This is a genomic window from uncultured Haliea sp. (assembly GCF_963973825.1).
Taxonomy (GTDB): domain Bacteria; phylum Pseudomonadota; class Gammaproteobacteria; order Pseudomonadales; family Halieaceae; genus Haliea.
Genome location: NZ_CAXBAE010000009.1, coordinates 115344 through 160528 on the forward strand (window position 1 = coordinate 115344; position 45185 = coordinate 160528).

The following is a 45185-nucleotide window of genomic DNA, read 5'->3' on the forward strand; positions in this document are numbered from 1 at the left end:
CTGCCATAGCGGCGCAGGTCGCGATACCACCACAGCTCTTCCCGCACCTGGGCGTCCATGCGCGCGTCGAGCACGTCGAGCCGTTCTTCGCGCTGGCTGCCACCGATGATCTCACCGATGCCAGGGGCCAGCACGTCCATGGCCGCTACGGTTTCACCGTCGTCGTTCAGGCGCATATAGAAGGCTTTGATGGCCTTCGGGTAATTCATCACCACCACTGGCCGCCCGACGTGGGTCTCCGCCAAATAGCGCTCGTGTTCTGAGGCGAGATCCGTCCCCCAGGTCACCGGAAACTCGAAGGTCTTGCCGCAGTTTTGCAGGATATTTACCGCCTCGGTGTAATCGATACGCTCGAAGGGGCTGTCAATCACCGTACGCAGGCGTTCCATGACCGTGTTGTCGATACGCTGCTGGAAGAAGGCCATGTCGTCTTCGCAGTCGTTCAATACGCGGCTGAACACATGCTTGAGCAGCGCTTCCGCCAGATCTGCGTTGTCCTGCAGATCGGCAAAGGCCACTTCGGGCTCCACCATCCAGAACTCCGCCAGGTGCCGGCTGGTATTGGAATTCTCAGCGCGGAAGGTGGGACCGAAGGTGTAGACCTTGCTCATCGCGAGACAGTACGACTCCACCTCCAGCTGCCCGGACACCGTGAGAAATGCGTCGCCGGCGAAGAAGTCTGCGCGATGGTCCACCGAGCCGTCGGGGTTGCGTGGCAAATTGGCGAAATCCAGCGTGCTCACACGAAACAGCTCGCCGGCACCTTCACAGTCACTGCCGGTGATGATGGGTGTATTGACCCAGTAGAACCCCTGGTCGTGGAAGTAGCTGTGTATCGCATTGGCCAGTGTGTGGCGCACACGGGTAATGGCGCCGAAGGTGTTGGTGCGAGGACGCAGGTGCGCCTGGGTGCGCAAATACTCGAAGGTATGGCGTTTCTTGGCAATCGGGTAGGTTTCAGCGTCGTCCACCCAGCCGAGCACCTGCACTGCGCTGGCCTGGATCTCCACCGCCTGCCCCTGCCCCTGCGAGGGCACCAGCTCGCCACGGACCGCGACTGCGCAACCAGTGGACAGCTTGATGATCTCACGCTCGTAATTGTCCAGGCTCGCGGGCACTACGGCCTGCACCGGGTGGAAGCTGGTGCCATCGTGAATGGACAGGAACGAAATACCGGCCTTGGAATCGCGTTTGCTGCGCAGCCAGCCCTTGACGGTCACCTCGCTGCCAACGGGCAGCTCACCATTGAGGACAGCAACAACCGGACTGTGGTCAGACATGAAGGGGCTCCGTGTGTGCCAGGGTGGAAAGCCGCGCAGCATACCCAATGCCCGGCGCGGCCGCCACAGCAGCACCGTTCAGCGCGCGATGCGGTTGATGGTGCTGCCGTTCAGGTCGGCACCCTCAATGATGCCCTTGTCGGAAAAACTCAGGGCCAGCACGGGGTGCTCGGCCCGCGCCAGGCGGACGTTACCGCCGGCGGTCTGCACCAGGTCGACCTCGCCGTGCAGGCCTACCTGCCAGCCCACCGTATTGCGGAATGACACCAGTGCGTCCGTGGTCATGAACAGGATGACCTTGGCCGCCCGCGTGGCGCCCGGTGGCAGCTCAGCGGGGCCGGCCGAGGAGGCGTAATAGGCGACCGGATCGCCATCGACCAGTAACGCACCCTCGCCATACTGCCCGCCTACGCCGAAGCCCATGTTGACGATGTCAGGAAACACCAGCACACCCCTGGCTTTGCTCAGCAGCGAGTTGACCCCCGGCGAGTAGCGTCGCAGCTCATCCAGCGCCCTGTCGGATTTGGCCTCGATATCCTCTCGGCTATCCGCACTGGCGGCTGCTGCGGCCAGGCCGAAGCACAGCGTCACCATGAACGCCGCACAGAGCCTCTTCCATCGCTTCAACTGCATCATCACGCAAACTCCTGCTCCACCCACTGTTGTGACAACTGCCAGAGACGCTCGGCAGCCTCCCGGTCTGTCGCCCAGGGTTGCACCCCGGCCATACTGTCCTCACCACCCGCCTGCGCAATCTGGCAGTCTTCCAGGTAGAGGCCGCCTTTTCCTTCCAGTTCCGGCGCGGTTGCCGCCCAGACCGACGTCGCCGCGCCCTGCGGCACCGACTTGAAGGCCATTTTGCCACCGGGGAAGGAGGCGGCGATCTGTGCCATGTCATCCGGATTCAGGTGCCGGCCAAGCTCCGTGCTGATCGCTCCGGGGTGTACCGCAAACGCGCGCACGTGGCTGTCTGCAAGCCGCGCATCCAGCGCTACGGAAAACAGCACGTTGGCGGTCTTCGACTGCCCATAGGACTGCCATTTGTCGTAGGGGCGGCGCTCATAATTCGGATCATCGAAATCCATCGCCGAAAAACGATGGCCCGCGGAACTCAAGTTGACCACCCGCGCCGCGTGCTGCGCCGTCCCGGCAGCCTTGAGCGCCGGCAGCAGCAGCCCCGTGAGCAGAAAATGGCCAATATGATTGGTGCCCAGCTGCATCTCGAACCCCTGCGCCGTGTGGCCGAAGGGGCAGGCCATGACCCCGGCGTTATTAACCAGAATATCGATCTTCGGGAAGCTTTTCAGCAAGCCCTCCCCCGCCGCCCGGACCTGGTCCAGATCTGCAAGGTCGAGCAGTGCCGACTCCAGTCGACCCGGCAGATTCTCTCCCCGCAGGGTTGCCAGTGCCGCATCGAGCCTGTCCCGGTCGCGAGCCAACAGGCACACCGTGGCACCTGCGCCAGCCAATGTGCGCGCCGTTTCCACCCCCAGCCCGGCGGAGGCGCCCGTCACCAGGGCCACCCTGCCAGTCAGGTCCTGCCCCGCTATCACGTCCTCTGTTGTGGATTCAAATCCGAATGTGCGCATCTACTGTTTCCCTTGGCTGTTCTGTTATGGTGACCTATTGTGCCGGGCTATCCTGCGCCCGGTAAGCCCGAACCGTCAACATTTGCGCGGAAAACCCCATGAAAAAACCCCACGCCAACCCCTTTGAGCACTGCGCCTACCTGAGCTTCGCCACGCGCAAGCGCAGTGGCGAGTTCGTACCGACCCCGGTGTGGTTTGCCCCGGACCGCGATGTGTACTACCTGTTTTCTGCAGGTGATGCCGGCAAGGTCAAGCGCCTCCGCAATTTCAGCACCGCGCGTATCGCGCCCTGCACCGTAAGTGGGCGACTCACCGGCGACTGGCACGACGTGAGCGCCTTTCTCGTTGACTCGCCGGCGGAAATCGACCGCGCGCTAGCGGCCCTGCGGCGCAAATATGGCTGGCAGATGCGCGCCCTGGACGCTTTGTCGCGCCTCGGCGGCAAGATGCACAAGCGGGCCTATATCCGGGTTGAGCCCGGCGCCTCCCCAGCTGGCTGACGCAGCCCGGCTGAATGCAGCCCAGCTGAACGCAGCCCGGCTGAGTGCAGCCCGGCCTGACGAACCCGCTCCAGTTGTGCGGCATACTCGCTGCGCTCACTGAGCAGGCTGGCGCCCTCAATGGCCTGCTGCAACAGGCGCTCCGCTGCAGCGTACTGCTGCAGCCTGAAATGGATGATGCCGGTTGCCGCGAGCAGCGCGCTGTCCTGCGGCTGCAGCCGCAGGGCCTCGCGGTAGTGCGTCAGCGCTTCCTCCCAGTCACCGCGCTCTCCCGCCAGGTCACCCCGCCAGGCGTGAAAATACGGGTTGCGCTCCCGATGGCGCTGGATACGACCCAGCAACTCATCGCGTTCGGCAGTGCGCCCGGCCTTGTCGTACAGCAGAGCCAGGTTATTCATCGCCGAGCGTTCGCTGCTGTCACGCTGAAGCGCCTGCAGCAGCGACCACTCCACCGCATCCAGTTGTCCGGTCTGGCGGTAGATCGCCCCCAGGTTGACCCAGAGCAGCGGCAGGTCGGCACTCAACTGCAGGGCTTTGACCGCATGCCCAAAAGCCGCAACAAGATCGCCCTGCGCCAGTGCCGCCATGGCCAGGTTATTGTCGTGCAGCGCTGCCGCCTCGCGGTCCGCCAGCAGCCGCGACCCCGCCACATCACGTGGCTGCAGTGGATCAATATCCACCATGAACTGCTCGCCCTGGGGCATACGCACCATAACATTGACGTGCACACGCATGGTCAGCCTTTCACCGACACGCGTCCATTGCGGGCGAACATCCAGCCACTGGTAGTGGGCTTCCAGCCCGGCGTCACGGGCGAGGGCGACGAACAGGTGGGCGAAGGACAGGCAATTGGCGTCGCCCTGGGTAAATGCCCACGCTGCGCTGCCATCGGCGGCCGGGTCATAGCGGATCGATAACCCGCCGGCCCCGCGCACCGCTTCATGCAGGCTGAGCAGCCGATGCCGGGGGCTGCTGCCATCGGGGGCATAGCGGGCGACAAAGTCACGCATTGCCGGTGTCGTGGCCAGCAGGTCGCCAGCATCCGGCTTCGCCACCGCATCCACAGCGCGCAGGGGCACGGCTTGCGCCACCTGGAGGGCGGGCAGTGTATTCAGGTCGAGGGGCGGCGCACCCTGCGAGGCGCAGCCGAGTGCACCTGCTGTGAGGCACGCGATAATGCCGGCCCGCAACACCCGCCCTGCGTACATGCTCTCCTCCGCTGCCCACGACACACGGTGACCCTCACCTCAAGTATAGCGGAGCCCACGCGCGCGCCCCGCCCGGGCAGCGTACGCTGGGCATAGCGGGAAAAGGCGTATCAGGCGGCGGTGTGCAGGCCGCACTCGCGGCCATCGTGCACCTTCGTCGGATCGAAGTAGTGGCGGCACGTCGGCAGCTGGTGGCGCTGCATGTAGTCCTCGACCTCCGCTTCCGACCAGTAGAAGATGGGCGCCACCTTGAGAATGCCGCGATCGTCCATGGACACGATATCCAGGGTTTTGCGGTGTTCCGTCTCTTCGCGGCGGATACCGGTGAGCCAGATTTCCGGCCGCAGGTCGTCCAGCGCCCGGGCAAAGGGCTCCAGCTTGACCTGGCGGGTGAATTCGCGATGCCGCTCTTCTTCATCCACGGTGGGAATACCCCCCATGATGGCGTTGCGCCGCTCGGAGGTCATCAGCGGGCTATAGACGTGGATATTGAGATCGAGTTCGCGGATCAGACGTTCGGCGACCACGTAGGTATCGCGCAGGTTGTAGCCTGTGTCGATCCAGACCGTGGGCACGGAGCGGTCGACCTGGCTTACCAGATGCAGCATGAGTGCGGCATTGCGCCCCATGCTGGTGGTCGCGATGGTCGGGCGCCCCTGTGCCAGCGCCCACTCCACCACTGCGGGCGCACTGGCGCCTCTCAGCCTGTCGTTAACGCTTTTCAGATCTATGTCCACAGCCACCTGGCGAGCCAAGAATATCGAAGACCGCGAACTTTAAAGAATCAAAACAGGGCTGACAAATAACCAGTTTTTATAAGGTTATAGTCAGGTTTGGTCCGGTGCATACACTCCAGCGACCCGACAAGACCATTGCCTCCGCGGGCGGCGCGGATAATACTCTCACTCCGGTAGACCGACGGAGGACACCCGATGACCAACTCACTGTGCGAACGCCTGGGTATCGATTACCCCATTTTCGCTTTCACTCACTGCCGCGATGTCGTGGTCGCCGTGAGCAAGGCCGGCGGTATCGGCGTGCTTGGCGTTGTCGGGTTCACGCCGGAGCAGATGAAAGAAGAGCTGGACTGGATTGATGCCAACATCGGCGACCGTCCCTACGGCGTGGATATCGTGATCCCGCAGAAGTATGAAGGGATGGACGCCCTGTCCGCGGAAGATATGGAAAAACAGCTCTGGGCGATGGTGCCGAAGGAACACATCGAGTTTGCCGAGCAGCTGCTGGCCAATGCGGGGGTACCCGAGTGGCCAGACGGCAGCAAGACCATGGGACTTATGGGCTGGACCGATGCCACCGCCACGCCACTGCTGGAGGAAGCCCTGACCCGCCCGAAATGCCGCCTGATCGCCAACGCGCTGGGCACGCCTCCCGCCGATAAAATCAAGCAGGTGAAAGACTCCGGCCGACTGATCGGCGCGCTCTGCGGCAAGGTGAAGCAGGCCGTGCAACACAAGGAAGCGGGGCTCGACTTCGTGGTCGCCCAGGGTGGCGAAGGTGGCGGACACACCGGTGAAGTCGGCTCCATCGTGCTCTGGCCGCAAATCGTCGATGCCATCGGCGACCTGCCCATGCTGGCAGCCGGCGGGATCGGCAACGGGCGCCAGATCGCCGCCGCGATGGCCATGGGCGCGGCAGGCGTCTGGACCGGCTCCCTGTGGCTGACCGTCGAAGAGGCGCACACACAACCGGCTCAGAAACAGACCCTGCTCAACGCGAGCAGTGAGGACACCGTGCGCTCGCGCTCATGGACCGGCAAACCCTGCCGCATGCTGAAAAACGAGTGGACCGCAGCCTGGGATCGCCCAGACACCCCCGACCCGCTGGGCATGCCCTTGCAGGGACTGGTCACCTCGGACGGCATCCGCCGCACCGCGGTCTATGCGGATGCGGGGGACTGCCAGAAAATCGCGTTCAACCCCTGCGGGCAGGTGATCGGTCAGCTCAACACCGTGGAGTCCTGCCGACAGGTGATCTTCCGCCTGCTGGACGAGTACGTGGACGCGGTGGAAAAAGCCGGCAGCCTGTTACCCAAGGTCTAGCCCGCACCCAAAGCCCTCGTCAGGCCCGAGCGCTCTCCAACTCGTCGTAGAGGGCCAGGAACTGCTGTGTCAGCTTGTGGCTGGGTGCCAGGTCCACCAGCGGGCGATGTTCGTGGTGCGACTCGCGCATCTTGACCGACGCGCTGAGGAACGTTTTGCACACCGGGTAGCCCTCCTCCTCCAGCTCGGCCACCAGTTCACCTGGCAGTCGCGCCTGGCTGTTGAACTGGTTGATGACGATACCCTCGACCTCGAGGTCGGGGTTGTGGTCTTCCTGCAGTTCGGCAATGTTGTCCATGAGGGAGTACAGGCTCTGGCGGGCAAAGCTGTCGCAGTCGAAGGGCACGAGCACAGTATCCGCCGCGATCAGCGCGGATTTGGAGTAAAAATTGAAGTTGGGCGGCGTATCGATGTACACCCGATCGTATTCAGCATCCAGCTTCTGCAGCGCATCGCGCAGCTTGTAGATCTTGTAGCGGGATTCCAGCTCGCGCTCCAATTGCGTGAGCACCGGGCTGGAAGGCAGCAGAAACAGGTTCTCCCAGGGGGTTTCCCAGACAAAGGAGTCCGGGTTCTGGCGCATTTTCCGGGAACCCACGGTTTGCTTGAACAGCCCTGCCGCTCCCTGCGCCTCCGCCGGGAACGCATCGGCATCGATTTCTCCCACCAGGTAATGGGTTGTATTGCCCTGCACATCGAGGTCCACAACCAGTGTGCGCAGGCCCCGGGCGGCGCTGATTGCCGCCAGATTGCAGGTGATACTGGTCTTGCCCACACCGCCCTTCTGGTTGAATACGACGCGTTTCATCTGCTGATGCCTCCGGGCTGCCTGTTGCTGGGGTCGGGGAGTGTAGCCAATGCGCCCGATATTGGGTAGGGCCCCGGCGTCAACCCGTCCAGATACGGCGATAGAGGGTCACGATGTCCCCTGCGTCGGCGATCCGCGGATTGTTGGCGGGCGAACCGGAGGCCAGCGCCTGCTCGGCCATCGTGTCCAGACTGGCGCACCAGTCCTCTTCGGCAATGCCCCAGTCAGCCGGGCTGGGGACGCCCAGATCGACGGTGAGCTGGCGCAGGCCGGTCACCAGCTGTTCACAGGCAGCGGCGTCGCTGTCGCCTGCCTGGGCCAGGCCCATTACGCGGGCGCACTGGGCATAGCGCTGTGGCGCATGGGATACGGACCAGGCAGTGACCTCGGGCAGCAGCATGGCGTTGCTGAGTCCGTGGGGTACATGGAACAGTGCGCCGAGAGGGCGGCTCATGCCGTGGATCAGGGTCACTGAGGCATTGGCAAACGCGATACCACCCTGGGTGGCAGCGAGCATCATCGCCTCCCTGGCGACCCGGTTTCCCGGGTCGTCGCAGGCCGTGCGCAGGTGCTGACTGATGCCGGCCAGTGCGGTCAGCGCGATGCTGTCAGTGAACGGATGTGCCTTCCGGCTGACAAAGGCCTCCAGTGCGTGACACAAAGTGTCCAGCCCGGTATCGGCAGTCAGTCGGCGCGGCATGCTCATGGTCAACTCAAAATCCACCAGCGCCGCCACCGGCACCAGGCCTAGCCCCATACAGAGCATTTTTTCCTGGGTTGCCGTGTCGGTGATCACCGCTGCCCGCGTCACCTCGGCCCCGGTGCCCGCCGTGGTGGGAATGGCAATCACCGGCAGGCCGCTGGCCACCGTTGCCGGCACCGCGTAGTCGCGCATGACGCCGCCATGCCGCGCCAGCACGGCGGCCGCCTTGGCGGTATCCAGCGAACTCCCGCCCCCGAGCGCCACCAGGCAATCGAACTCACCTGCCTGCAACATGGCGAGGCACGCCGCGACGCTGTCAGTGGTTGGGTCTGGCACACAGTCGGCAAATACCGGACAGGGAATACCGGCCTCCACCAACGGGGCCAGCAACCGCTGGGCAAATCCCTGCTGCGCCAGATAGGGGTCCGTTACCAGCAGTGGACGGGCCAGATCCAGCTCCCGCAAGGTATCCACCAGCGTCTCACTGGCACCGGCGCCGATGCGCAGGATACGCGGCAGGTGCACACTGGCCGGCACCACGCCGGTTATTCCTCGATGCCCAGCAGGTGAATCTCGAAGACCAGCGCCGTATTCGGCGGGATGGCATCCCCTGCACCCTGTTGTCCGTAGGCCAGTTCAGGGGGGCAGGCAATACGCCACTTGTCGCCGATACGCATCAACTGCAGGGCCTCGGTCCAGCCCGGTATCACCTCATGCACGCCAAAACGCGCAGGCTCACCGCGCTCTACCGAGCTGTCAAACACGCTACCGTCAATGAAGGTGCCATGGTAATGCGTGACCACGTTGCTGCGCGGCCCGGGGCTGGCACCCTCTCCCGCCTCCAGCACCTCGTACTGCAGGCCGCTGGCTGTGGTGCTGACCTCCGGGCGGGCCGCGTTGGCCTGCATGAACTGGGCGGCCAGTGCCTCGCGCTGGGCCGCCTGATCGGCTGCGATCGCCTGCTGCTTCGCCTTGATGGCGTCGTAACTGGGGTTCAACTCGCCGTCGGCGAGCAGTGACTGGTGCTCGTTGTACCAGTGCTGCAAACCCGCCATCACGGCACCCAGATCCAGCCCCGGGAAGTTGTTGCGCAGCAGCTGGTCACCAAACTGCAGGCCGAAGCCATAGCTGACCTTCTGTTCATCGGTGGCCAGTTCGACCTCGGGGTATAGTGACATGCGGGGCTCCATTGTCGCCTGTGATAAAGGCGCTGACCGTAGCATATCCGGGGCCGGGACTGAATTGTCCGATACGGATTGCGGCCGCCCTGGGGAGCTGGCCTAGGGTGATTCACTCACCCGCTGCCGCGCGTAGCGGTCGGCCGTCATTTCTGTGTGCCAGACGTCGAACCGCCCGGAGTCCAGATCGTCGTAGGCCTGGATAATGGAATCGTTGACCTCCGGGTAGGCCACCTGCCCCCAGGGGCACTCATCCCGGGAAAAAAACCCTGCTGCGAGGGATTCCGGACCCGGATTCAGCGATTCTTCGGCGACACGCGCCCGGAACGCCACGTAGACCTGGTTGATGAACGTGATCGTGCCCATCATGTAAAACGTCAGCGCGGAGGCAGGCAGCACCACGCCCGACTCCTCGCGCAGCTCGCGGGCAGCGCCTTCAGCCAGCGTCTCATCCTGTTCGAGAAAGCCCCCGGGAATGGCCCACGCCCCGATTTTCGGCGGCAATGCCCGCTGCACCCAGAGCAGGCGCTCGCCACAGGCAACGAAGGTGGTGACCACAATCATGGGGTGATCGTAGTGCAAGCGCGCGCAGGCGGTGCAGCGCCAGTGGTTGCGCAACTCGCCGCCAACCACGTGCTGCTCCAGTGTTGCGCCACAGTGGGGGCAATAACGGGTCATCGGCGCAGCGCCCTGTACGGGCGGAAGTCTCCTGCAGGGTCACGGAAAACGCAAAAATAGCACTTTGCCTCGACAAAAGCATCGGCACTACACTGTGCGCCTTTCCCTGTGAGGAGTGTGGCCGTGCATCGCGACCCCCAGGTGCAGCTTTTGCTCACCGGCAACGAAATCATGAGTGGCGATACCGTCGACTCCAACTCGGCAATGATCGCCCAGCGCCTGGCGGACATCGGGCTTGGCATCTACCGCAAGGTCACAGTGGGTGACGACCGGGCGCTGCTCTGCCGCGAGCTCAGGGCGATGGCCGCCAGCGCGGATGTCCTGATCGTCAACGGTGGCCTCGGACCAACGGTGGATGACCTGACGGCCCTGGTACTCGCCGAGGCGGCCGGGGTGCCGCTGCAGGAGCACCCGCAGGCTGTCGCGCACCTGGAGGCCTGGTGTGCCCAGCGCAACATCCCCCTGGATGCTGCCAACCGCAAGCAGGCACAGCTGCCCGCCGGATCCCGCATCCTCGACAACGCCGTGGGCAGCGCTGTGGGCTTCGAACTGATGCTGGGCGACTGCCGGGTGATGTGCACCCCCGGGGTGCCCGGCGAGCTGCGGCGCATGCTCGACCAGATCGTCGCGGATCTCGCGGCGTCGCTGGATCGCCCCGCGCAGCGTCATATCCTGCGTCTGCAAACCTTCGGACTGGGCGAATCCAATGCTCAGCAGCTGATCAACGACGCCATCCCTGACTGGCCGTCGGCAGTGGAGCTGGGCTTTCGCGCCGGTGCGCCGCAAATGGAAATCAAGCTGTCTGTTGCCGATGCCGCCGACCTGCCCCTGCGGGCGGAGTGCGAGCAGCGGCTGCGCGCACTGGTCGGCGACCACATCATCGGCGAGGGCGATACACGGCTCGCCGCCCGCGTACTGGAACTGCTCTCGGCCCGGGGGGCGACGGTCACCACGGCGGAGTCCTGCACCGGCGGGCTGATCGCCAGCGAGTTGACGCGCATACCCGGCTCATCCCAGGCCTTCCACGCCGGCTTTGTGACCTACGCCAACGACATCAAGTCAAGCGTGCTGGGCGTTCGCAAGAAGACCCTGGAGGCCCACGGCGCGGTGAGCGAGCCCGTCGTGCGGGAAATGGCACTGGGGGCCATGGAGCGCGCCAGCGCCGACTACGCTATTGCCGTCTCGGGGATCGCCGGCCCGGAGGGCGGCACCGCGGACAAGCCGGTGGGCACGGTGTGGCTGGCCTGGGGCAGCGAGCAGGACTTGCGCACCCGGTGCCTCGTCTGGCCCGTGGAACGCACCCTGTTCCAGACCATGATCGCCGCGGCCGGTCTCGATATGCTGCGTCGGCAACTCCTCGGCCTCGACAGCGAGCCGCGCTACTTTGCACAGCGCCGCGCGCGCTGACTACTCCGTGGCAGGTTGGGTCACGGGCGCCCGGTGCCAGACGAGGGTGTGGTAACGCACGGTGCCCGCCGCTTCATCCTTGCCAGTCAGCACCAGGGTCTGGCCATCCAGCTCTGCGTGGCGCAGTTGCTCGGTCCCCGGGAAGTTCGGGTTGAGGCTCTGCGTCACATAGTGCACCACGCTGCCCCTGATCACGCGATAGCGCCCCGCGTAGTGGAAATAGCTGCTGTACGCGGCGGCGCGCTCGGCGTCAGGCACCTTGCGCGGGCTGGCGTCCTCTGGCAGCCGCGCGCGGTCGCGGCGGCTGATGGAGGCGCTCATCCAGCCGTCTTCGGTGTACACCAGAAGCCCGAGCGGGTCCTCGCCAAAGGGGCTGCTGAAATCGTCCCGCCCCTCGTAACCGATTGACCACGACTCCAGCTGCCAGGCCCCAACCAGTTGCTGCTGTTCAACCATCGCTCTGTTCTACTCCTTGCTCCGTATGCTGTCTGTTCAGGGCTGCAGGCGCTCGATGCGCCAGCCATCGCCTTCGCGATAATACCGGAAGCGGTCGTGCAGGCGGTGCGCGCCGCCCTGCCAGAATTCGATGCGCTGCGGCACCACGCGGTATCCACCCCAGAAATCCGGCACCGGGATATCGCCCTCCGCAAATTTACGCCGCAGCGCGTTCATTTGCGACTCCAGGACAGCGCGCGCGGATATGGGGCGGCTCTGGCGCGAGGCCAGTGCTGCGAGCTGGCTTTCACGCGGCCGGCTGAGGAAATAGCGCGCCGACTCCAGTGCCGAGAGGCGCTCCGCACGCCCGGCTACGATGACCTGCCGCTCGAGCATATTCCAGGGGAACAGCAGTGACACCTGGGGCTCGCGACTGATGTCGGCCGCTTTTGCGCTGCTGTAATTGGTGTAGAACACGAAGCCGCGGGTGGAGACACCCTTGAGCAGGACTATCCGCTGCCAGGGTCCACCGTGCTCGTCGAGGGTGGCCAGCACCATGGCGGTAGGGTCGGCGATGTTACCCGCCACCGCCTGCTGCAGCCAGGTTTCAAACTGGGCAATCGGGCAGGACGCGAGCATCTCGCGCCTGAGACCACCGGCCAGATACTCGCGCCGGAATTCTTCGTAGTTCACACTGTGCTTCCCGTAGCCAAGGCTGGATTATAGATCATCAGAGGTACTCGGCACGACCGGCGCACGCCGCTGCATGGCGGGTATCTGCGGAAACGGAAACAGGCGCTGCCACTGCGCGCCGAAATCCTCTGCCGGCGAGCAGGAGAAGGCGGCACAGTAGCGCTCGGTCAACACAGCTTCCAGTTCCGCCTGAGTCGCGATCCCCAACAGGGCCGCGGCTTCCAGCAAGCCCTCAAGTCGCAGGCGCTGCGCCGGCGGCGCGTCGAACCCCTCAGCCAGCTGTGCGAAAAGCGCATCGAGACGCAATTCTATTTCCCTGAGCAGCGTATTCACCACAATCTCCCGCCAGCAGTGCAACAGCCCGTGAGTATGCGTTGCCAGCCAAAACAGTTAAAGTGCGGCCCTTCAGCGTCGGAGACCCACACCCATGAAACTGACCCGCCACCTGATCATCCTGCTCGGTATCTGCCTGTTGCCGGCTTCCTTTGCCCGGGCACAGGAATCCGCTGCGGAGACACCGATCATCGACTTCGGCAGTCGCTTTCTGCCCGCGGTGGCGCGCCAGGGCATGGTCGTCGGCCCGGAACGGCTCGCCGCCGAGATCGGCCTGGACATGCTGCGCCGCGGGGGCAATGCCGTGGACGCCGCGGTCGCCACAGGTTTTGCCCTGGCTGTGAGCTATCCCCGCGCGGGCAACCTGGGGGGCGGCGGTTTCATGCTGGTCCACCTTGCCGAGGACAACCGGCAAACCCTTATCGACTACCGCGAAACAGCGCCGGCCGCCGCCACGTGTGACCTGTTTCTGAACGACGAGGGCGAGGTCGACCAGCAACGCGCCTATTTCAGCCATAAATCTGCCGGCGTTCCCGGCACTGTCGCTGGCCTCGTGCTCGCGCAGGAGCGCTACGGCACGCTGCCCCTGTCCGAGGTGATGGCACCGGCGATCGCCCTGGCCCGGGACGGCTTCGAAATATCCTTCGCCCTCAACCAGGAGATTGCCGCGCGCGCCGAGCGCCTCGCGCTCAACGCCGAAGCGCGCAAGCTGTTCCTGGACGCCGAGGGGCGTGTACCTGAGGTCGGCACCGTCTGGCAGCAACCCGATCTGGCACAGACCCTGCAGCAGATCGCGAAACAGGGGCGCGACGGATTTTATACCGGTGACGTGGCGGAGCGCATCGTGGCGGAAATGCAGGCAGGGGATGGCCTGATCTCCGCCGCCGATCTCGCCGGCTACCAGGCGATCGAGCGCGAGCCCGTGCGCGGCCGGTTCCGCGACTTTGAGGTGATTTCCACACCGCCGCCCTCCTCCGGGGGTATCCATATCCTCCAGATCCTCAATATTCTGGAGGGCTATGACCTGCAAGCCATGGGCCACAACAGCGCTGCCTATATCCATCACCTCGCGGAGGCCATGAAACTGGCCTACGCCGACCGCAGCCGCTATCTGGCGGACCCCGATTTCGAGCCGGTGCCGGTAGCGGATCTGATCGACAAGGCCTATGCCGAGCGCCAACGTGCCCTGATCAAGCCGGGCCGGGCCACACCGTCCTCGGAGGTCGCTCCGGGCGAGGTACTGGTGGACGCCAGCCATGACACCACCCACTACACGGTCGCAGACCGCTTCGGCAATGTCGTGAGCAACACCTACACACTGAACTTCAGCTTCGGCTCTCACATCGCCGTGCCGGGTACCGGCATGCTGCTGAATAACGAAATGGCCGACTTCGCCGCCAACCCGGGACAGCCCAACCCCTTTGGACTGGTGGAGGGCGAAGCCAACAGCATCGAAGGCGGCAAGCGCCCGCTGTCGTCAATGAGCCCGACCATGGTGTTCCGTGACGGCAAGCCGTGGCTGGCAACCGGCAGCCCGGGGGGTAGTCTGATCATCACCTCGGTACTGCAAACGATACTCAATGCCATGGCCTTTGACATGAATATCGCCACCGCGGCGGCTGAACCCCGGGTTCATCACCAGTGGCTGCCGGACAAACTTGTCGTCGAACAGGGTATCAGCCCGGATACACTGGAGCTGCTGCGCGCCCTGGGCCACAACGTGGATGTCGCGGGGCGCACCCTCGGCCGTACGCAGTCGATCATGCTGGAGCGGGGCTACCTGCTGGGTGCAACCGACACCCGCAGGCCGGGCGGACACGTCGCCGGCTACTGAGGGCGAGGCACCCGGACCTTTGCTGTCTGGCGGCTGATGGCGACCAGCTTGCCGGCGCTGTCCCAGTACTCACCATCCTCTTCAACCACACCGTCTGTGAGGTGTTTGGAAAACAGGCGCGCCTGCAGCGGCCCGGGCGCTGGCAGCCCGCGGAGCTGCACCGTGAGCTCAACGGTCGGCACCCAGCCCACCAGGCCGATGACGTCGAACACCGGTGGCGGGAAAGCGTCTGCGAACATCAGCAGGGAGATGGCGTCCGGCGCTGCACCATCCGCATGTTGCACCCAGCCGCGGAATTCGCCCGCCCCGCTCGGCGCTCCGCCGCGAAACACTTCCGCCGCCTCCGCCAGACGAATATCCACACGCTGCCTGAATTCGAGACTGCTGTCACCACCCGCCACGCTGTCCTCCCAGGCGGGAAATACAGGTCGTGGCTGGGCCGACCAACTGGGGCCCTGCAGGCGCTCGAACGTGGTATAGGCCGCCGTCACCACCACCTTCAGCTCACCGTCCTGGAAGAGGCGAGCGCTGGCATGACTGGTATTGCCCCCGGTTCGCAACACCTCTACCTGAATCTCGACAGGGCCCAGCGTGGTAGGCGCCAGATAGAACGCATTGACGGCCAGCGGATCCTTGTGAGGCAGCGCCTCGCTCAGTGCGCGCCCGGCGATGGCCAGCACGTAGCCCCCGTTGGGCACCGCACCAATACGCCAACCGGCGTACAACTCGGCACTCCAGAGGTTCTCGCCACGCCGCTCGACAGCGGTGTCACGGGCAAACTGACTGGGTTGGGGTGTGGTGGGCATGACAACTCCGGCATCCGCTTCACTGGGGAATGCACCAAAACAGGCGCAATTGCGTATTTTGTGTGGGGCAGCGGTAAATGTATATACTTGAGTGGCGCCTGCCGCCCTTGCGGGGACTTCGCAGGCGCCTTCGCGATGGTGATCTGTGCCATGAAAGGACTGTATCTTGCAGCGCTCCTGATGGCAGGCGCGCTGGCTGCGAGCTCGGCTCTCGCAGAGGTTCCACCGGCTACCGGCAGTGCCGAAGCCGCCGATACCCGTGCGCTGGAGCAACGCCGTGCGCTGCAGGCGGCCATTACCGATCTGGAAAGTGAGTACGGTGCCTACAGTCCGGTGCTGCCCGAGCGCCTGTTGAGCCTCGGGCTCGCCCTGCAAGCCGAGGGGCGACACGCGGAAGCGGCTGCGGTGTTCAAACGGGGCACCCACCTGGCCCGGGTCAGCACCGGCCTGTACAGCACCGACCAGCTGCCTCTGTTGGAGTCGGAGATCATCAGCCTGCAGGCGCTGGGAGACTACCGCGCTGTCGATGAGCGGCAGCGCTATCTGGAGCGCGTGCAGAGCAAGGCGGACCTGACGCCGGAACAGCGTGTGCGCGGCCTCCTGCAGCAGGGCGACTGGCAGCGGCAGGCCTTTCTGCTCAGCCTCGACGAAGAACCCGGCCTGCGCCTGCTGCAGATGTGGGAGTACTATCGGCTGGCACTGAGCGAGGTGCTCGAGCGCCAGGGCGAAGCGTCTCCCGAGCTGCTGCCACCGCTGTACGGCATGCTGCAGGCGCAGTACCTTATCGCCGGCTACCGTTGGGCAGAACCCGCGGACGACTTTGGCAACGGGTTCGGCAACAGCACGCGCCCACTCGCCAGCAGTTATCTGCGCGACAATTTCAGCAAGGGCCAGGCGGTGCTCAAGGCTATTTACGACCTGGAGCGGCTGCACAGCGCTACCGACCCCGCAGCGCCGGTCCGCGCGCGCACCCTGATGGGCGACTGGCTGCTGTTCCACGGCGACCGGGAGGGCGCGATGACGGCCTACGCCGAGGCATTCGCGGAACTTGCCGACGATGCCGCTGCCCAAGCCTTACGCACTGAGCTGTTCGGTGAACCTGTACCCTTGCCGGCGCTGGAAGGAATCAATGTGCACGGGCCTCTCGCAGTTGAAGGCGATGGGGATATACTGCTCGGGCTTGCCGTGGCGGCTGACGGCAAGGTATCCAACCTTGAGCGGCTGGACGATTCCGGCGAAGCGAACGGACTGGCCAACCGGCTCATGCGGGCATTGCGCAAGACGCCGTTCCGTCCGCGATTTGATCTCGCTTCCGGCACCCCGGTAGCAACCGACAACCTGGTTATGGCCTATGACAGTAAGCGCTGAGACATCGATTGCACTGACCCTGCTGCGCAGCGCGGGCTGCGCAGCGCTGTGCCTGGCGCTGGCAGGCTGCCCCAGCGCCAGCAATCCGACACAGTCCCCCTCCACACCCAGCACACCGCCATCCTCCTCCAGCAGCGGCAGCCAGAGCTCGACCAGCAGTGGCAGCCAAAGCCCGACAGCGAGCGGCAGTGAGAGCGCGCCCGCCGCTGGTAGCGGCCCGACAATGCCCTCCGCCTCCAGCGGCCAGGCGCCGGGCACTGCCGGTGCCGGCGCGCCGGATGCTGGCAGCCAGGGTGCGACCATGGAAGACGGCACAGGGCGCGCGTCATCCCCACCGGGTTCTGCGGCGGAAGGCAGCGCGGCGGGGGGCACTGCGGAAGCGGGTAACGGGCAGGGGGCAGCAGAGCCCGGTTTCGAAACCGGGTCCGGCGGTGAGGCCCTGCCTGACATGCGCGACACCCCGACCCTTGATCCGGGTACCCTGGCCGCGCTTGAGGCCGCCATGGAAGCGGCCGCTGCGGGCGGTGACGGGGCGGGCAACGGTAGCGACGCGGACAGCGGCGCGGCACCGGCTGGCGCTTCCGGGCAGTGGCCCGGTGACGCTGCGGGTGCGGGCGGCGCGGGCACGAGCGCCGGTCCGCTCACGCCGGCCGAACAGGTGGCCATACTTGATGCGCGGCTGGAAGCGGGCACCGGGGAGTTCGACACCATGATTCTCGAGGAGCAGGCCCGGCAGCGCAGTGCCCGTCGTGCCAGCAGCGACGACGCCAGCGCGGACGCCGCAAGCGCGGACGCCGCCAGCGGCGCAGCGCCCGGGGGTCGTGAAGGTCCTTACGGCGAGGAGATCACGGTTGCCGGCGCAGGCGGCGGCCAGGGCAGCGTAAACACCCCGGGACGCTCGGGGCCGGTGAATCCGGCACGCTATCCGCCTCCCGACGATATACCCAACGGCAATGACGACGACGTGGTGGCCCGACAGCTGCGCGAGGCCGCCATGCGCGAACCCGACCCCGCCGTGCGCGAGAAGCTCTGGGAAGAATATCGCAAGTACAAGGGAATCACTCCATGACTACCGCCCGGCTGGCGCTTGTCTCGCTGCTGCTGGTCAGCCTGACCGCCTGCGTCAACCAGACCGTCAAAACCTCGTCCGTGCCGCCGCTGGAGCGTCCGGCTCAGGCGGCGCCTGAAAGCGCACTGCTGGATGTGGGCGTACTGGTATTCGACCCGGGCCTCGACGATTACGATGAAGACCAGCAGGTCTACCCCGAGGTGCGCAAGGCCGAAGCGCGGTTCATGCCGCGCCTGCTGGCCGAGGCCATGCAGAACAGCGGGGCCTGGGGCGCTGTGCGCGTCGTCCCCTCCGACCGACAGGCAGTAGACTTGCTGGTGCGCGGGCGCATCGTGGCATCGGATGGGGAAACCCTGGAACTGCATATCACCGCAAGCGATGCCCGCGGCGCAGAGTGGCTGGACAAGCGCTACAAGGCCAATGCAAGCAAGTATGCCTATGCGCCTTCCACCCGCAACAGCTACGACCCCTTCCAGGCGATCTACCACCTGATCGCCAACGACCTGATGCGCTATCAGGAGTCACTGACGCTGGCCCAACGCGAGGACATCCGCCTGGTCACTGAACTGCAGTTTGCCCGCAGCTTCTCGCCCGAAGCGTTCGATGGCTACCTCAAGGCAAACCGCAAGGGCGTGATGGAGGTGCGACGCCTGCCGGCCGAGGGCGACCCCATGCTGGAGCGCATCCGCAGCATTCGCGAGCGCGACCAGCTGTTTGTCGACACACTGCAGGAACATTACGGCCACTTCAGTGGCGAGATGCAGGTGCCCTACCAGGAATGGCGCAAGATGAGCTATGAGGAGGCCATCGCGCTGCAGGAGCTGCAGGCCGAGAGCCGCCGCAACCTGATTGCCGGCGGCGCGGCGATCCTCGCCGGGATCTACGCCGCGGGCAGCAGCGATCGCTCCAGCCGGGCAGCGGGCAATGTGGCCATCATCGGCGGCGGTTACCTGCTCAAGAGCGGCCTCGAAAAGCGCGCCGAGGCGCAGATTCACGTGGCCGCACTGGAGGAACTCGGCATGTCACTGGAGGCGGAAATCACTCCGCAGGTCATCGAACTGGAAGACCGCACGGTGATGCTCAGCGGCAATGTCGAGGAACAATACGCCCAGTGGCGCGAGCTGCTGGCCGATATCTACCAGGCTGAGGTCGGCCTGCTGGAAGCCACGCCATCGACCAGCAACCCCTGATTCGGGGACAGCCGACACAAGGCCAGACTCTGCATGACCAGACCCAACGATCCTGTCAAACCGATACCCTTCAGCGTCGCCGAGCCCACGCCCGTTGAGGCTGCCGCCCCCGCAAGCGCCAGCGGCCAGTCACGCTGGCTGGTCCCCGCACTGTTGTTGCTGGTGATACTGGCGCTGGCCGTGGTGTTCTGGCTACCGGGCCAGCTGGGCGATGACGAGTCAGCGGCGACGCTGGCTGTGGATGTCAAGCCGCCAGCTGCCTCCGGCGCGCCGCCCGCGGCAGCCGCGCCGCCCGCGCCGGAGCCGCCGGCCAGCCCCTGGTCTGATGCCCAGCAGGCACGCCTGAGGCAGGAAGCGCAGGACGTACTGGCACAGCTGGTGGAACTGCAGTTCACACTGGAGGAGCGGGGCGCGGCATCCTGGGGGGGACCGGCGCTGGACAACGCCAAAGCCGCCGCCACACGCGGCGATGCACACTATCAGGCCCGCGAGTTTACAGACGCGACCGAGCAGTACCGGGACAGTCTGGCACAGCTTCAGGCTCTGGAAACACGTATTCCGGATATTCTGCAAGCCGCACTGACGGCGGCAGAGGACGCGCTGGAACAGGGCGATGCCGATGCGCTGCAACCCGCGCTGGAGACGGCGGCACTGCTGGCACCGGCTGATTCCGCGCTGGAGGCACTGCGCCAGAGGGCTGCCGTGATGACCGCGCTGCAGGACAAGCTCGACACCGCGCTGGCGCTGGAGCGCGACGGCGACCTGGCGGGCGCGGAGGCCACACTGCGCGCTGCTACACAACTCGATCCGGCAAGCCGCCGCGCGGCGAACGCACTCGAGCGCGTGCAGACCGCGCACACGGAGCAGCGTTACCAGAGCGCGATGAGTGAGGGCTATGCCGCGCTCGACGACGGTCGCTTTGACGCCGCGGCGAGCGCCTTCACCAAGGCCCGTTCGCTGCAGCCTGGCAGCCCGGAAACCGAAGCAGCAATGGCGGAGCTGCGCGCTACACAGACTGCCGACCGTCTCGGCAAGCTGCGACGCAAGGCGCAGGACCTCGAGGCCCAAGAGGCCTGGGGCGACGCCGTCGCCGGTTATGAGGAAGCCCTCGCGGTGGATCCCACCCTGGTCTTTGCCCAGGAGGGCCTGGCACGTGCGCAACCCCGGGCGCGGCTGGACAGCCAGCTGCGCGAGGCACTGGCCGCACCCGAGCGGCTGTCCGATCCGGCGGTTGCCAGAAGCCTGGAACAGGTACTGGCACAGGCCCGTACGGTGACACCTCAGGGGACGCTGCTCGGCAGCCAGATCGAACAGCTGACGCAGCTGCTGGAACGGGCCAGCACCCCGGTCATCGTCACGCTGCGCTCGGATCAGCTCACCGCGGTGCTAGTACAGCGCGTGGCACGGCTGGGACAGTTCGGCGAACACAGCCTGGCGCTGCGCCCTGGCACCTACACGGCGGTCGGCACCCGCGATGGCTACCGTGATGTACGCAAGACGTTCACGGTGACTCCCGGCAGTCCACCGGAACCCATTTTTATCGCCTGCACGGACCCTGTTTGAATGAGCACTGACCGCGACACGACGCAGGCCATCACACCGAGCAGCTTCGAGCCTCTGAATCAGGGGCAGCAGCCCGAAACGAAGGGTGGATGGGGCTGGCGGCGCTGGCTGCTCCCGATAGCCATCCTGCTGTTTACGCTGGTCATGGCGTTCCTGTTTACCGCGCGTTCAGTGGAAATCAGCGTAACGTCCAGCACCCCCGCCGACATCGACCTGGGCGGCTTCCACCTGCCGCTGGGGGGCCGCTACCTGATGCTGCCCGGTGTCTATGCACTGGAAGTCAGCGCACCCGGCTATGTTCCGCTCGAGACCCGTATCACCGTCAGCGATGCCGCCAGCCAGCGCTGGCCGTTTTCCCTGCAGCCACGCCCGGGCCGTGTCACCCTGCTGGCAGAGCCGGAGGGGGCAACGGTAACCATCGACGGCGAGCAGGCCGGCAGTACACCCCTGGCTGCACTGGAACTGGCTGCCGGCACACACATGCTGCAACTGCGCCATCCGCGCTACCTGCCACTGGACGAGACGCTGCAGGTCGCCGGCCGCGACCGGGAGGAGACTTTCGAGTTCCGCCTGTCACCGGCCTGGGCCGTGGCGTCGATCAACAGCGAGCCGGCCGGCGCCGACGTGCTCGTCGACGGCGAGCCGGTGGCGACGACCCCCGCCTCGGTCGAAGTCATGCAGGGCGAGCGGCGGCTGCAGCTGCGATTGCCCGGCTATGCCCCCTGGGAACAAACGCTGGCAGCGAAGGCGGGCGCCGAGCTCGAGCTGGGCACCGTCACCCTGCAACCCGCTGCCGGACTGCTGGAACTTGCCAGCACGCCCAGCGGTGCCAATGTCACCCTGGATGGCGACTTCCAGGGCCAGACGCCGCTCACCCTGAACCTTGTTCCGGACAAGCCGCAACGGCTGATGCTGACCCGGCCGGGATACCGGCGCCACAGTGAAACCGTCCAGCTGGCCGCCGGCGCCACGGGGCGCAAGGCCATCACACTGGCCGCCCAGCTGGGCGAGATCGATCTGCGGGTGAGTCCGCCCGAGGCGGAAGTGCGCGTCAACGGTCGCCTGGTCGGGCGCGGCAACCAGTCCCTGTCACTGCCCACTGTTGAACACCGTGTGGAAATCAGTCTGCCGGGGCATCGCAGCGAGTCCCGGCGCATTACCCCGCGGCAGGGGCTGGAGCAGCGCTTCGAAGTCGCCCTGCAGACTGAGCAGGAAGCCCGGGTGGCACAGCTGCAGCCTGAGGTCACTTCGGCGCTGGGGCAAACACTGCGCCTGTTTATTCCCGGCGAACATGGCCCGGACAGCTTTACCATGGGCGCCTCGCGCCGCGAGCCCGGGCGCCGCGCCAACGAGGTTCTGCGCCCGGTTACGCTGCGCCGCATGTTCTACCTGCAGACCACAGAGGTGACCAACGCCCAGTTCAGGCAGTTCCTGGCGAGCCACAACTCGGGCCAGATCGAAGGCAACAGCCTGAACCGTGAACACCAGCCCGTCGCCCAGGTGAGCTGGCAGCAGGCCGCTCAGTTCTGCAACTGGCTGAGCCAGCGCGAAGGCCTGCCGCCGTTCTACACGCAGAACCAGGGCATCGTCACCGGCTTCAATCCGGCGGCAACGGGCTACCGCCTGCCCACGGAGGCCGAGTGGGCCTGGGTCGCGCGCGTGAAAGGGGAAACACGGCTCACCTTCCCCTGGGGCGACACGTTCCCGCCGACCACAGTGCTGGAGAACTATGCCGACAGCAGCTCGGCCTATGTGACCGGCAGGACCGTGAACGGGTACAACGACGGTCAGGTGGTGAGCGCCACCGTTGCCAGCTATCCCGCCAATCACCACGGCCTGCACGACCTGGGCGGCAACGTCGCCGAATGGGTGCACGATGTCTACCAGATTCCCGCCGCAAACGCGCCGGCGGAAACGGATCCGCTGGGCCCGCAGAGTGGTGACAATTACGTTATACGCGGCGCCAGCTGGGCCATGAGCAGGATGTCGGAACTACGGCTCCCGTTTCGCGATTATGGGCAAGCGGGGCGCGATGACGTAGGATTCCGGATCGCGCGCTATGCGGAGTAGGCCGACCATGCTGAGCGGAACACGCACTACATTGCTGACCTGTCTGCTGCTGGTTGGCTGGGCCACCACGCACCCGGCCGCGGGCCAGGACACAGCGGACGACGCCGGTGCGCAAGCCAGCGAAGCGACGCCACCGCAGCCCCCGGAACCCGCAGCGACAGGCAGCGCAGGCGCAGCACCCCCCCCGGGATCGCCGCTGGAGTACGAAGCCTCCGAACAGATCTCGGAAGATCTCTCCGTCTCATTCCCCGTGGATATCTAGGACACCACCATGAAAATCAAGTTATCCCCGGAATTCACCTTCCAGCTGTTCGCGCTGCTGATTGCCATCATCGTTGTGCACGGGCTGTACGTCGGCGTGATCCGGCCCAGCGCGGACGCACAGCTGCAGGAGCAGATGGCGCTGCAGGCCGCCGGTGAGGACATCGTGCCAGAGCGCAGCCTGGCGGTTGTCATACGGGACTTCGAGCAGGAGGCCTGCTTCATCCTGCTGTTGTGGGCCCTGGCCATCATGGCCTACAAGGGCCGCAGTACCCTGCGCGAACAGGCGCTGCTGGAACGCGCATTGCTCGACATCCCCGATGGCACCACCCTGCTGCCGGAGGATGCGCGCGAGTACAGCCGTTCACTGGAGGCGCTGCCCGCCGCGGAGCAGGACTATCTGCTGCCGCGCACGTTATTGAGCGCACTACAGCGTTTCGCCACCACGGGCAGCATCCAGGCGGTGTCCAACACCATCAAGGAGGAGTGCGAAGTGGAATCCGATCGGCTCGACTCGGAACTGTCGATGGTGCGCTATATCGCCTGGGCAATTCCCTCCATCGGCTTCATCGGGACAGTGCGCGGCATCGGCGATGCGCTCGCGCAGGCCTACAAGGCCGTCGAGGGCGACATTTCCGGTGTCACCGTGAGCCTCGGCGTCGCCTTCAACAGCACGTTCGTCGCGCTGGTGCTGAGCATCATCATCATGTTCTGCCTGCACCAGCTGCAACAGTCGCAAGAGAAACTGGTGCTGGACTGCCAGCGCTACGCCGACAAGCGACTGCTGCGCCATCTGGTGGCTCACTGACATGGCGGTCGCCTGGCTCGACATCCACGACAGCAACCTGCAGATCTGGCACGGTGACCTGCATCTGAGCAGCCCCGGCTATGCGCTGCTGGACGCCGGGCAGTACCGGTTCGGGCAGGATGCGCGCGCGGCGGCACGGCTGCGGCCGCGTGACATCTCCACGCGCTACTGGTGGCAACTCAATACCGACGCACTGCAGCCTGCGCTGGGCCCGGCCAGGCACACCGCGGACCTGGTCCACGCCCACCTGCAGGCGCTGCACCGGGAGGCCGGTGCACCGGAGGAGCTGTTGCTGGCCGCGCCTGGCAGCATGCGCAAGGAACAGGTCGCGCTGCTTCTGGGGATTATCCAGCAGTGCCCGTTCGCGGCGGTAGGCCTGGTCAACCGCAGTGTCGCCCTGGCCAGTCTTCATCTTCCGGAGGCCGCGCTGTTCCACCTGGAAATCCAGTTGCATCAGGCCCTGCTCAGCGAGGTGCGCCGCGATGGGGCGGAGGTCATCCTGCACAAGGTAACGCCACTGCCCGGCTGTGGGCTGCTGGCCCTGCAGGAGCGGGTGGTAGAGGCAGCGGCCAGCGCATTCATTCGCCAGACCCGGTTCGACCCCCGCCGCCGAGCGGAAACCGAGCAGCAGCTTTACAATACCCTGCCCGACACCCTGCGCAGCCTGCGCGACGCCTCTGAGACCAGCCTGAGCGTGAACGGCTACCACGCGCGACTGACGCGCAACGACCTGCAGGCGGCCAGCCGCACCCTGCTCGACGCGGTCAGCGGCAACCTGCCCCGCGAACACCCACCGACACTGTTGCTGGACCCTGTGGCTGCCCTCCTGCCCGAGTTGCAGTCACGCCTGACGGCGACCGTGTTGCAGGCCGGCGATATGCAGCGTGCACTGGCCCTGCACGAGCCGCGCCTGCTGCAGCGCGCCGAAGCCCTGGTCTTTGTCGAGCGCCTGCCCGCCATGGCGGGAGCAGCGGACGACACTGCGCCAGAGCCGGCGGCGCCGAAGCCGCCGCCCCGCGCAACCCACCTGCTGAGGCATGGGGAGGCGCGCGCACTGCGGATTGATGGCACCTCACTGGGCGCAGGCTGGTCCCTGGTGGCGGATACCGCTGGTGGCTGGCGGCTGCACGCAGGACCGGATGCGGGGGAATTGACGGTCAACAATGCCCCCTGTCACGACGGTGACCGCGTTGCGAACGGGGATCGCCTGCTGCTGGCGGACGGCACCGAGGCCCTGCTGATCCGGGTCAGCGACTAGGCGAGGCTCAGCATGGCAAGGCGCAAACGCGGCTTTACCACCTTCAACCTGAGCTTTCTGGACATCATGTCCTGCGGCTTCGGCGCGGTCGTGCTGGTTTTTCTGATCATTGACCACTCCATAGAAGTGCAATCGCGCGAGCTGAACCGCGACCTGCTCTCGGAGGTCAACCTGCTGGAGGAGGATATCGCCAACGGCGAGGCCGGCCTGGTGAAACTGCGCAACGCCCTGAGTGACATCGACCAGCAGATGGTGGAGGCCCAGGGCAGGGCCACACGGGTGACCGAGGAGATCGACGAGTATGAAGCGCTGATCGCGGGCCTGCGCGATGCCACCAGCAGCAGCCCCGACCTGGAGCGGCTCAAATCCCAGATTCAGGCGCTGGAGGCCGAAGTGAAGCGCCTGCGGGAATCCACCGAGGACACCAGCGGCAACAGCGCCCGCACGTTCACCGGCGACGGCAACCGCCAGTACCTGACCGGGCTCAATCTGGGCGGGCGGCATATCGTGATCCTGCTGGATATTTCATCCAGCATGCTGGCTGATCGCCTGGTCAATATTATCCGCCTGCGCAATATGGGTGCCGACGTACAGCGCGGCGCGGAGAAGTGGAGTCGTGCACTGAGCACGGTTGACTGGCTGACGGCGCAGCTGCCGGTCGGCAGCAGCTACCAGATCATAACCTTCAATACCGAGGCCGGCTTTGCGCTGCCTGAAACCGCCGGCAAGTGGCTGGAGGTTGCCAATCAGCCGCAGCTGGAATCCGCCACACGCGCCCTGCGCAGCATCCTGCCCAGCGGCGGCACCAGCCTGGAAAATGCCTTCATCGCCCTGGGGCGGTTGAGCCCGGCAGCCGACAACATATTCCTGATTACGGACGGCCTGCCGACCCAGGGCACCACGGCGCCGCGTGGCAGCACCGTCAGCGGTAAACAGCGCCTGGACCTCTACCAGCAGGCGCTGCGGCGGCTGCCACGGAACGTGCCGGTGAATATCATTCTTGCGCCGATGGAGGGGGACCCGATGGCGGCCTCGGCGTTCTGGCAACTCGCCCAGGCGACCCGTGGCAGCTTCATGACACCCTCGCGGGACTGGCCCTAGGAGTCGACATGCGCAAGCGACGCACTACCGAAGAATTCTCGCTGTCGTTTCTCGACGTCATCTGCTGTGGCTTTGGCGCCGTGATCCTGTTGTTGATGATTACCAAAACGGTGCAGCCGCAAATCATCGAAGCATCCACCGTCAACCTGCAGGGCAAGGTTGCCGAGCTGCAGGAGCAAGTCTTCGAGATACGGGGCGAAACGCGCATCCTCAACCGCGACCTGAACGCGCGCCAGGAACAGCTGTCGGCCTACCGCGAGCGCATCGCCATTCTCCAGGCACAACTGGCCAGCACGCGCTCCCGCCACGACAGCCTGCAGGTCAACGCCAGCACCAGTGACGTGATCGCCGAGCAGCTGGCCATTGCACGCCAGTCCCTCACCGAGGAACAGAAGCGCCTGCAGGCCCAGCAGTCGCAGGCAAAAAACAATTACATTGGCGGCATACCGGTCGACAGCGAGTACATCATCTTTGTTATCGACACGTCCGGCTCCATGTTCTATTACGCCTGGGAGCGGGTGCTGAGAGAGGTCGAATCGGTGCTGAGCATCTACCCGGAGGTGAAGGGTATCCAGGTCATGAACGATATGGGTGACTACATGTTCAGCCGCTATCGCGGCCAGTGGATACCGGATACCGCCGCGCGGCGCACGGCGATCATCCAGAATCTGCGCAACTGGAACGTGTTCAGCAACTCGAGCCCGGTGGAGGGTATCACCCAGGCCATCCGCAGCTTTTACGACGGCAAGAAACGCATTAGCATCTACGTGTTCGGCGACGACTTCACCGGCAACTCGATCAGCCAGGTGCTCACCACCGTTGACCGGCTCAACCGCGACAGTGGTGACCAGCGCCTGATACGCATCCATGCCGTGGGTTTTCCCGTACTCTATTCACAGGCACCCGCCCAGCAGAACACTGCACACCGCTTCGCGGCGCTGATGAGAGAAATGACCTATCGCAATGGAGGCACCTTTGTCGGGCTCAATGACTACCGCCCCTGAGCGCGGCCACTGGCTCGCGGCACTGGCGCTCGTCTGCCTGCTCGCGGGCTGCGGCACCAAGCAGGTGGTTGTCGAGAGCGAGTTTCCCGACCCGGTGATGAACCCGCTGCCATTGACGCTGGGCATCTGGTACGACGACGACTTCGCCAATCACGAGTTCTTCGATGAAGCCAGCGGTCGGGCAGAATCCAGCTGGCTGGTGAATACGGGCCAGGCACAGGTGGAGCTGTGGCACACCCTGCTCCGGGGCATGTTCCGCGACGTTGTATTCATGAACGGCAAACCCGGGCCGGGGCAGATGAATCCGCTGGTGGATGCCGTCCTGCTGCCTACGGTCGATGAATTGCAATACGCCATCCCGGCGCACACCAACGTCAAGGTCTACGAGATCTGGATGCGCTACCGCTTCCAACTGGTCACCCTGGGGGGAGAACCCATTGCGGAGTGGACGATGCCGGCCTATGGCAAAACCCCCACCGCGTTCATGCAGAGCGATGAAGGTGCCGTACGCCTGGCCGCCATCGTCGCCCTGCGCGATGCGGGTGCGCATTTCGCCACCACCTTTACCCGCGTGCCGCAGGTCGAGGCCTGGCTCAACAGCCTGCCCCGCGCCGGCGGCCAGACGCAGGTGACACCGTGACCCTGCGTCTCCTGCTGCTGAGTGCCGTGTTGCTGCCCTGGTTGACCGGCTGCGTGAACGCCACCGTGGACCAGATGGTATTCAATTCACCGACAGCGGGTATCGGTGACGCCTCGGTGGTGATTCTCGGTCGCCGCCACGCCAGCGACTACGAGACCGAGCCGGGCTTTATCCGCTGTGTCGGCGGGCATATCGAAGCACGCGACCCCTCGATTCGCGTCATTGATGAACTGGAGTTTCTGAACGCCCTCTACCCGTGGTTCGAACCGCGCACCGCGCCCCTGCGCCCCACCGATCTGGAAAAGCTCTTCGAGCACCGCGATGTGGCCGAAAAGTTTGCGGCCCTGCAAACGCGTTACATGATCTGGATTGACGGCAGCACGGTGCGGGGCGACTCGGCGGGCTCCATGACCTGCGGTATTGGCCCGGGGGGCGCTGGCTGCTTCGGCTTCGGCACCTGGTCGGACGACGCCAGCTACGAAGCCACTATCTGGGATTTCACCCAGCGCGCCGAGGTCGGCCGCATCAGCGCCACGGCCAGTGGCCAGTCCTATATGCCCGCCGTGGTGCTGCCGATTCCCATTATCGCTCCGGTTCAGGGCACTGCCTGCGACAGCGTGGGCGACCAGCTGCTGGAATTCCTCTCGCACACACCCTAGGAGCCGCCCATGATGACCGCACTCATACGTCACGCCGCGCTGGGCCTTGCACTGCTCGCCGCGCTCACCGGCTGCGCCGGCAACCCCGCAACCGGTGGTGCCAGCGTGGTGGTCATGAGTGAATCCAAGGAAGCGAAAATCGGGCAGGAGATGTACGCCGAGATCCAGAAAGAGGGTGCAATCTACGATGACCGGGAACTGCAGGACTACGTGAACCGTGTGGGTCAGCGCCTGGTCGCCAACAGTGACCGGCCGGACCTGCCCTTCACCTTCACCGTCATCGACAGCCCTGACCTGAACGCCTTCGCAACGCCGGGCGGCTATGTCTATATCCACCGGGGACTGCTCGCCTACCTCGACTCCGAAGCGGAGCTGGCCGGCGTGCTCGGCCATGAGATCGCCCACGTTACAGCGCGGCACGCCGCCCGCCAGCGCGCCGGTTCACTCACCACGCAGGTGCTGGCAGTTACCGCCGGCGTCCTCACCGGCAGCCGGGACATCATGGACTCTGCGGGGATGTACGGCACCGAGCTGGTTCGCGGCTACGGCCGGGAGCACGAGCTGGAGGCGGACGGTCTGGGGGCGCGTTACATGTACCTGAGCGGCTACGAACCCGACGCGTTGCTGAACGTGATTGGCGTGCTCAAGGACCAGGAACAGTACCAGCGCGTGCGCGCCAAGGCGGGCGGCAAGCCCGCCGGCACCTACCACGGGCTGTACGCCACACACCCGCGCAACGACCAGCGCCTGCAAACCGTGATCCGCGCCGCCAGCGAGCTGGACACCGGACAGGTGCTTGAGGACCCCAGCGTGCCCGGTGAGTTTCAGCGGCGCACTGATGGGCTACCCTGGGGCCCACGTATAAAACGTGAAGACAATCGCTATTACCACAACAAGCTGGCATTCAGTTTTGCCTACCCGCCGGGCTGGCAGGTCAGCAGCGGCAGCCGCGCGATCGTCGCCAGCGCCGCAGATGGCAGCGCCAGCCTCACCATTACCCTGCAGAAACCCGACCCGCAACAAACCCCGCAACAGGCGCTGGAGGCGGCAGCCAGCGGCGGTATCAGCAATGGTCTGGACCTTGAGCAGGCGGGTCTGCAGGGGTACAGCGCCCTCGCCAGTGGCGGCGGAGAAACACGGCGCCTGGCGGTGATCAATCACAACTGGCAGTTTCTGTTTGAGGGCAAGGCGGAACAGTTCAAAGCTGCGGATGACGACCTGCTGGCAATGATCCAGAGCTTCCGCCCGCTGCACCCGCAGGAACGCAACGCCGGTGAACAGCGCTATGTGCGCTATATCCAGGTGCCACGGGGCGCCACCATGGCCAGCCTCGCCGCCAGTATCCGGCTACCGGACGCGGAAGCACAGCTGCGGCTGCTGAATGGGCTGTATCCCAGTGGTGAGCCGCGCACCGGGGACTGGATCAAGATTATCCAGTAGTCGGCGCTACCGTCAGCCGTAGCGCGTGTCAGCCACGAACGGGTTGCTGCGACGCTCCTGGCCGAACGTTGAGGTGGGGCCGTGGCCGGGGACAAAGGTGATATCGTCTCCCAGGGGAAACAGCGTTTCGCGAATGCTGGCAATCAGCTGGTCGTGATCGCCGCGGGGAAAATCGGTGCGCCCGATGGAGCCCTGGAAGAGCACATCGCCCACCCAGGCCACCCGCTGTCCCGCGTGCAGAAACACCACGTGACCGGGGGTATGGCCCGGACAGTGGAAGACCTGCAGAGTCTGCGCGCCTACTGTCACCGTGTCGCCCTGCTCCAGCCAGCGGTCGGGCACAAAGGCATCGGCGTGTGGAAAGCCGGACATCCTGCACCACTCGGGCAGACGGTCAATCCAGAACGCGTCCTCTTTTTCCGGGCCTTCAATCGGTACACCCAGCTGCTGGCGCAACACATCTGCTGCAGCGCAGTGATCCATATGGCCATGGGTCAGCAATATTTTCTCCAGAGTTGCCCCCATTTTCTCCGCGGCCTGCAACAGGCGTTCGACATCACCACCGGGGTCCACCAGAGCCCCGCGCCCGGTGTCCAGGCATTTGATGATAGAGCAGTTCTGCTGGTAGGCCGTGACCGGCACGATCGTCACCTGAATAGACATGGTTTACTTCCGGTTTGATTCCAGGTCGGCACGGGGGTCGCCAAAGACCGCCATGTCCAGCTGGTTTTCACTTTTACCCACAATCACGGCTACGGTGGCGTCGCCAGTGACGTTGACTGCGGTGCGTACCATGTCCAGCAGACGATCGACACCGATGATGAGAGCGATCCCCTCAACCGGCAGACCGGCCTGTTCCAGCACCAGCGCCAGCGTAACCAGACCGACACCGGGCACTGCCGCGGTGCCGATGGAGGCGAGAGTGGCGGTAAGAATCACCGTCAGATAGGCCGCCATGCCCAGTTCCACACCATACACCTGGGCGATAAACACCGTGGCAACCCCCTGCATGATCGCCGTGCCATCCATGTTGATCGTGGCCCCCAGCGGCACGGTAAACCCGGCAACGGAACTGTGCACCCCCAGACGGCGCTCCACGGTGCGCAGGGTGATCGGCAGGGTAGCGCCCGAGGAGGCGGTGCTGAAGGCAAAGGCCCACACCGAGCGCATCTTGTGCATCATCATCCGCGGTGACACGCGGGCGATGGTCGCCAGCAGGGCGCTGTAGGTGACCAGACCGTGGAACAGCAGCACCGCGAGGACCGTGAAGAAATACGCGGCGAGATCCATGATCGCACTGATGCCCATCTCGGCAAACAGCTTGGCGAGCAGGGCAAATACCCCCCAGGGGGCCAGCTCCATGAGCAGGCCCACCATCTTCATGATCACCGCTTCCATATCGGTAAAAAAACTGGCGATGCGACGCCCCGGCTCACCGGCGTGGGAAATGGCGTAACCGAACAGCAGCGCAAACACGATCACCTGCAACATGTTGCCTTCGGCCATGGCGGCGATCGGATTGGAGGGCACGATACCCACCAGCACATCCGTCAGCGGCGGCGGCTTGGCCACCTCGAATTGCGCATCCCCCGCCATTTCCACGCCGGCACCCGGGCCGATGGCCACCGCCGCCAACAGGGCGATGCTGATGGCGATGGCCGTGGTCGCCAGGTAGAACAGGATGGTTTTCACCGCGATGGGCCCCATGCGGGCACTGTCGCCCAGGGAGCTCGAACCGCAGATGAGGGATACCAGCACCAGGGGCACCACCAGCAGTTTCAGCGAGGCGACAAACATGCGGCCTATGACATCGAAGACGCCGAGCACCAGCCAGTCATTGACCGCCCGGCGCCACACGTCGTCCAGCTCGCTGCTCTGCAACAACAGGTTGCACAGGGAACCGAGGACGATGCCGGCCACCATCGCAAGGAGAATGCGCTTGGTCAGGCTCATAGCAGGGTGCGCCTCCAACCGCTTGGCGCCGGGCTCACGACATCAGGCATCGCTGTCGCACACTCCCGGTGTGTAGCTGACCACGCCTGCATCGGCACAGGCATTGCAGGGCGAGGACAGCGTCTCGCGCCGGCCGCCGTCGCGCAGCGCGCAGACGGGGTTGTATTCCATGGTGCAGACCTGCGGTCGAGGTTCGGTGCAGGCCTGTTCAGTACTCGCGTTCTGCAACGACGGTTCCACCACCTCAGGCGATGCCACCCCGGCGGGTTGCTCCTGCGGTGGCTCTGGCGCCGGAGGCTGGTTTACACCACAGCCCGCCAGCAGCAAAATCAGGCACAGCGCCGGATATCGCAGCATGTCTCATCCTTTCCCATGGCAAAGCGCTAGGGTACCACCGCCACCACATAAACGCAGCCGTCCTGCGGGGCCTCGCGACAGACAATGGTCCGCCAGCGTTCAGCCGAATTCGCCCGCCTGGTAGTCGCGAATCGCCTGTTCAATTTCGGCCGGGGTGTTCATCACGAAGGGGCCGTACTGGGCAACGGGCTCGGCAACCGGCTCTCCGCGCAACAGCAGCAGGGAGGCGCCTGCACTACCTGCACAGAGCGACCAGCGATCGCCCTGCGTCGTAATGGCCAGTGCCCCGGCGGCAATGGACTGGGCCGACTGCTCGAGCGACCCCGCATACACATAGGCCAGCATGGCTTCCCCCGGCGCCACGGGCAGTGTCAGGACAGTCCGGGGATGCAGGGTGAGGTCAACCAGCGCGGCCCGCGGTGCCAGCTCCCGCAGGGGCCCATGGCCCAGCCACTCACCCAGCTGCCACTCACCGGCGATCACCGCGGCGCTGTAGCCTTCGCCCTCGACATGGGTTAGCGCAGAGGCAGGAATATCCCGATAGCGTGGCTCACTCAGCTTTTCCGCCGCGGGCAGATTGATCCAGAGCTGAAAGCCGTGCAGGCCCTGGGTGTCTGCGGTGGGCATCTCCGAGTGGATAATGCCGCGCCCGGCCGACATCCACTGCACGCCGCCGTCGCGAATCTCACCGCGATTGCCCCGGCTGTCCTCATGGATGATGCCGCCGTGCTTCATGTACGTCAGCGTTTGCATACCCCGATGGGGATGCGGCGGGAAACCGCCGCCCAAATCCTCGCGGCGCTGCGCGCGGAGTTCGTCGAGCATGAGAAACGGGTCCATCGCCGCATGCCGCATGCCGGTCACCCGCTGGATCGCCACGCCGTCTCCATCCTGGGCAGGCGTGGCCCGGCGTAGTTCCTGTACCGAACGTTCTTTCATACACATTGCTCCCGGTGACTGTTGGCGCAGATTAAGCTCGTTATTTACGAAAATAAATTGCATTATTTCGCCTGTTAATTTCGATAATACAGAAAGGTCTGGACGTGAACCGCACAACACTTGAACAGTGGCGCATGCTGCAGGCCGTGATCGAACACGGCGGATTCGCCCAGGCTGCCGCGGCCATCCACAAGAGCCAGTCAACCATCAATCACGCGGTGCACAAACTGCAGGATCAGCTGGGCGTCAGGCTGCTGGAAGTCGTGGGCCGCAAGGCGCAGCTTACCGAGGCAGGCACATTGATGTTGCGCCGGGCCTCGCAGCTGCTGGCACAGGCGGCCCAGCTGGAGGACGTCGCCAGCAGCCTCGCGCAGGGTACGGAGGCGGAGATTCATCTGGCAGTGGATGAGTTGTACCCCACGGCACAGCTGGCACAGGTTATGGCGGCGTTCTCGCAACGCTATCCCAATACCCGGATTGCACTGTACGAGACTGTCCTTTCCGGTGGCGCAGAACGCCTGCTGCGGGGCGAAGTCGGGTTACTGATTGCCAGTTCGGTTCCCGCGGGCTACCTGGGCGAACCCGTCATGCAGGCGGAATTCGTTGCCGTCGCGGCGCGCGGGCACGCTCTGCATGCGCTGGGCCGCACGTTGACGCTGCAGGATCTGGCGCGGGAGCGACAAATCGTCATTCGCGACTCCGCCCAGGACCGGCGCACCGACGCCGGATGGCTGGGCGCGGAACAGCGCTGGACCGTAAGCCACGTGGCCACATCCATTGAGCTTGTCAGCCGTGGACTCGGTTTCGCCTGGCTACCGCGCACGCGCATCTCAACCGCCCTGGACGCAGGCGAGCTGGAGGCACTGCCGCTGGAGCAGGGAGCCCGCCGCCACGCGACCTTGTACCTGACGATTGCCGACCCCGACTGTGCCGGCCCCGCAGCGCGCCACCTCGCTGAATTATTCTGCCAGGAAGGCCGGAATGGGGCATAAAGCCTGTTTAAATTCTATTTTCTCGAAAGATTTTGCCAATAATATGCGATTTTAAAAGCAGCCCTTCGAATGCACACTGCCTCTGAGCAAACACGACAGGAGCAATGCAATGGGTATGCTGGTTGACGGGCAATGGCAGGACGTCTGGTACGACACCGACAGCAACGAGGGGCGCTTCGTCCGCGAGAGCGCCCGGTTCAGGCACTGGGTCACCCCCGACGGCGCGGCGGGCGCGACGGGAGACAGCGGGTTTGCCGCCGCATCCGGGCGCTATCACCTGTACGTATCCCTCGCCTGCCCCTGGGCCCACCGAACGCTGATTGTGCGGGCGCTGAAGGGTCTGGAAGCGCTCATTGATGTGTCAGTGGTCAGCCCCCTCATGCTGGAGAACGGCTGGACCTTCCATCGCGACGAAGGCAGCACCGGCGACAAGGTGGGCGGCGCCGACTTCCACCACCAGGTCTACACCCGGGCGGACCCCACCTACACCGGGCGGGTAACGGTGCCGGTACTCTGGGACCGCGAACGCAATACCATTGTCAGCAACGAATCCGCTGACATCATTCGCATGTTCAACAACGCCTTCAACGACATCACCGGGAACACGCTCGACCTGTATGGCCCGTCCGAGCGCGCCGCCATTGACGACTGGAACGCGCGCATTTACCCCGCCATCAACAACGGCGTATACCGCGCCGGCTTTGCCACCACACAGCAGGCCTACGAAGAGGCCTACCATGCCCTGTTCGAGGAGCTTGATCACATTGATGCACATCTTGCGCACCAGCGGTACCTGACCGGCGCCACCCTGACCGAGGCGGACATTCGCCTGTTCACCACGCTGATCCGCTTCGACGCGGTGTACCACGGGCATTTCAAGTGCAACCGGCAGCGGCTCGAGGACTACCGGCACCTGCCGGGGTACATCCGCGACATCTACCAGCGTCCGGGCGTGGCGGACACGGTGGATTTCCACCACATCAAAACCCACTATTACGCGTCGCATCGCAACATCAATCCAACCGGCGTGGTGCCCGTCGGCCCTGACATCGACTACACGTCAGCCCACGGACGCCGCTAACCGCCCGGCGGCAGGTCCCTGGGGAACAGTTGCTGCTGCAGGGTCCCGGCGGCGTCGCCCACGGACGCCCAGTGCTGCACAGGCAGCTGCATGCGAAGATAGCCCGCCGTCGGCAGGTTGCCCAACCGCAGCGCCGGCAGCAGCTGGTTGGCCAGATCGGTCAGACCCGGGTTGTGCCCGATCAGGAACAGCTGCTCCTCGTCGTCGGGACGAGCGCGTAACCAGGCCAGCAGGTCGGTTGCGCTAAAGGTGTACAGATCCGGTTCGCTGCGGTGTGATGCGGCGGCCAGTCCGGGCCAGCCCGCACACAGTCCCTGCAGGGTCATCTGCGCGCGCCGCGCCGTGCTGGCATGGATACCCATGGGCGCCAGCTGCCGCTGCAATGCCGCACCCATGCGGGGAGCGTCACGCAGGCCTCGGACGTTCAGTGGCCGGTCGTGGTCGGCGAGACCCGGCTCCCCCCAATCGGACTTGGCGTGACGCAGGATGTGCAGGATTTTCATCGGGTTTTCCTCTGTACCCACCCGGCCAGTCACGCACAAAACGACGAAAAAAACCAGATCGTTTTCAGCGCCGGGGTCACGCATAATGGCGCGCCGCGACACTACAGGACCGCACCGGACACCATGAGCAAGAGCATTTCCCAGCGTATCGCCGAAGAACTCGCCGTCAATGAAAGCCAGATCAGCGCCGCCATCGGCCTGCTGGACGACGGCGCCACCGTGCCCTTCATCTCACGCTATCGGAAAGAGGTTACGGGCGGGCTGGATGACACGCAGATGCGCCACATCGATGAACGCCTGCGCTACCTCAGGGAACTGGACGAGCGTCGGGCAGCGATTCTCAAATCGATTGCCGAGCAGGACAAGCTCAACCCTGCGCTGGAACAGGCGCTGCTGGAGGCCGACACCAAAAACCGTCTCGAGGATCTCTACCTGCCCTACAAACCCAAGCGCCGCACCAAGGCGCAGATTGCCCGGGAGGCGGGCCTGGAACCGCTGGCAGAGGCACTGCTCGCGGATCCGCAGCAGAGCCCCGAGGCACTCGCCGAATCCTACCTGAACCCGGATCAGGGTATTGCCGATATCAAGGCGGCTCTCGACGGTGCGCGGCAGATTCTGATGGAACGCTTTGCAGAGGATGCCGACCTGCTGGCGCGCCTGCGCAGCTTCCTGCTGGAGAACGCCCTGCTAGCTTCCCGCCTGGTGCCCGGCAAGGAAGCCGAGGGCGCCAAGTTCCGCGACTACTTCGAACACACAGAGCCGCTGGCAACCACGCCCTCGCACCGGGCACTGGCCATGTTCCGCGGACGCAATGAAGGTTTCCTGCAGCTCGACCTGCTGCTCGACCCGGAAGAAAAGCCGGGAGATGCACACCCCTGCGAAGCCATGATCGCGGATCACTGGTCGATTCGCGACGCCGGACGCGCCGCTGATCGCTGGCTGGCGGATAGCGTGCGCTGGACCTGGCGGGTCAAACTGCTCAGCCACCTGCAGACGGACCTGCTCACGCAGCTGCGGGAGCGCGCCGAGCAGGAAGCGATTGGCGTCTTCGCCCGCAACCTGAAGGACCTGCTGCTGGCAGCCCCCGCGGGAGCCCATGTCACGATCGGGCTCGATCCGGGTCTGCGCACCGGCGTGAAACTGGCCGTTGTTGATGCCACAGGCAAAGTGGTGGACCACGGCGCACTGTTTCCCCACCCGCCGCAAAAGCGCACGCGCGAGGCCAGCGCGGAACTGCTGCGGCTGATACAGAAGCATGGGGTCGAACTCATCGCCATCGGCAATGGTACCGCCAGCCGGGAGACCGACAAGTTTGTCGGCGACCTGCTGCAGGAACACCCCGAGCTGAACTGCCGCAAGGTCATGGTGAACGAATCCGGCGCCTCCATCTACTCCGCTTCGGAGTTCGCTGCACGGGAGTTCCCCGACCTCGACGTGACCATACGCGGCGCTGTATCCATTGCCCGGCGCTTGCAGGACCCACTGGCCGAACTGGTGAAAATCGACCCGAAATCCATCGGTGTCGGCCAGTACCAGCATGACGTCAGCCAGGTCCAGCTGGCACGCCAGCTGGACGCCGTCGTCGAGGACTGTGTGAACGCCGTGGGGGTGGACGTGAATACAGCGTCGGTGCCGCTGCTGGCACGGGTATCGGGCCTGAACCAGAATCTGGCCAACAACATTGTGGCGCTGCGCGACCAGGCAGGCAGCTTCGCCAGCCGCAGGGACCTGCTGCAGGTGCCGCGCTTCGGCGAGAAGACCTTTGAGCAGGCGGCGGGCTTCCTGCGCATCAACAACGGCAGCAACCCGCTTGATGCCTCCGCCGTGCACCCCGAATCCTACCCGCTGGTCGAGCGCATTGCGGAGCGCCAGCAGCGATCCCTGTCCAGCCTGATTGGGGACTCCGCATTCCTGCGCAGCGTGCGGCCCAGCGACTACGTCACCGAACAGGTGGGCCTGCCGACGGTGCTCGATATTCTCCGAGAACTGGACAAACCGGGGCGCGATCCCCGTCCGGAGTTCCGCATGGCGAGCTTCCAGGACGGCGTCGAGAAAATTGCCGACCTGAAGCCAGACATGGTATTGGAGGGCACAGTGACCAACGTGACCAATTTCGGGGCCTTTGTGGATATCGGCGTCCACCAGGACGGCCTCGTGCACATATCGGTTCTCGCTGACCGCTTCATCAAGGATCCGCATGAGGTGGTAAAGGCCGGTGACGTGGTGAAAGTGAAAGTCATGGAAGTGGACCTGGAGCGCAAGCGCATTGCCCTGAGCATGCGCCTCAACGACAAGGCGCAGGACGCTGCACGCCAACCGGGCGGGCGGCGGCAGGAACCGCGAGGCGCCGGGCCAAAATCAGCCGCGCGGGGCAACGCCACGCGCAAGGCTGCCAGCAAGGGTGCAGAACCCTCAACGGCTCTCGCCGCGGCGTTTGCCAGGGCGCGCAGCGACCGCTAGGGTCAACGCGAAGCGGGCGCTGTCCAGCCCAGCTTGACCGCGTCAAGGGTGATGTCTGCCGGGGGCCCACTGCCCACCTCGGCGGCGAGCCAGGGCAACAACACGTACAATAGGCCGGGGGTACCGTGCAGCAGCGGCAGCGCAATGAGCAGGGTATCACCGGCACTGTTGAGCAGTAGTGCGTGATCGGTGCGCTGCGGCAGCGACGTGCTCACCATCGCGGACCACTCCAGCGTCACGCCCTGGCGCATCTGCCAGCGCAGTTCCAGCGCCAGGTTGCCCAGTTCGGCGAAGAGCTGCTGACACAGCGCACGCTCATCCATCAGCCGACTGCCCGCGCGCTCCGCGGGCGGCGGGAATTCCACGCGCAATCCGCGCTGTGCACAGACGTTGCCATCGCGCGTGAAACTCCATGTAGGCTCCGGCGTCTCTGCCGTGATGGGTATCGGTTCCTGTTTGGCGGCCTGCGGCGCCGTCGTGGGCGCCAACACGCGGGCACAGTCATTGTTTGCACAGAACGCCGAGGCAATACGCGCCTCCAGTACCCCCTGCTGGTCTCGGCGCGGGTGACTGAGCATAACGCTGGCAGCGCCCACCTGTATCGCCGGGTCCGCCAGCGGCGGCATCCGCAGCTGGACCGGCGTGTTTGCCTGCACCGCACGCTGCAGGCGCAGCACCTCGCCCGCGTACTGTTCCACCGCGACCGCCCAGCCAAGCGGGCTGCGAGCGCCGGCTTCCCCTTCTGCGGCCTGGCGCCGCGCCAGTGCCGCCTCCGCGAGCAGCACCTCGGCCAGCTCCATCAGCGCGATATCCGCAAACTGCTGCCGACCGGCCTCGTCAGCCGCCAGTTGCTCTACCAGACGCTGGAAACGGGAGGCTTCCGTGGCCGGCGTGGCGCTGGGCTCGGCGGCCATCACGGCCATCCCCGCCATCAGCAACGAGGCAGCCAACGCCCGATACAATGACGGTAACCGGTGACGGTCGCGGCGGTTGGTTGAAACTGCCCACATACGCGGTCGACGCAGGAAAGGTATTATTCGTCTCCCCGCCTGACGGGGCGGCGCTGGGCCTTGAGGGTGCCGCGCTGCTGCTTCTTGTCCAGACGCCTGCGTCTGGATGCGAGGGTGGGCCTCGTCGGCCTGCGCGCTTTGCGCGGACGGCAGCATTCGGCGATCAACTCGGCAAGGCGCGCCAGGGCGTCCTCGCGATTTTTCGCCTGACTGCGGAAACGCTGCGCCTTGATGGTAACAATCCCTTCCTCCGAAATTCGGCTGTCGCGGCAGGCAAGCAACGCGGCGATACAGTCTTCGGGGAGGGAAGACGCCACAGCATTGAAGCGCAGGTGTATGGCGGTGGAGACCTTGTTCACGTTCTGCCCCCCGGCACCCTGTGCCCGAATCGCATGCAGTTCAACCTCGGCCAGCGGTACGGCCAGCGTTGCGCTGATCTGCAGTGTGTCCTGTTCTGCCATGCAGTGTCGCACCTCGGGTGTAGCGGTTCACGCGGCGAGTTGCCGGAGCTTGCTGCGCTGTGGGTGGCGCGCCTAGCGGTCCTGGAACCAGGCGACAAACTCATCAAACTCAACGACGCCGCTGCCATCGCTGTCGATGGCCTGGAACCCGACCTGTGGGTCTTCCCCGGGTTCGAGGGCATCCAGCCCTTCCAGCAAGGCCGCAAACTCCTTCAGCTCAATCTTACCGTCGCCATTGCGGTCAAAGTGATCAAAGTTTTCCCGCAGTTCCTGCTCTGACACGTCGGACATTTTTGAACTCCTCACAAGTGCACCAGGATGACAGTAAACACGTGGCAACGCTCCCGGCCCGCAGAGAAATTCCGGCACCGGTTCGCCAACACGCGGAGTATAATAGCGCGGCCCCTACATAATACCCGGCACGTCGCTGAGAAAAAGCCTTCCAAATGGGAATCATTCGCGTTATGGTGCGCGCACTGACGTTTTGCCAACCACTCCCCATCATACTCGGGTGACACCGCCAATGAAGAAAACGCAGCCCCCGGGGGCGCCGAAAACGCTGTGGTCACTGCGCCGCGGGGAACACTGTGCTATCGCCGGCTACGACGACCTGCTGGCAGAGGCCTACAAGGTACGCCTTATGGAGTTTGGCTTCTACCCCGGCGAAAGGGTGTCCTGCCTGCAATCCCCGGGCTTCGGTGCTCCCAAGGTCTACCGCGTCAACAACACCATTTATTCGCTGGATGACGAGATTGCGGATCACATTCTTGTAGAGAGCACCGGGCCGTGACCAAGGTCCTGCTGATTGGCAGCCCCAACTCGGGCAAGAGCATGCTGTTCAACCGCCTCACCGGGTTGTCGCAGAAGGTTGCAAACTTCCCCGGCATAACCGTCGATGTCGCCAGTGGCAAGTTGCAGGGTATGGATGATGTGTATCTGGTCGACTTTCCCGGTACCTACTCCCTGAAAGCGATTTCCGCAGAGGAAAAGGTGGCGGTGGCGCAGTTCGAAAAGGCCCTCGCTGATGCCGACGTCGAGCATGTACTGTGCCTGATCGATGCCACGCGACTGGAAAAAAGCCTGTTTTTCACCCTGCAGGTTATCCGTGAGTGCGAATTGCATGACAAGCCGGTCACCGTGCTGGCCAACATGATCGACGTACTGGAAGCGAACAATCTGAGTATTGACCTGCCGGCGCTGGAGGCTGCGATTCACACCCGGGTGCTGCCTATCTCGGCGCGTTCCGGCAAGGGGCTGGCGGAGATCTCCGAGCACATCAGGGCAACGCGCACGGCAGACAGGCCGCGGCAGCGGCCACACCTCACCGGTACACCGGACGAGATCCTCCGGGGCACCGCTCACCAACTGGCGCAACGCCTCGGACCGCGCGGCGATGTGCTGGTACGCACGCAGAATCGACTGGATGCTTTCTTCCTGCACTCCCTGACCGGCGGTTTTGCCTTCTTCGGGATCATGTACCTGCTGTTCCAGTCGATCTTCACCTGGTCGACACCGGCCATGGATGCCATTGAGGCTTCACTGGCGTGGATTGCCGACGGGATCGTGCCGCTGATCGGCAGTCAGGTGCTGCAGGATTTTACCGCCGACGCGCTGTTCAGCGGCATCGGGGCATTTCTCGTGTTCGTGCCGCAGATTTTTGTCCTGACGTTTGTGATCGGCCTGCTGGAGGATTCCGGCTACATGGCGCGGGCCACGCTGATCTGCCACAAGCCGCTGCGCTATTTCGGACTGACCGGCAAGAGCTTTGTACCCATGCTGTCCGGCGTCGCCTGCGCCATTCCGGGTATCTATGCAGCCCGGGCGGTGGACTCCCCGCGTAAGCGCCTGCTCACCTACATGGCCATACCGCTGATGCCCTGCTCGGCTCGCCTTCCCGTCTACGCCCTGCTGATCGCCGCCTTCATACCGGGTGACACGCTCCTCGGCGGGCTGGTGGGGTGGCAGGGACTGGCCATGTTCGGTATCTATTTTTTCGGCATGCTGACGGCGCTGATCATCACCGGCGTGGTATCCCGCGCACGAAAAGACCAGTTCGACGACCTGCCCTTCGTCCTCGAGCTGCCCCCTTACCGCTTGCCGGGGGTCAAGCCGCTGCTGCGCAACGCCTTCAACCGCGCGAAGCACTTCGTGGTGAAGGCCGGAAAAATCATCTTCACGGTGACACTCGTGATCTGGGTACTGGGTTACTTCCCCAACTTTGGCACCGACCTCGGTCAATCCTGGCTGGGCCATCTGGGCCGTTTGATAGAGCCGCTGTTTGCGCCCCTGGGTCTCGACTGGCGCTACGGCGTAGCCATCCTGACCTCTTTTCTGGCCCGCGAGGTGTTCGTAGGCACACTGGGCACCATTTTCGGTATCGAGGGCGCCGAGGAAAACATGGTGCCTCTGGTCGAGCAGATCCAGAACAGTGATCTCACCGTCGCTTCGGGCCTGGCCCTGCTGGTGTTTTTCGCCATTGCCCTGCAATGCGTGTCGACAATGGCTATCCTGTCGAAAGAGGCGCGCTCCGGCACTCTGGCATTGAAAATGTTTGGCGCGTACTTCGTGCTGGCCTACGTGGCGGCCTTCCTGGTCTATCAGGTCGCCACGCTGTTCTAGGGAATCAGAAGGTGTAGGTGATAGCGGCGAAGCCCTTGATCACCTGATCGGTATCGACAATCGGGCTGTCTGTGATGTCGCTACCGAGTTGTTCCAGCGCTACATTGAACACCGCGCGCCAGTTTTCTGTGAATTCATAGAACACGCCCAGCCCCACTTCAGCGGTGAAGGTGTCGCTGAGGTGATAGGCCGGCCGACTTGCCGTGGCCGCAGCAGCCGGCACACCGAAATCGTGATTGGCCAACCCCCCGCTGATCCAGTTTGCGCCTATACCCGGTGTGAGACGCAAATTTCCGAACTGGAAGCCGCGCGACAGGCGCGCCACAACGGACCCACCTCCGATCTGGTCGAGCAGATCGTGCTCGTAACCCAGATCCAGGGTGAAGCCTCGGGCGCCTTCGTAAACCAGTGCGAGGCCCCCCATCAGGGTGCTCTCGCGATCGCCCAGCCCTTTGAGCGCAGCGCTGTCACTCTCCTCGTAAGCGCCCACACGGTAGGACCCTGTCAGCGCCAGCCGCAGGTCATCGCCGCCCCACACGCCGAAGCGCAGGTTGGGCCCAACCCACTGCAGGCGCTCGCCGAAATAGGTTATCGCAGGAATTGGCTGAATAACGTTGGTATCGGAGCCGACATAGGGGCTGCTGCGGCCAATCGCGCCCAGACCCACGCCCCACTGCCCGGTCTCACCCAGCACTGCAAAGAGGGCGATGTCCAGGTCAATCCTGCTATCCGGCTGCGCGGTGAACGCGGCTCGCTGAAAACTCGGCGGCCCTTTGGGCTGATAATTGTTCGACAGGCCAACTGGCTCGCGGGGAATGCCAATAAAGTTCCGATCCAGCGCCCGGTTGTTGTTTTCATCAAGGTAAACCAGCACCGCAATGGCGCCCGACGGCGCATCGGTAATGCGGTATTCCTGCCCGACGCGTATCTCATACCGCTGCTCCCGCGCGGGGCGACGGAACACACCGAAAGCATTGGGATCATCGTACACCTGCAGGACCAGGGTCCCCGTCTCAGGCAGATTACGGACCTTCACGACGATTTCACTGGCCCCCGCCGTCGTAGCACCGAACAGGAAAAGCAGTAGCAGGTATCGAGGTAATGACATGGTGGCGTCTGGCTCCGCAACAAGGAAAGCGATAATCATTATCGCCGGGGTCGAGCCCATGATTACACGGATTTTCTGCGCATTCCTGCGCATGGCCACTGTCGGGAAGTGACTTCTGCCGGGCACACAGGCTGCGTCAGGTTTTTTTACACAAAAGGGCCGACGTCCCACGTTGGGCACACCCACACGCCCGGCAAACGCTTTATAACTATTTAATATTTAGTTATTTCTAATGTAATGGCACGAACCCTGCTGTGCCTTCGCCGTTGGCGCAGCACAGGTTCTTTTGGCGCCACAGCAGCACAACTGCACAGACAACGTTCAGGAGAACGACTATGAAAATGATGCACCACTTTCTGCAGTCATCGCTCGCAGTGGCGATTGCAGGAATCACCTCAAGCGCCGCATTTGGTGCCGCAATAGACAGCTGGGACCTCGGCAATGTCGCCGGTTCAGGGCCCGACGCTGATGGAAACTACTTCAGTACGATTTACGATACCTCGCCAACCAGCAGTGGCGCGACCAGCAGCGGCTATATCAAGTACGACCTCGATGAAGGTGCAGCACCCGGCCTGAAAGTCGTGAGCGACGCACCCACCGAAGACTCAACGTCACCGGTGGACAACTGCATCATGGCCGCTGGCGACTCCACCTGTAATGGGCCCTTCCAGAGCGGCAAGCGCTTCAAACTTGACCGTACCGGCTTCGAGCCTATTGACCTGGTGTTCAACCTGAGCGACGGCACACTGGCAGATGGCAATGATGGACTCTACAAGGTGTTCTCCAAGTATGGAAACAACACCGGCAGCGCGCTGGACGGATTCAACATCAGTCTGGGCTTTGGTATCGGCAGTGACTTCATCGCCTCGACCGCCGGCGATGGGTTGAGCTTCGTTGACTTCGGCAGCAGCCCCAAAAACAGCGAATTCAGCGCCCTGTTTTCCCAGGGGCTTTTCGGTGAAGACGAAGAACGCGGGCGCCTCAGGGGCTATTTCAGTGGCGAGCGCAGCGGCTTCGGTGTCAGCCTTATGGGTGAAGACCTGTTCCAAAGCACCGGACTGTTTGGTGACCAGTATGGCTATGAAGCCCTTTTCGGCGACTGGCTGTCGTACTCAATGGCCCCGGATGGCTATTTCTACGATGACGACGGCAACCCCTTGACCGATGCCATATTGATGGCCCACTACGACAGTGCCACGGGCAAATGGATCATGAACCGGGGCCTGGACGCGGACGGCAATGTCGTAACACTCGCTTCCGGCAACGAGGGCGTACAGTACGACAGCATTGCGGACGTCGAGGCGGAATTGCGCCGACAGGCAGGAGACATTCCGGTGTGCACCGAGGTCCCCTCCGGGCCCTGCCTCGCGGGCGCTGGCGAAATCGAGGACCTGGCGAAATTCAACGTGACCTACTTCATTGACCCGGTCACCTTCGACGCCAGCAACCAGAGCAGCTTTACGCTGCGCATCAGCGGATCCTCACGCGCAGTACCCGAACCCGGGGTTCTCGCCCTGCTCGCTACCGGACTGGTTCTACTGGGAGGCCGGCGGCGTTCCCGTCAACAAACAGCGCGGAACGCCTGAGCGCCGTCCCCCGCAATCGACAGGAAAACCCCGGCGCACGTGAGTGCGTCGGGGTTCGGTTTTTGCTTCACCCGGGTGTGAGCGTAGGTCAGCGCCTGTGTAACGCCGCTGCTGCGGGCCATAAAAAACCCCGAAGCACAGTGTACTTCGGGGTTTGGGTTTAGAAGCCTGGC

The 45185-nt window shown here is 64.5% G+C and carries 45 protein-coding genes (1 of these 45 only partly in view); 23 read left to right on the forward strand and 22 right to left on the reverse strand.

Features of this window, described 5'->3' with window-relative positions; all coding sequences use genetic code 11:
* From asnS to AACZ17_RS11870, 3 genes are all read right to left on the reverse strand, one after another.
* A protein-coding gene (asnS, locus tag AACZ17_RS11860) for an asparagine--tRNA ligase (RefSeq protein WP_290746489.1) crosses the window boundary here: on the reverse strand, positions 1 to 1280 show its 5' portion. The gene continues 118 nt to the left of window position 1, outside the view; only the first 1280 of its 1398 coding nucleotides appear in the window; its start codon is at positions 1278 to 1280; the stop codon falls past the left edge of the window.
* A 78-nt stretch (positions 1281 to 1358) separates the two neighbouring features.
* A complete protein-coding gene (locus AACZ17_RS11865; RefSeq protein ID WP_290746492.1) occupies positions 1359 to 1916 on the reverse strand; it encodes a hypothetical protein in 558 nt (185 codons plus the stop codon).
* Positions 1916 to 2869, reverse strand: a complete 954-nt coding sequence (locus AACZ17_RS11870) for an SDR family NAD(P)-dependent oxidoreductase (RefSeq protein ID WP_290746495.1) — start codon at positions 2867 to 2869, stop codon at positions 1916 to 1918. The genes AACZ17_RS11865 and AACZ17_RS11870 overlap by 1 nt, the downstream gene beginning before the upstream one ends.
* Positions 2870 to 2967: 98 nt before the next feature.
* On the opposite strand from AACZ17_RS11870, the gene AACZ17_RS11875 reads away from it, so the two are divergent.
* Positions 2968 to 3369 carry a PPOX class F420-dependent oxidoreductase gene (locus AACZ17_RS11875; protein WP_290746498.1) on the forward strand — a complete coding sequence of 134 codons (402 nt, stop codon included), beginning with the start codon at positions 2968 to 2970 and terminating at the stop codon, positions 3367 to 3369.
* Here the strand turns inward: AACZ17_RS11875 and AACZ17_RS11880 are convergent.
* Both AACZ17_RS11880 and AACZ17_RS11885 read right to left on the reverse strand, forming a co-directional pair.
* Positions 3330 to 4577: a tetratricopeptide repeat protein gene (locus AACZ17_RS11880; protein ID WP_290746501.1), complete on the reverse strand. Its 1248-nt coding sequence runs from the start codon at positions 4575 to 4577 to the stop codon at positions 3330 to 3332. The genes AACZ17_RS11875 and AACZ17_RS11880 overlap by 40 nt on opposite strands.
* A gap of 110 nt (positions 4578 to 4687) precedes the next feature.
* The gene (locus tag AACZ17_RS11885; protein WP_290746504.1) at positions 4688 to 5320 is read right to left on the reverse strand and encodes a phosphoadenosine phosphosulfate reductase family protein; all 633 of its coding nucleotides are present in this window, start codon (positions 5318 to 5320) and stop codon (positions 4688 to 4690) included.
* A gap of 189 nt (positions 5321 to 5509) precedes the next feature.
* On the opposite strand from AACZ17_RS11885, the gene AACZ17_RS11890 reads away from it, so the two are divergent.
* The gene (locus AACZ17_RS11890; protein WP_290746507.1) at positions 5510 to 6637 is read left to right on the forward strand and encodes a nitronate monooxygenase; all 1128 of its coding nucleotides are present in this window, start codon (positions 5510 to 5512) and stop codon (positions 6635 to 6637) included.
* Between the two features lie 19 nt (positions 6638 to 6656).
* Here the strand turns inward: AACZ17_RS11890 and AACZ17_RS11895 are convergent, their stop codons facing one another.
* From AACZ17_RS11895 to AACZ17_RS11910, 4 genes are all read right to left on the reverse strand, one after another.
* Complete coding sequence (locus AACZ17_RS11895; protein ID WP_290746510.1) at positions 6657 to 7445, reverse strand: ParA family protein; 789 nt, start codon at positions 7443 to 7445, stop codon at positions 6657 to 6659.
* Positions 7446 to 7524: 79 nt separating this feature from the next.
* On the reverse strand, positions 7525 to 8688 hold the full coding sequence (locus AACZ17_RS11900) for an iron-containing alcohol dehydrogenase (RefSeq protein WP_339638303.1): 1164 nt from the start codon (positions 8686 to 8688) through the stop codon (positions 7525 to 7527).
* 5 nt (positions 8689 to 8693) lie between these two features.
* Positions 8694 to 9326 (reverse strand): FKBP-type peptidyl-prolyl cis-trans isomerase, encoded by a 633-nt coding sequence (locus tag AACZ17_RS11905; RefSeq protein WP_290746513.1) that lies wholly within the window; start codon positions 9324 to 9326, stop codon positions 8694 to 8696.
* A 102-nt stretch (positions 9327 to 9428) separates the two neighbouring features.
* On the reverse strand, positions 9429 to 10004 hold the full coding sequence (locus AACZ17_RS11910; protein WP_290746516.1) for an NUDIX hydrolase: 576 nt from the start codon (positions 10002 to 10004) through the stop codon (positions 9429 to 9431).
* Positions 10005 to 10127: 123 nt separating this feature from the next.
* Here AACZ17_RS11910 and AACZ17_RS11915 point away from each other — a divergent pair, with 123 nt between their 5' ends.
* Complete coding sequence (locus tag AACZ17_RS11915) at positions 10128 to 11411, forward strand: CinA family nicotinamide mononucleotide deamidase-related protein (RefSeq protein ID WP_290746519.1); 1284 nt, start codon at positions 10128 to 10130, stop codon at positions 11409 to 11411.
* Here AACZ17_RS11915 and AACZ17_RS11920 read toward each other — a convergent pair whose 3' ends face one another.
* Genes AACZ17_RS11920 through AACZ17_RS11930 form a run of 3 tightly spaced genes read right to left on the reverse strand, consistent with a single transcriptional unit; the run spans position 11412 to position 12872 of the window.
* A complete protein-coding gene (locus tag AACZ17_RS11920; RefSeq protein ID WP_290746523.1) occupies positions 11412 to 11867 on the reverse strand; it encodes a lipocalin-like domain-containing protein in 456 nt (151 codons plus the stop codon).
* 36 nt (positions 11868 to 11903) lie between these two features.
* The gene (gene pdxH, locus AACZ17_RS11925; protein WP_290746527.1) at positions 11904 to 12539 is read right to left on the reverse strand and encodes a pyridoxamine 5'-phosphate oxidase; all 636 of its coding nucleotides are present in this window, start codon (positions 12537 to 12539) and stop codon (positions 11904 to 11906) included.
* A 27-nt stretch (positions 12540 to 12566) separates the two neighbouring features.
* Positions 12567 to 12872: a hypothetical protein gene (locus tag AACZ17_RS11930; protein ID WP_290746530.1), complete on the reverse strand. Its 306-nt coding sequence runs from the start codon at positions 12870 to 12872 to the stop codon at positions 12567 to 12569.
* A 94-nt stretch (positions 12873 to 12966) separates the two neighbouring features.
* Here AACZ17_RS11930 and ggt point away from each other — a divergent pair, with 94 nt between their 5' ends.
* A complete protein-coding gene (gene ggt, locus AACZ17_RS11935) occupies positions 12967 to 14706 on the forward strand; it encodes a gamma-glutamyltransferase (protein WP_290746533.1) in 1740 nt (579 codons plus the stop codon).
* On the opposite strand, the gene AACZ17_RS11940 is transcribed toward ggt, so the two are convergent.
* Complete coding sequence (locus AACZ17_RS11940) at positions 14700 to 15512, reverse strand: thioesterase family protein (protein ID WP_290746536.1); 813 nt, start codon at positions 15510 to 15512, stop codon at positions 14700 to 14702. The genes ggt and AACZ17_RS11940 overlap by 7 nt on opposite strands.
* A 150-nt stretch (positions 15513 to 15662) precedes the next feature.
* Between AACZ17_RS11940 and AACZ17_RS11945 the strand changes: the two genes are divergently transcribed.
* Genes AACZ17_RS11945 through AACZ17_RS12005 form a run of 13 tightly spaced genes read left to right on the forward strand, consistent with a single transcriptional unit; the run spans position 15663 to position 29943 of the window.
* Positions 15663 to 16880 (forward strand): hypothetical protein, encoded by a 1218-nt coding sequence (locus AACZ17_RS11945; protein WP_290746539.1) that lies wholly within the window; start codon positions 15663 to 15665, stop codon positions 16878 to 16880.
* Positions 16864 to 17949 (forward strand): hypothetical protein, encoded by a 1086-nt coding sequence (locus tag AACZ17_RS11950; RefSeq protein ID WP_290746542.1) that lies wholly within the window; start codon positions 16864 to 16866, stop codon positions 17947 to 17949. The genes AACZ17_RS11945 and AACZ17_RS11950 overlap by 17 nt, the downstream gene beginning before the upstream one ends.
* Entirely contained in the window at positions 17946 to 19139 is a 1194-nt protein-coding gene (locus AACZ17_RS11955; protein WP_290746545.1) for a hypothetical protein, read from the forward strand. The genes AACZ17_RS11950 and AACZ17_RS11955 overlap by 4 nt, the downstream gene beginning before the upstream one ends.
* 33 nt (positions 19140 to 19172) lie before the next feature.
* Positions 19173 to 20702: a hypothetical protein gene (locus tag AACZ17_RS11960; protein ID WP_290746548.1), complete on the forward strand. Its 1530-nt coding sequence runs from the start codon at positions 19173 to 19175 to the stop codon at positions 20700 to 20702.
* On the forward strand, positions 20703 to 22772 hold the full coding sequence (locus AACZ17_RS11965) for a PEGA domain-containing protein (RefSeq protein ID WP_290746551.1): 2070 nt from the start codon (positions 20703 to 20705) through the stop codon (positions 22770 to 22772).
* Positions 22773 to 22779: 7 nt separating this feature from the next.
* Positions 22780 to 23034: a hypothetical protein gene (locus tag AACZ17_RS11970; protein WP_290746555.1), complete on the forward strand. Its 255-nt coding sequence runs from the start codon at positions 22780 to 22782 to the stop codon at positions 23032 to 23034.
* A 9-nt stretch (positions 23035 to 23043) separates the two neighbouring features.
* Positions 23044 to 23841, forward strand: coding sequence for a MotA/TolQ/ExbB proton channel family protein (locus tag AACZ17_RS11975; RefSeq protein WP_290746558.1), 798 nt, complete (start codon positions 23044 to 23046; stop codon positions 23839 to 23841).
* Between the two features lies 1 nt (position 23842).
* Positions 23843 to 25099 (forward strand): hypothetical protein, encoded by a 1257-nt coding sequence (locus AACZ17_RS11980; RefSeq protein ID WP_290746561.1) that lies wholly within the window; start codon positions 23843 to 23845, stop codon positions 25097 to 25099.
* A 12-nt stretch (positions 25100 to 25111) separates the two neighbouring features.
* Positions 25112 to 26200, forward strand: a complete 1089-nt coding sequence (locus AACZ17_RS11985) for a VWA domain-containing protein (protein ID WP_290746563.1) — start codon at positions 25112 to 25114, stop codon at positions 26198 to 26200.
* Positions 26201 to 26208: 8 nt separating this feature from the next.
* Complete coding sequence (locus tag AACZ17_RS11990; protein ID WP_290746566.1) at positions 26209 to 27204, forward strand: VWA domain-containing protein; 996 nt, start codon at positions 26209 to 26211, stop codon at positions 27202 to 27204.
* A complete protein-coding gene (locus AACZ17_RS11995; RefSeq protein WP_290746569.1) occupies positions 27188 to 27844 on the forward strand; it encodes a hypothetical protein in 657 nt (218 codons plus the stop codon). The genes AACZ17_RS11990 and AACZ17_RS11995 overlap by 17 nt, the downstream gene beginning before the upstream one ends.
* The gene (locus AACZ17_RS12000) at positions 27841 to 28503 is read left to right on the forward strand and encodes a hypothetical protein (RefSeq protein ID WP_290746572.1); all 663 of its coding nucleotides are present in this window, start codon (positions 27841 to 27843) and stop codon (positions 28501 to 28503) included. Before AACZ17_RS11995 ends, AACZ17_RS12000 begins: the two co-directional genes overlap by 4 nt.
* 9 nt (positions 28504 to 28512) lie before the next feature.
* Positions 28513 to 29943: a M48 family metalloprotease gene (locus tag AACZ17_RS12005; protein WP_290746575.1), complete on the forward strand. Its 1431-nt coding sequence runs from the start codon at positions 28513 to 28515 to the stop codon at positions 29941 to 29943.
* A 12-nt stretch (positions 29944 to 29955) separates the two neighbouring features.
* On the opposite strand, the gene AACZ17_RS12010 is transcribed toward AACZ17_RS12005, so the two are convergent.
* The 4 genes from AACZ17_RS12010 to AACZ17_RS12025 all read right to left on the reverse strand — a co-directional run bounded on the left by AACZ17_RS12010 (position 29956) and on the right by AACZ17_RS12025 (position 33192).
* Positions 29956 to 30606 carry an MBL fold metallo-hydrolase gene (locus AACZ17_RS12010; RefSeq protein ID WP_290746578.1) on the reverse strand — a complete coding sequence of 217 codons (651 nt, stop codon included), beginning with the start codon at positions 30604 to 30606 and terminating at the stop codon, positions 29956 to 29958.
* 3 nt (positions 30607 to 30609) lie between these two features.
* Positions 30610 to 31896, reverse strand: a complete 1287-nt coding sequence (locus AACZ17_RS12015) for a dicarboxylate/amino acid:cation symporter (protein ID WP_290746581.1) — start codon at positions 31894 to 31896, stop codon at positions 30610 to 30612.
* A 42-nt stretch (positions 31897 to 31938) separates the two neighbouring features.
* The gene (locus tag AACZ17_RS12020) at positions 31939 to 32253 is read right to left on the reverse strand and encodes a hypothetical protein (RefSeq protein WP_290746584.1); all 315 of its coding nucleotides are present in this window, start codon (positions 32251 to 32253) and stop codon (positions 31939 to 31941) included.
* Between the two features lie 99 nt (positions 32254 to 32352).
* Positions 32353 to 33192 carry a pirin family protein gene (locus AACZ17_RS12025; protein WP_290746587.1) on the reverse strand — a complete coding sequence of 280 codons (840 nt, stop codon included), beginning with the start codon at positions 33190 to 33192 and terminating at the stop codon, positions 32353 to 32355.
* 104 nt (positions 33193 to 33296) lie between these two features.
* Here AACZ17_RS12025 and AACZ17_RS12030 point away from each other — a divergent pair, with 104 nt between their 5' ends.
* Together AACZ17_RS12030 and AACZ17_RS12035 are read left to right on the forward strand one after the other, a co-directional pair.
* Positions 33297 to 34184, forward strand: coding sequence for a LysR family transcriptional regulator (locus tag AACZ17_RS12030; RefSeq protein WP_290746590.1), 888 nt, complete (start codon positions 33297 to 33299; stop codon positions 34182 to 34184).
* Positions 34185 to 34293: 109 nt separating this feature from the next.
* Entirely contained in the window at positions 34294 to 35265 is a 972-nt protein-coding gene (locus AACZ17_RS12035; protein ID WP_290746593.1) for a glutathione S-transferase family protein, read from the forward strand.
* Here the strand turns inward: AACZ17_RS12035 and AACZ17_RS12040 are convergent.
* Positions 35262 to 35768: a histidine phosphatase family protein gene (locus AACZ17_RS12040; protein WP_290746595.1), complete on the reverse strand. Its 507-nt coding sequence runs from the start codon at positions 35766 to 35768 to the stop codon at positions 35262 to 35264. The two genes, AACZ17_RS12035 and AACZ17_RS12040, sit on opposite strands and share 4 nt — an antisense overlap.
* 123 nt (positions 35769 to 35891) lie before the next feature.
* Here AACZ17_RS12040 and AACZ17_RS12045 point away from each other — a divergent pair, with 123 nt between their 5' ends.
* Positions 35892 to 38228 (forward strand): Tex family protein, encoded by a 2337-nt coding sequence (locus tag AACZ17_RS12045; protein WP_290746598.1) that lies wholly within the window; start codon positions 35892 to 35894, stop codon positions 38226 to 38228.
* 2 nt (positions 38229 to 38230) lie between these two features.
* Here the strand turns inward: AACZ17_RS12045 and AACZ17_RS12050 are convergent, their stop codons facing one another.
* From AACZ17_RS12050 to AACZ17_RS12060, 3 genes are all read right to left on the reverse strand, one after another.
* Positions 38231 to 39238: a hypothetical protein gene (locus AACZ17_RS12050; RefSeq protein WP_290746601.1), complete on the reverse strand. Its 1008-nt coding sequence runs from the start codon at positions 39236 to 39238 to the stop codon at positions 38231 to 38233.
* Between the two features lie 23 nt (positions 39239 to 39261).
* Positions 39262 to 39699, reverse strand: a complete 438-nt coding sequence (arfB, locus tag AACZ17_RS12055) for an alternative ribosome rescue aminoacyl-tRNA hydrolase ArfB (RefSeq protein ID WP_290746603.1) — start codon at positions 39697 to 39699, stop codon at positions 39262 to 39264.
* A 72-nt stretch (positions 39700 to 39771) separates the two neighbouring features.
* Complete coding sequence (locus tag AACZ17_RS12060) at positions 39772 to 40068, reverse strand: EF-hand domain-containing protein (protein WP_339638311.1); 297 nt, start codon at positions 40066 to 40068, stop codon at positions 39772 to 39774.
* Between the two features lie 154 nt (positions 40069 to 40222).
* Here AACZ17_RS12060 and AACZ17_RS12065 point away from each other — a divergent pair, with 154 nt between their 5' ends.
* Both AACZ17_RS12065 and AACZ17_RS12070 read left to right on the forward strand, forming a co-directional pair.
* Positions 40223 to 40489, forward strand: a complete 267-nt coding sequence (locus AACZ17_RS12065; RefSeq protein WP_290746607.1) for a FeoA family protein — start codon at positions 40223 to 40225, stop codon at positions 40487 to 40489.
* The gene (locus AACZ17_RS12070) at positions 40486 to 42318 is read left to right on the forward strand and encodes a ferrous iron transporter B (RefSeq protein ID WP_290746611.1); all 1833 of its coding nucleotides are present in this window, start codon (positions 40486 to 40488) and stop codon (positions 42316 to 42318) included. Before AACZ17_RS12065 ends, AACZ17_RS12070 begins: the two co-directional genes overlap by 4 nt.
* A 4-nt stretch (positions 42319 to 42322) precedes the next feature.
* On the opposite strand, the gene AACZ17_RS12075 is transcribed toward AACZ17_RS12070, so the two are convergent.
* The gene (locus tag AACZ17_RS12075) at positions 42323 to 43426 is read right to left on the reverse strand and encodes a MipA/OmpV family protein (RefSeq protein ID WP_290746614.1); all 1104 of its coding nucleotides are present in this window, start codon (positions 43424 to 43426) and stop codon (positions 42323 to 42325) included.
* Between the two features lie 335 nt (positions 43427 to 43761).
* Here AACZ17_RS12075 and AACZ17_RS12080 point away from each other — a divergent pair, with 335 nt between their 5' ends.
* The gene (locus AACZ17_RS12080) at positions 43762 to 45012 is read left to right on the forward strand and encodes a choice-of-anchor F family protein (protein WP_290746617.1); all 1251 of its coding nucleotides are present in this window, start codon (positions 43762 to 43764) and stop codon (positions 45010 to 45012) included.
* Positions 45013 to 45185 lie beyond the last annotated feature (173 nt).

What these genes read in the sequence shown, in the direction of transcription:
- AACZ17_RS11865 (WP_290746492.1), bottom strand. Translation starts at nt 1,916, where the DNA reads ATGATGCAGTTGAAGCGATGGAAGAGGCTCTGTGCGGCGTTCATGGTG.
- AACZ17_RS11870 (WP_290746495.1), bottom strand. Translation starts at nt 2,869, where the DNA reads ATGCGCACATTCGGATTTGAATCCACAACAGAGGACGTGATAGCGGGG.
- AACZ17_RS11875 (WP_290746498.1), top strand. Translation starts at nt 2,968, where the DNA reads ATGAAAAAACCCCACGCCAACCCCTTTGAGCACTGCGCCTACCTGAGC.
- AACZ17_RS11880 (WP_290746501.1), bottom strand. Translation starts at nt 4,577, where the DNA reads ATGTACGCAGGGCGGGTGTTGCGGGCCGGCATTATCGCGTGCCTCACA.
- AACZ17_RS11890 (WP_290746507.1), top strand. Translation starts at nt 5,510, where the DNA reads ATGACCAACTCACTGTGCGAACGCCTGGGTATCGATTACCCCATTTTC.
- AACZ17_RS11895 (WP_290746510.1), bottom strand. Translation starts at nt 7,445, where the DNA reads ATGAAACGCGTCGTATTCAACCAGAAGGGCGGTGTGGGCAAGACCAGT.
- AACZ17_RS11905 (WP_290746513.1), bottom strand. Translation starts at nt 9,326, where the DNA reads ATGTCACTATACCCCGAGGTCGAACTGGCCACCGATGAACAGAAGGTC.
- AACZ17_RS11910 (WP_290746516.1), bottom strand. Translation starts at nt 10,004, where the DNA reads ATGACCCGTTATTGCCCCCACTGTGGCGCAACACTGGAGCAGCACGTG.
- AACZ17_RS11920 (WP_290746523.1), bottom strand. Translation starts at nt 11,867, where the DNA reads ATGGTTGAACAGCAGCAACTGGTTGGGGCCTGGCAGCTGGAGTCGTGG.
- ggt (WP_290746533.1), top strand. Translation starts at nt 12,967, where the DNA reads ATGAAACTGACCCGCCACCTGATCATCCTGCTCGGTATCTGCCTGTTG.
- AACZ17_RS11940 (WP_290746536.1), bottom strand. Translation starts at nt 15,512, where the DNA reads ATGCCCACCACACCCCAACCCAGTCAGTTTGCCCGTGACACCGCTGTC.
- AACZ17_RS11945 (WP_290746539.1), top strand. Translation starts at nt 15,663, where the DNA reads ATGAAAGGACTGTATCTTGCAGCGCTCCTGATGGCAGGCGCGCTGGCT.
- AACZ17_RS11950 (WP_290746542.1), top strand. Translation starts at nt 16,864, where the DNA reads ATGACAGTAAGCGCTGAGACATCGATTGCACTGACCCTGCTGCGCAGC.
- AACZ17_RS11955 (WP_290746545.1), top strand. Translation starts at nt 17,946, where the DNA reads ATGACTACCGCCCGGCTGGCGCTTGTCTCGCTGCTGCTGGTCAGCCTG.
- AACZ17_RS11960 (WP_290746548.1), top strand. Translation starts at nt 19,173, where the DNA reads ATGACCAGACCCAACGATCCTGTCAAACCGATACCCTTCAGCGTCGCC.
- AACZ17_RS11965 (WP_290746551.1), top strand. Translation starts at nt 20,703, where the DNA reads ATGAGCACTGACCGCGACACGACGCAGGCCATCACACCGAGCAGCTTC.
- AACZ17_RS11970 (WP_290746555.1), top strand. Translation starts at nt 22,780, where the DNA reads ATGCTGAGCGGAACACGCACTACATTGCTGACCTGTCTGCTGCTGGTT.
- AACZ17_RS11975 (WP_290746558.1), top strand. Translation starts at nt 23,044, where the DNA reads ATGAAAATCAAGTTATCCCCGGAATTCACCTTCCAGCTGTTCGCGCTG.
- AACZ17_RS11980 (WP_290746561.1), top strand. Translation starts at nt 23,843, where the DNA reads ATGGCGGTCGCCTGGCTCGACATCCACGACAGCAACCTGCAGATCTGG.
- AACZ17_RS11985 (WP_290746563.1), top strand. Translation starts at nt 25,112, where the DNA reads ATGGCAAGGCGCAAACGCGGCTTTACCACCTTCAACCTGAGCTTTCTG.
- AACZ17_RS11990 (WP_290746566.1), top strand. Translation starts at nt 26,209, where the DNA reads ATGCGCAAGCGACGCACTACCGAAGAATTCTCGCTGTCGTTTCTCGAC.
- AACZ17_RS11995 (WP_290746569.1), top strand. Translation starts at nt 27,188, where the DNA reads ATGACTACCGCCCCTGAGCGCGGCCACTGGCTCGCGGCACTGGCGCTC.
- AACZ17_RS12005 (WP_290746575.1), top strand. Translation starts at nt 28,513, where the DNA reads ATGATGACCGCACTCATACGTCACGCCGCGCTGGGCCTTGCACTGCTC.
- AACZ17_RS12010 (WP_290746578.1), bottom strand. Translation starts at nt 30,606, where the DNA reads ATGTCTATTCAGGTGACGATCGTGCCGGTCACGGCCTACCAGCAGAAC.
- AACZ17_RS12015 (WP_290746581.1), bottom strand. Translation starts at nt 31,896, where the DNA reads ATGAGCCTGACCAAGCGCATTCTCCTTGCGATGGTGGCCGGCATCGTC.
- AACZ17_RS12020 (WP_290746584.1), bottom strand. Translation starts at nt 32,253, where the DNA reads ATGCTGCGATATCCGGCGCTGTGCCTGATTTTGCTGCTGGCGGGCTGT.
- AACZ17_RS12025 (WP_290746587.1), bottom strand. Translation starts at nt 33,192, where the DNA reads ATGAAAGAACGTTCGGTACAGGAACTACGCCGGGCCACGCCTGCCCAG.
- AACZ17_RS12035 (WP_290746593.1), top strand. Translation starts at nt 34,294, where the DNA reads ATGGGTATGCTGGTTGACGGGCAATGGCAGGACGTCTGGTACGACACC.
- AACZ17_RS12040 (WP_290746595.1), bottom strand. Translation starts at nt 35,768, where the DNA reads ATGAAAATCCTGCACATCCTGCGTCACGCCAAGTCCGATTGGGGGGAG.
- AACZ17_RS12045 (WP_290746598.1), top strand. Translation starts at nt 35,892, where the DNA reads ATGAGCAAGAGCATTTCCCAGCGTATCGCCGAAGAACTCGCCGTCAAT.
- AACZ17_RS12050 (WP_290746601.1), bottom strand. Translation starts at nt 39,238, where the DNA reads ATGTGGGCAGTTTCAACCAACCGCCGCGACCGTCACCGGTTACCGTCA.
- arfB (WP_290746603.1), bottom strand. Translation starts at nt 39,699, where the DNA reads ATGGCAGAACAGGACACACTGCAGATCAGCGCAACGCTGGCCGTACCG.
- AACZ17_RS12065 (WP_290746607.1), top strand. Translation starts at nt 40,223, where the DNA reads ATGAAGAAAACGCAGCCCCCGGGGGCGCCGAAAACGCTGTGGTCACTG.
- AACZ17_RS12075 (WP_290746614.1), bottom strand. Translation starts at nt 43,426, where the DNA reads ATGTCATTACCTCGATACCTGCTACTGCTTTTCCTGTTCGGTGCTACG.
- AACZ17_RS12080 (WP_290746617.1), top strand. Translation starts at nt 43,762, where the DNA reads ATGAAAATGATGCACCACTTTCTGCAGTCATCGCTCGCAGTGGCGATT.